The sequence below is a fragment of the Streptomyces sp. NRRL F-5123 genome (genome assembly GCF_000721495.1).
Taxonomy (GTDB): domain Bacteria; phylum Actinomycetota; class Actinomycetes; order Streptomycetales; family Streptomycetaceae; genus Actinacidiphila.
Window position 1 is genome coordinate 57672 of the sequence record NZ_JOHY01000018.1, and the last position, 53659, is coordinate 111330.

Genomic DNA, 53659 nt, shown 5'->3' on the forward strand with positions numbered 1-53659 from the left:
ACCGCCGCCGCGTTGGGCGTCGGTGCCGGCAGCCGGCTGTCCGTCGACTTCGCCGCGACGCCCGACGTGCAGGACACACCGCCGCACGTGACGCTGCTGGTGAGCGGGATCTACCGCCCCACCGGCGGGGCCGGCGGCTACTGGACGGGACGGGAGAGCCTCGACCGGCCGACCCGCGCCCCCGCCGAGCGCACCGCCGGCACCGTCCTCTCCGTCCGCGGCCTCGTCGGCCGGGACACCGCCGACGTCCTGTCCGGCGCCGGGGTGCGCGGCCCCCTGGTGACCTGGCAGTTGCGCGCCGACCTGCGCGGGGCGGCACTGGACGAGGCCCGCGCCCTGTCCGGACCACTGGCCGGTCTCGGCGCCACCCTGAACGCCGACCTGTGCCAGGGGCAGGGCACCGACTTCGTCACCGGCGACGTCATCTGCAGCGTCGCGGGCCAGGCCACCGGGTCCGTGCTGGTCGTCGACTCCCTGACGCCGCTGCTGGCTTCGTTCACCGCGCAGGACCACCAGGCGAGGGCGCTGGCGGCCTTCGCCGTGGACGCGCTGGCCGCCGTCGTCCTGGCCACTGTCGTCGTCGCGGTGCGGCTGCTGCTGCTCCGCAGGCGGGCGCACCTGCGGCTGCAGCGCGCGCGGGGCGCGTCCACCGCGCGGCTGGTGCTGGTGCGCTGCGCCGTGGCGTGGACGGTGGTCCCGGTCGCCGCACTCGCCGGCTGGGCGGTGGGGCGTGGCCTCGCGCCCGGCGGTACGTCCGGGGCGCCGCGGCCGCTGCCCGCCGCCGTCGCCGCCGCGGTGGTCGCGGCGACGGTGCCGCTGATGACCTGGCTCGCGGTCCGTGAGCCGCGCAGACCCGGCCGGCCGCGGCCCGCGCGCCGGCGTACGGCCGCACTACGGCGGGCGGTCCTGGAGGTGACGGTGCTGCTCGCGGCGGCGGCCGGGGTGGTCGCGCTCCGCTCGCAGGGTCCCGACGCGATCCTCGGGGCGGTGCCGGTGCTGGTGGCTCTGGCCGTCGTGGTGGTGCTGCTGCGCTGCTACCCGCCGGCGCTGCGCCTGCTGCTGCGGCGGACCCGGCGCGGCCGGGGGACGGTTGGCTTCGTCGGCGCGGCCCGCGCCGCGCACGACGCGCCCGCGACCGGGCTCGCCCTGTTCGTCCTGGTGCTGACGCTGGGCACGGCCGTGTTCGGCGGGCTCGTACAGCGCACGATAGGCGACGGCCTGCCCGGGGGCGCCGCCTGGGCGGCCGGCGCCGACGCGAGCGCGACCGCGAGCGGGCACGTCACCCCCGCCGGGTCCACCGCCGGGATACGGGCCGCCGTCGAGCAGTTGCACACCGTCAGCCTGGTCCGGCAGGCCGACGGGGCGCTGACCACCCGGGCCGCCGTGATCACCGTGGACCCGGGCCGGCTCGTCGCCGTCGCCCCCAGGTCACCGCTGGCCCGCGTCCTGCTGGCCGAGCTGGGCCCGACACCCGCGGGCCGCCCGGACGCGCACGCCCCGCTGCCGTCCTTCCTCTCCCCCGGCCTGCGGGCGGGTGAGCACGCCGGCGGCTTCACCACCTCGCTCGGGGCCGAGGGGCAGCCCACCGTGGACCTGACCTTCGCCCCGGTCGGCACCCTCACCGCAGCCGACCTGCGCGACCCCCTCCTCGGGCCGGTCACCGCGCGGATCCCCGCCGGGACACCGCTCCTGGTCACCACCGCCACGGCCGACCGGCTGATGCCGCCGCAGAGCACGGACAGCACCGTCCTCCTCCTGCGCGGCGACAGCCCGGCCACCGCCACACCTGCCGCGCTGCGGTCGGCGGCGACCCGCGCGCTCGGGCCGCTGGCCCGGATCCGGGTCCGCGCCGAGGAGTTGAGCGCCCTGCAGGACGACGGCCTCACCCGGGGCCTCGGCACCCTCTACACCACCGCCTCGGCCCTGGCCGCGCTGTCCGGCCTACTCGCCCTCGCCCTGGAACTGGCCCTCGCCGCCCACGAACGCGGCCGCACCACCGCCTTCCTGCGCACCCTGGGACTCGGCGGCGGGGAAGCGGGGGCGTTGCACCTCCTGCAACTGCTACCGCTCGCGGTGGCCTCCGCGGTGGGTGGCACGGTGCTCGGACTGCTCGAACCCCGGCTGACGGCACGGACGTTGGACCTGCGCCAGTTCACCGGCGGCCCGGCACAGCCCGCGCTGCGTACCGACTACGGGCTGCTCGTCGCGCTGGTCGCCGGCGTGACGGCGCTGGTGCTCGCCGCCGCGGCCACCGAGACCGTGCTCGCCCGCCGGCGCCGCCTGGGCGCCGCACTCCGGCTGAGCTGACCGGCCCTCCGGGCTACGACACGTCCCGCGCGCCGCCGGGGCTCCCGCCGTCCTCGGGGCTCCCGGCCTTCTCGGCGTTCTCCGCCTCGGACCTGGCCCGCCGCGCCGCCTCGTCGGGCCATACGCCGATGTGGTCGGTCTCCAGGGCCAACCGCACCCGCTTGCGCATGTGCAGGCGTTCGGTGAACTCGCCGGGCAACTGCAGCCGCCCGCTGCCGTCCAGGACCGCGTACTCCTCGGCGGTGAGTACCTCCACGCCGTCCTCGCCGGTGGCGACCCGTCGCAGCACCTCGGTGGAGGTGCGGCCGTTGCGGATCAGCACGGTGCGCTGGACCTGCTCGGACACCAGCGGGTCGTGCGTGACGACCACCACCGTGACGCCGAGTTCCTCGTTGGCACGGCGCAACGCCGCGAACACCTCGTCGCTGGTGGCCGTGTCGAGCTCGCCGGTGGGCTCGTCGGCCAGCAGCACGCGCGGCGCGTTGGCGTTGGCGACGGCGATCGCGACACGCTGCTGCTCACCGCCGGAGAGCATGTCGGGGGTGCGGTCCGCGCAGTGCGCGACGGACAGCATGCCGAGCAACTCCTCGGTGCGCGCCCGGCGCAGGGACCCCCTGACACCGGTGTACGTCATCGGCAGCATCACGTTCTCCGCGGCCGTGAGGTACGGCAGCAGGTTGTGCGACGTCTGCTGCCAGACGAAGCCCACCGTCCCGCGCCGGTAGCGCAGCCGGTCGCGGCCCTTCATCGCCAGCAGGTCGTGCCCGTCCACGGCGGCGGAACCGGCGGTGGGCACGTCCTGCCCGGACAGGATGCCCAGCAGGGTGGACTTCCCGGACCCGGAGGCACCGATCACCGCGACCATCTCGCCCTCGGCGACCACCAGGTCGAGCCCCTGCAGCGCCTGTACCTCCACACCCTCGGTCCGGTAGATCCGCACCAGGTTCTCGCAGACGACCACGCCGTCCTCACGCTGCGGGGCGGCGGCCTCGGCGGCCCGCCGCCGCAGTTCCGCCAGGTCCCGTGCCCCAGTGGGCTGTTCACGAGCTGCCACGCGTTCCCCCCGGGGAGTGAAGTCGGTCCCGGCCATTGTCTCCGGTCCGTCCGACCGCCGCGGACGAGGGGCGTACCGGCCCTGTACCGGTGCCGGCGCACAGCCAACCCCCTTACTGCAACGGTTCGTTCGTCATGCCGAACCAAGGCGGAGACCCCGTTGCGCAGCCACGAAGAAGGTGACGGGGGGAATGGCGCTGCACGGCTGTTGACCGGCGGGTCCGGAGGCAACACAATCGTGGGAGCGCTCCCACGCGTTGCGATTCTGCGCGTCCGTGCCCTCCCCCCCCACTCTTGGCCGCGACACAGCGCACAGCGAGCACCTGCCGGGCCCTCCGATGCCCTTGCCGGTGCTCCTGCCGGTGCAGCCGGCCGCCGAGAAGGAGACCATGCGTAAGAAACTCAAGGCTGTCGGCCTGACCACGGTGGCGGTACTGCTGGCAGGTGTCGGTACGGTCCAGGCCGCGGGTGCCGGCCCGGCGGCGTCCAGCGGGGCCGCCACGGCCGGCCCGGCGCTCACGGTGGACACCACCACCGGGCGGCACGCCATCGACCCCCACGTCTACGGCATCAACTTCCCCGACGAGGCTCTGGCCCAGGAGCTCCACCTGCCGGTGGGCCGCTGGGGCGGCAACGCGACCACCCGCTACAACTACACCAACGACTCCTACAACGCCGGGTCCGACTGGTACTTCGAGGACCTGCACTACGACAACGACGTCTCGGCGCTCCCCGCGGGATCGCAGGCCGACAAGTTCGTCGAACAGAACCGCAGGACCGGCACCGACACCCTCATGACCGTGCCGATGATCGGCTGGACCGCGGCCGGCCGCGACAACGGGTGCGGCTTCAGCATCGCGGAATACGGGCCCCAGCAGGACAGCGACTCCCAGTGGCGCCCGGACTGCGGCAACGGCAAGAAGCCCGACGGCAGCCTGGTCACCGGCAACGACCCGGCCGAGACGAGCGTGCAAGCGGGCCCGGACTTCGTCAAGGGCTGGGTGCAGTACCTCGACGGCACCTACGGCACCGCGGACGACGGCGGGGTGCGGTTCTACGACCTGGACAACGAACCGGACCTGTGGCACAGCACCCACCGCGACGTCCACCCGGCCGGGGCGAGCTACGACGAACTGCGCGACAGCACGTACGCCACCGGTGCCGCGATCAAGGACGCCGACCCCGCCGCGCAGACCCTCGGCCCGGTCGGCTGGGGCTTCAACTCGCTGATCTACTCGGGGCTGGACCAGGAGAAGTGCAGCGAGCAGGGCGGCAACTGCTGGTCGAACCCGCCCGACCGCGCCGCCCACGGCGGGGTGGAGTTCGCGCCCTGGTACCTGCAGCAGATGAACGCCTACGAGCAGGAGCACGGCCGCCGCATCCTGGACTACTTCGACGAGCACATCTACCCGCAGCAGTCCGGCGTCTCCGGCAGCGCGGACGACGCCGCGACCCAGGCCCTGCGTCTGCGCTCGACCCGGCAGCTGTGGGACCCCTCCTACGTCGACGAGAGCTGGATCAACCAGCCGATCCAGTTCATCCCCCGCATGCGCTCGCTGGTCGACCAGAACTACCCCGGCACCAAGCTGGCCATCTCCGAGTACAACTGGGGCGCGCTGGACCACATCGACGGCGGCCTGGCCCAGGCCGACGTGCTCGGCATCTTCGGACGCGAGGGACTGGACCTGGCCACCTTGTGGTCACCGCCCAAGGCAACCGACCCCGGGGCCTTCGCCTTCCGCATGTACCGCAACTACGACGGCAACGGCGGCAGTTTCGGTGACACAGGTGTGCACGCCGCCAGCGCCGACCAGGACGCGCTGTCGGTCTACGCGGCAGAACGCAGCACGGACCACGCCACCACGGTCATGGTCGTCAACAAGACCACGGGCGACCTGACGGCCCCGGTCACCCTCACCACCGGCACGACCCTGCCCACCGCCGCGCAGGTCTACCGCTACGGGCAGGCGGACCCGACCGCGATCCAGCACGCGGCCGACCAGCCGCTGGACGGCGGCTCGTTCACGGCGACCTTCCCCGCGTACTCCATCACCGAGTACGTCATCCCGGCGGGGTCGGCGCAAGCCACGCCGCCGTCCGCGCCCGGCACGCCCACCGCCTCGGCGATCGGCTCCGACCACGTCACCCTGGCCTGGCCGGCCGCTACTCCCGGAACCGCGCCCCTGGCGGACTACCGCGTCTACACCGGCGACCCGGCAACCACGGCGCCGCTGGCGACCGTCGCCGCACCGGCCACCACCGCCACCCTCACCGGCCTGACCCCGGCCACCACGTACACCCTCCGGGTCGTCGCCACCGATACCGCCGGCCGCAGCTCACCGCCCTCGGCGCCGGTCCAGGTCACCACCGGCCCGGCGGCCACCAGCAGCTGCACCGTCAGCTACGCGCTCAGCAGCGACTGGGGCAGCGGCTTCACGGCAAGCATCACGATCACCAACAAGGCCGCCGCGGTCAACGGCTGGCGCCTCGGCTTCACGTTCCCCGGCAACCAGAAGGTCACACAGGGCTGGAGCGGGACCTGGTCGCAGAACGGGACCTCGGTCACCGTCAACGACGCGGGCTGGAACGCTTCCCTGCCCACCGGAGCCGGCACCACGATCGGTTTCAACGGCTCCTACAGCGGCGCCAACACCGCCCCCGGCGCCTTCACCCTCAACGGCGCCCCCTGCACTGCGGCCGGTACCGCAGCAGCGGCAGCTCTGCCCCGGGCCACCGGACACGCGTCCCCCGGTAACGCCGTGCACTGACCGTCGGACGGCCGTCCGCTCCGCACCCCCCTCGTCGCGGAGCGGACGGCCGTCCGGCCCGCCGGCCATCAGCACCAGGTGTTCGGACGTCGTCACGCCCGCTCCTCGGCTCCGGCCTGACCGACACGGCCCTTCCACTCAGCAACGCGCACAGTGCGCACCGCCCCTCAGGCTCGGCCGCACGGGCGCACACCCGCCGCCGGCGGGTCCGGAGCGGTCGGACACGCGGTGAGCCCCGGCTCACGGCACCTTGTCGCGGGCCCGGGCTCAGTCACCGCCCCCGGCGAGCCCGGCCCGATATGCCAGGACCACCGCCTGGACGCGGTCGCGGAGGTCGAGTTTGGTGAGGATGCGTGAGACATAGGTCTTGACGGTCTCCGGGCTGAGCACCAGCTCGGTGGCGATCTCCGCGTTCGACAGGCCCTCGCTGACGAGGAGGAGCACCTCGTGCTCGCGGGGCGTGAGCACCTTCAGGCGCTCGCGCTCCGGCGACGGCGGGGCGGCAGAGGGGCGTACGCGTTCGGCGAAGCGGCCGATCAGGGTACGGGTGACGGCGGGGGCGAGCAGGGACTCACCGCGGGCGACCGTGCGTACGGCGTTGACCAGTTCGGGCGGCGGGGCGTCCTTCAGGATGAAGCCGCTGGCGCCGGCGCGCAGTGCCTCGTAGACGTACTCGTCGACGTTGAAGGTCGTGACGACGAGGATCTTCGCGGGGCTGGGGGAATCGGGGCCGGCCAGGTGGCGGGTGGCCTCGATGCCGTCGAGCAGCGGCATGCGGATGTCCATGACCACGACGTCCGGCCGGAGCTCCTCCGCCCTGCGGATGCCCTCCCTGCCGTCGGTGGCCTCCCCCACGACTTCCATGTCGTCCTGGGCGGAGAAGATCGTGACGAATCCGGCCCGGACGAGAGCCTGGTCCTCGCAGACCAGAACCCTGATGGCAGGGAACGGCACGCTCATGCGGCGCCCCCCGCCGGTATGCGCGCGTACACGCGGAAGCCGCCCTCCTGAAGGGGCCCCGCCGCGAACTCTCCACCCAGCATCTCCACCCGTTCCCGCAGACCGGTCAGGCCGCGGCCCCCGGAGACGTGCGCGCCACCGTGGCGGAGGGCGGGCGCGTCGGCCGCGCCGCCGGCCGTACCGGCGGTGGTGACCTCGACGTCCGTCCAGGCGGGGGTGTGCGCGAGCCGTACCAGCGTCCGCTCGCCCGCGGCGTACTTCGCCGCGTTGGTCAAGGACTCCTGTACGACCCGGTAGGTTGCGAGTCGGACATTCGTGGCCGTGTCCGCCGGCTCTCCGTCCTCGACCAGCTCGATCGGCTGGCCACCCGCCCGCGCCTGCTCCACCAGGCCGGGCAACCGGCCCGGCATCGGCGCCCGGGACGCCGACTCGCCGGTCGCCTCCAGCACGTCGAGCAGGAACCGGAGTTCGGCCAGGGCGGTGCGGCCGGTGCCGGTTATGGCCTCAAGTGCCCTCCCGACCCGGTCCGGTGACGCGGTGAGGTACTGCGCCGCGCCGGCCTGCACCACCATCGCCGTGACATGGTGGGTCACCACGTCGTGCAACTCCCTTGCCATACGGCTGCGTTCCTCCGCGATGGCCGCCTGCGCGGACAGCCGCCGGCGCTCGGCCTCGTGCGCCCGCCGCCCGCGCACCACCGCGCCCAGGCTCCACATGGCTGTCAGGGCGACGTAGAAGACCACGAAGTCGGTCCAGGTGTTGGGCGAGCCCAGTGCGTGCAGCGTGACCCCGAAGACCAGGTATCCGCCCGTCGCCGCCAACGGCGCCGCCTGCCGGTGGTGTTGCTGGTGGGCGCCCACCGAGTACAGCGCGATGTAGAGCCCCAGGCTGGCGAAGGTCGGCGGGTAGCCGAGGCACTCGTGGACCGCGAAAGAGATCCCCACCGCCGCGAGGCAGACGGTCGGCCACCGGGTACGCACCGCGAGCGGCAGCGCCTGCCCCAGGGCCCACAACACGCCCGCGGCGGAGGCACGGTGGGTGGGAAGGTCGCCGAACTGCGCCCCGATCCGCGCGAGTGGCTCCGCGAACGACAGCACCGTGAAGACGACCGCGAACTCGCGGTCCCTGGTGGCCACGGGGCGTGATCCCCACCACCGGGACAGCACGCGGAGCCGGAGTGGCGCGCCGGACCACGGGCGTACGCGTACCGAACGGCTGACGTCCGGCGCATGCGCCTCGCCTTCCGGCCGCGGATCACGGGCGGGGTCCGCGGGGAGGGGGGACGCGGGGCGTAGTGATGATCGGGCTGACTGGTCGTCCATCGTCGTCCACGTTCTGGTAGTTGCCGCGGTCGCTCCGGCCGAGCGGTACGGGAGCCGGGTCTTCGTACCCGGCCGCGGTTCGGGGCACGTCGCGGTCGGGTCCTTCCGGCATGCGAGGCCGGAAGGACCCCGCACGTGACCGTAGCGCCCGTCGGCAAAGACGGTGTCCCCCGTGGGGGAACAGCCGGGTAGCTCCCTCGGGGGACCGGCGGATGCGGCAGGTGCCCACCGCAAGGTGACGCCCCGCGGTGGTCACGACCCGTAGTTTTCCGTCCTCGGGAGCGAAGAAGCGCTCACCGTGAGCAGGCATTCGAGGAGCTATCCATGTCGTCCGCCCAGCAGCAGCACCCGATCCCCGAGAGCGGACCCGTTGCCGTCCGGACCGGACCGACCGGCGGCACCCCGCGCTGGGCGGCGTCCGCATGGGCGCGGCTGCCGGTGCTGTTCGTCCTGATGCTGGCCGTGGGCGCGATCACCAACTGGATCAACGGTGTCGCCGACGGCACCCCGCTGACCGCTCTGGTCGCGGGGGTGGTCACCGGCGGGCTCGCCCTTGCCGCGTACGTCAGGCTGGTGCGCTACCTGGAGGGCCGTAGGGCGGAGGAGTTGGCGCCCGAACGGGCCCGGCGGGATCTGGGCCGGGGCATCGGGGCCGGCGTGGCACTGTTCGCCGTCACGATCGCGCTGGTCGCGATGACCGGCAGCTACCAGGTGCACGGCTGGGGCACCTTCGGGGGCGCGCTGACCACGCTGGGGCTCATGAGCTGCGCGGCGGTCACCGAGGAACTGGCCTTCCGCGGCGCGCTGTTCCGGGTGCTGGAGGAGAAGTCGGGGACGTGGGGGGCCCTGGTCGTCTCCGGGCTCCTGTTCGGCGGTCTGCATCTGCTCAACAAGGACGCGACCGTCTGGGGCGCGCTGGCCATCGCCGTCGAGGCCGGGCTGATGCTCGGCGCGCTCTACGCCGCCACCCGCTCGCTGTGGCCGGTGATCGGCGTGCACCTGGGATGGAACATGGCCGAGGAGGGCATCTTCGGTACCGACGTGTCCGGCTCCGGGAGCCACACCGGTGGTCTGCTGCACGCCTCCACCAGCGGTCCGCAGGCACTGAGCGGCGGCAGCTTCGGCCCCGAGGCCAGCATCTTCGCCATCATGGTCTGCGCCGTGCCGACCGTGCTGTTCCTGGTGCTCGCCAAGCGCCGCAACCGGCTCCGCACCCGCGCCGACGTCGCGTGAGGGCCGTGGCGTACACGATTCACCCGGAGCTGACGGGCGCGCAGGAGGTCGTGGTGCGAAGCACCGGAGCGGGGCCCGAGCGCTGCCACCGGAGCCCGTCAGCAACCGGGGCCCGACGCGGTCGCGATCTGCCCCTGGGCGAGCCGGGCGGCGCGGCGGATCTCCGCCAGCACGGCGGCGACTGCCGGGACGGCCACCATGTCGGGCCACAGCAGCGCGTACGTCCGGCGCAACGGCCAGTCCAGCAGCGGACGGTAGACCAGGCCGTCGCAGAGATGGCTGCGCAGCGCCATCTCGTTCATCAGGCTGATGCCGAGACCGGCGCCCACCAGCGCCAGGACGGTGTGGGAGTCGTCGACGGTGGCACTGATACGCGGCTCGAAACCCAGGTTCGTGCAGGCCGCCTCGAAGCGGTCCCGGAATCTCTCCATCACCCAGTCGTGACCGGCGAGTTCGGCCAGTCCGATCTCGGAGCGGTCGGCGAAGGGGTGGTCCTCGCGCATGACCACGCAGCGGCGGTCGGTCATCAGCGGTACCCGCATCATCACCTCCTCGCCCTCGGGTACGTCCTCGTTGGCCCAGTTGCAGAGCAGACCGAGGTCGGCCGCGCCGGACCGGATCAGCTCGCGCGCCTGGACCGGCTCGGCCTGGGTGACGGTGATGTGCACGTCGGGGTGGTGGTCCCGCAGCCGTCCGACGGTTGCGGGCAGCAGGGACACGCAGCCGCTCTGGAAGGACACCATGCGTACCAGGCCGCCGCCCCGCGCGACCTGCGAGGCGATGTCCTGGTCGGCGGCCCGGAGCGCCGAGAAGATCGTCTCGGCGTGCCGCGCCAGGGCCTGCCCGGTCTGCGTCAGCCGCACGCCGCGGCCGGCCCGGGTGACCAGCGGGGCGCCCACCGTCTGCTGCAGCCGCCGCATCTGGTAGCTCACCGCCGGCTGGGTGTAGCCGAGCGACGCGGCGGCGGCCGTGTACGACCCGGTGCGGGCGATCTCCGCCAGCACCACCAGTTGGCGTATGTCCAACACCCGCGCATCATAAGGGATTTCGATGTTTCGACGAAAAGACCCTCATTGGACGCGGCAAGCCTCGTTCGGTGGAATAGCCGCATGGCCACGGACCGTCCCGAAGCCCTCTCCGCAGGAGTTCCCGTGAGCACGTCCATGAACTCGAGTACCGACTCCCCCACCCTGTCCGGCCCGTCCCGGCCGCCGCTGGTGCGGATCGCGGGTGTGAGCAAGTCCTTCGGCGACAACCAGGTCCTGCGCGACGTGAGCCTGGACGTAGCCGCCGGCGAAGTGGTCGTCGTCATCGGTCCGTCCGGCTCCGGTAAGTCCACCCTGTGCCGGTGCGTCAACCGGCTGGAGACGGTCGACTCGGGAACGATCACGATCGACGGCGTCCCGCTGCCCGCCGAGGGCCGTGCGCTGGCCCAGCTCCGCGCCGACGCCGGCATGGTCTTCCAGTCCTTCAACCTCTTCGCACACCTGACCGTCCTGAGCAATGTGACCCTCGGCCCGGTCAAGGTCCGCGGACTGTCCCGTGCGCAGGCCGCGAAGCGCGGCCGCGAACTCCTGGACCGGGTCGGGCTCTCCGACAAGGCGGACGCGTATCCGGCCGAACTGTCCGGCGGCCAGCAGCAGCGCGTCGCGATCGCGCGGGCGCTGGCCATGGACCCCAAGGTGCTGCTGTGCGACGAGCCCACGTCCGCGCTCGACCCGGAGATGATCCAGGAAGTGCTGGACGTCCTGGCCGAGTTGGCGGCCGCGGGGATGACGATGCTGGTCGTCACCCACGAGATGGGCTTCGCCCGGAAGGCCGCCGACCGCGTGGTGTTCATGGATGCCGGCCGCATCCTGGAGACCTCCGCACCGGCCGAGTTCTTCGCCGCTCCGCGGACGGACCGGGCCGCCGACTTCCTCTCCAAGATCCTGCGGCACTGACCCCCGGAATCCCGGACCACGCCAACGGAGCACCATCCGCTTCCCGTTCGCCACCGCGGGGCACCCGGCCGCTTCCCCGGCGCCCTCCTTCCGTCCCCGTCCCGCACAAGCCAGGAGTAACCATGTCCCGCTCCCGGACCGGCCGCAGCCCGGTCATCCGCACCGCCGCAGTCGTCGGCCTCGCCGCCGCCACGGCGCTCGCCCTGACCGGTTGCTCCAGCGACTCGTCGGGCTCCACGGTGCCCGGCGCCCCCGCCGCCCACTCTTCCGCGGCCGCCGCGGGCTCCGCGACCATCGACCAACTCGTGGCAGCCGAGGCGCCGGCGGCGGCGGCGCTGATGCCGAGCGGCTCGACCGCCGCGAAGATCAAGGCCAAGGGCTCCCTCACGGTCGGCGGAACCCAGACCGCCGCTCTGTTCTCCCTGCTGAACCCGACCACCGGCAAGGTCGACGGCTTCGACGCGGCCATGTCCCGGCTGCTGGCGAAGTACATCATCGGCAAGGACTCGACGAAGCTGACCAACGTCACCGCCAAGACCCGGGAGGCGCTGCTCAGGAACCACTCGGTGGACGCGGTCTTCGCCACGTACACCATCACGCCGGAGCGCGCGAAGGTCGTCGCCTTCGCCGGGCCGTACTACCAGGACGGCCTCGCGATCGAGGTGAAGAAGACGTCCACCGGGATCAGCTCGCTCAAGGACCTCGCGGGCAAGACGGTGGTCACCGAGTCCGGGTCCACGGCGGCCACGGCCGTCCAGCAGGCCGCTCCCTCGGCGAAGGTGCAGTTGTTCGACACCAACATCGAGTGCCTGCAGGCCCTCCAGCAGGGCCGGGCCGACGCCTACGTCCTCGACCAGGGCATCCTCGCGGGCAACGCCTCCTCCAACCCGGACGTCAAGGTCCTGGCGGGAACGTTCAGCGCCGAGCCGTACGGCATCGGACTGCCGCTGGACGACCCGGACTTCAAGGCGTTCGTCAACGGGTGGCTGAAGCAGATCGAGTCCGACGGCACATGGGCGAAGGTGTGGCAGGCCACCGTCGGCACCCAGGTGCCCGGCCCGGTTCCGGCCCCGCCGGCCGTCAGCTGAACCGATGGACGTCGTCACCTCCCACCTCGGCGTGTTCGGCAACGGGCTGCTGGTCTCGGTGGAGCTGAGCGGAAGCACCTTCGTCCTCGCCGGACTGCTCGGCCTGCTGCTGGCCTGCTGCCGGATCAGCCCGGTCGTCCCGCTGCGCGTGTTCGGCCGGCTCTACGTCGCCGCGCTGCGCAGCGTGCCGCTGCTGGTCCTGCTGACCCTGTTCGTGTTCGGGCTGCCCGAGATCGGCCTGGTCTACTCGCTGTTCTGGACCGCGGTGACCGCCATGGGCCTGTACTGGGCTGCCTTCTTCTGCGAGGTGATCAGGTCGGGCGTCCGGGCCGTACCGCGGGGCCAGATCGAGGCCGGCCGCGCGCTCGGCCTGACCTTCGGGCAGATCCTGCGGCTGGTGGTGCTGCCGCAGGCGCTCCGGACGGTGATCCAGCCGCTCGCGTCGCTGCTGATCGCGGTCACCCTCAACTCCTCGCTCGCGGCGGCCGTCGGCGTCACGCAGGAGCTGACCGGGCAGACCGAACTGCTGGACCAGCAGTACGCCCAGCCGCTGGTCACCTTCGGCGCGGCGGCGCTGTGCTACGTCGCGCTGACCCTGGTCATCGGCCAGTTCGCGGGCTGGCTGGAACGCAGGCTGGCGGTGCTGCGGTGACGGCGAACGGCACCACCCGCGCCCCCGTGCCGGAGGTCCCGGACGTGACCGGCGGGAACGACACCGCCGGCGGGGCACCCGCGCCGCCGGGAGCGACCGCGCGGGCCGGCGGCTTCTGGGCCCGGCTGGCCGCCCGCACCGAGGACGAAGGCTCCCTGTTCGACCCGCCGGGGCCCCGGGGCCGGGTCCGGATCAGGGTCGCCACCGCGGTGTCGCTGCTGGTCCTGGCGCTGCTGGTGGCGGCGGCCGTGCGCCGGTTCGCCGACCACGGCCAGCTGGACGCCGCCAAGTGGCGGCTCTTCGTCCAGGCCCCTGTCCTGCGCTACCTCCTCACCGGCCTGTGGGCGACCGTGCGCGTCACCCTCGTCAGCGCCGCGCTGGCGCTGCCGCTCGGAGCCCTCCTGGCGCTCGCGCGGCTGTCCCGCACCCGCTTCCTGCGGTGGCCGGCCGCGGTGTACGTCGAGGTGATGCGGTCCGTACCGCTGCTGCTGCTGGTCTACGCCTTTCTGCTCGGCCTGCCGAGCACGGGGGTCCGGATGGCGCTCTTCTGGCAGCTGGTCTGGCCGATCGTGCTGACCAACGCGGCAGTGCTCGCCGAGATCTTCCGGGCCGGGGTGCGCGCGCTGCCCCGCGGCCAGACGGAGGCGGCGTACGCCCTCGGGCTGCGCTACTGGCCGGCCATGCGCACGGTCGTGCTGCCCCAGGCGATCCGCCAGACCGCCCCGTCCCTGGTCGGCCAGCTGGTGCGGCTGCTCAAGGACAGCACGCTCGGATACGTCGTGAGCTTCCTCGAACTGCTCAACTCCGCGAAGGTGCTGGGCGAGTACAACCACACCGTCATCCAGGGCTACCTGGTCGTCGGGCTGGTCTACGTCCTGCTCAACAACACCCTGGCCGGAGCCGCCGGGCTCCTCGAACGGCGACTCGGCCGCCCGGCGCGGCGCCGCTCCGCGCCGCGCTGAGCCGACCGCCCCGGTCGCGTGGAACCTAACGCCCCGGCTCACGTCGGGCCGACCGGCCGGCACACCGTCGCCCGGCCGCCACAGCCGCGGCCCGGCGGGACCGCCCTCACTTCTTCCCCCGTGGAGGTGAGGCGCCCGCCGGGCCGCTCTCCCCCGCCAGGCCGGTCCGGCCGGGCGGGTCCTCCGCAACAGAAACGAGTTGTCCGCATGTGTCGCCTCCTGGGTGTCGTCGCCCGTGAGTCCCTTCCCCTGGGTGAGTTGCTCGCCGGGGAGCTCGGTCCCTTCCTCGCCATGGCGTGCGAGCACGCCGACGGATGGGGTGTCGCGTCCGTCACGCCGGAGCGCACCGTCGCGACCGTCAAGGAGCCGGTGCGCGCCGACGAGAGCCCCGGCTTCCAGCAGGTGGTGCGTGAACTGACCACCGACAGCGCCCTGGTGCACATCCGCATGGCGAGCCCGCGGCTACCGGTCGTGCCGGGGAACACCCACCCCTTCGGTGACCAGCGTGCCGCCTTCGCCCACAACGGCGACTTCACCCCGGTCGACTGCCTCGACGCCGTGATCGGCGAGGAGGCGCTAGCCACCGCCGAGGGGGACACCGACAGCGAGCGCTTCTCCCTCGGTGTCCGGCTGCGCATGGAGTCCGGCATGGAGCCGCACAAGGCGATCATGTCCACCGCGGCCGACATACGGTCGCTGGCGACGAGTTCCGCCAGCCTCAACTGCATGCTGCTCACCCCGGACGCGCTCTACGCCTACACCGCGCACGACCCGCACTCCGACGTCATCCGCCGCCGCGGCCCCGGCTTCTTCGCGCTCAACTACCGCATCGGCACCGACGCGGTGGTGGTCGCCTCCACCGGGTGGCCCCAGGACCCGGAGGCATGGACGGCCCTTCCCGAGGGCCACGTCCTGGAAGTCCGCCGCGACAGCCTGAGCGCGGTGGTGCACAACGGCTGAGAACGGCCGTTGCCACCGGAAGGCCCCGTCCCGTCGCCGTCGAGGAGTCAGTGGCGTCCGGATTCCCGGACTCCGTTCCGCCGGGAGATCACCGCGAGCCGCAGGAGCCCTATGCCGCACATACCGCACGTACCGCACGTCGCCGTGTTCGAGCACCACAGCCTCATGCGCCGGGGCCTGGAGAGCCTGCTGTCGAGCAGTCCCCTGTGCCATCTCGCCGCGCTCCTCGCGGAGCCCGGCGGGCCGGGCTCCGCGGACCTGCGCGTCGACGCCGTCGTCTACGGGCCGCCGGATAACCAGGTGCGGGGCCTGGCACAGGGCGTCCGCCGCCTTGCCGCCCACGGCCGGGTGCTGGTCGTCTCGGACTTCGGCGGCAGCGAGTCGGTGACGGACGTCCTGCGGGCGGGCGCGTACGGCTGCGTCAGCAGGCAGGCGGACGACGAGGAACTGCTGCGCGCCGTCGTGACGGTGGCGCGCGCGGGCGTCCACGTCGACGCCCGTCTCGCCCCGCGGCTGCACACCGAGTTGCGGCAGTCGCCGGCCGCGCCCGTGTCGGCGCTGGCCCGCCGCGAGTCGGAGACCCTGCGCTGGATCGCAGCGGGGCTGACGCACGGCCAGGTCGCCCGCCGGATGAATCTGACCGAGGCCACGGTCAGCACGTACGTCAAACGGATCCGGAGCAAACTCAACGTGGGGAACAAGGCGGATCTGACCCGCAAGGCGATCGAATTAGGACTGCTCCAGGAGGAGCGGCCGAAATCGAATGCCGGGGCAACTCCACGATTTACGGAGAACGGAAACGATTGAATTCCTCCGGGGGTTCAAGTAATGTGGCCGTCGTGAAACTAAACCGCCCTTTCAGGGTTCAAGGATTAGCAAAGAAGATTGCCGTTACGGCGGTGGCCGCCGCCGGCCTGGCCCTTACGCTGCCGGCGACCCCCGCGGCCGCTGCCAACTGGGTCGACTGCCGGGGAATCGACGAGTACGTGCGCGTGGAAGTGGACTACTTGCCTCCGGCCTGCTTCGCCAACGCCGGCGCGATTGACGTCAACCTCTATGGCGCGGAACTCCTCCACACGGGCAACAACAAGGTGACGTTTTTCTACACCATCGAGCAGACCGGATGGCAGAATGCCCTCACCATGGAGAAATGGACGAACCAGGGAATGTCTTTCGGTCTCACCGCCCACGTGACCTCGATTGTGGTCTGGTGACGTCTTCGACGTAGACCGCCCTCCGGTATGTGCGCCGAGTCCCCCGCCGTCAGGTCGGCGGGGGACTCGGCGTCGTCGGTGCACCCGCCCCGCCGCCTCAGGCGTCCGGGGCGTCGTCCGTCAGGGCGAGCTGGACCAGGGCCCTGGGGGCCGAGCGGCGGACGAGGATGCCGCGCCCCGGGGGCAGCAGCCGGGCCCGCTGGTCGCCGAGGACGGCGCCCTCGCGAGGGTCGCCGGAGAGCACCAGGCCGTCCGTGCCCAGTTCCTGGAGCCGGCCGAGTACGGGTTCGGAGATCTGGCGGCGCGCTGTGCCGCCGACGCGGCGGGCGACGACCATGTGGAAGCCCAACTCGCGGGCCTGCGGCAGGTAGTCCACGAGCGGCGCCAGCGGTGACTGCCGCCCGGACGACACCAGGTCGAAGTCATCGACGACGACGTACAGTTCGGGCCCCTGCCACCAACTGCGGTCGCGCAGCTGCCGCACGGTGACGTCGGGCGGCGGCAGCCGCTCGGCGAGCTTGTCCGCGACGGCCTGGGCGAACGAGGCGGCCGCGCCGGCGTCTCCCGCGTAGGCGCCCAGGTACTCCGGCGGGACGAGGCCGAGCAGTCCGCGGCGGAAGTCGAAGAGGACGAAGCGGGCCTCGTAGGAGGTGTGCCGGGCCATCATCCCGGTGATCCAGGCGCGCAGGAACTCCGTCTTGCCCGCGCCGGAGTCGCCGAAGACGACGAAGTGCGGGTCGTTGCCGGCGAGGTCGAGGTAGACGGGGTTCAGGTCGTGCTCGGCGATGCCGATGGGCACACCGGGCGGTTCCTGTGCGGGCAGGTCGAGTTCGGCGACGGCCAGCCGCTCCGGCAGCATCCGGACGGCCGGGGCCGCGGCGCCCTCCCAGCCGTCGGCGAGCTTGGCCAGCACGTCGGCCTGGGCGTCGGCGAGAGCGTCGATGTCGGGGCGGCCGTCCATTCGGGGCAGTGCCACCTGGTACTGGATGCCGGGCGGGGCCAGGCCGCGGCCGGGCGGCACGGCGCCGAACGCCCGGGCGATCCGCCGATCGACCTCCGACTCGCCGGGGTCGTTGAGCCGCAGCTCCAGCCGCCCGTTGACGGCGTCGCGCAGCGCGGTGCGGACGTCGCCCCACCGGTTGGCGGTGAGGACGAGGTGGACGCCGACGCCGAGGCCCCGGTTGGCGAGGTCCAGCACCGCCGTCTCGATGTCCTCCAACTCGCTGCGGGCGGCGGCCCAGTTGTCGATGACGAGGAACAGGTCGGCGGTGCGCATCCGCTGCGGCAGGCCGCCGGCGGCCCTGCGGCGCCGGAACTCGGTGGCCGAGTCGATGCCCATCCCCCGGAACTGCAGCTCGCGTTCGGCGACCACCTGGCGGACCTCGGCCAGGATGCGTCGGGCCTGCGCCAGGTCGTGCCGGCCGGCGACCGCGCTGACGTGCGGCGCCTGCTCGAACGGCAGCAGCGAGCCGCCGCCGAAGTCCAGACACGCGAACTGCGCCTCGTCCGGGGTGTGGGTGAGCATCGCCGACAGCATCAGGGTGCGCAGCAGCGTGCTCTTCCCGGACTGCGGCGCGCCGATCACCATCAGGTTGCCGGACTGCGCGAAGTCGGCGACCAGCGGCTGCTGGACCTGCTGGGACGGGATGTCCGACACCCCGACGGGGAAGAGCAGTTCGCCGCGCCGCGGCCACCAGTCCGCGGTCAGGCCGCGCCCGGGGCGTACCGTGGCCGGGCCGGTGAGGTCGTCCAGCGGCAGCGCGGGCGGCAGCGGCGGCAGCCACACCTGGTGGGCGGTCTGGCCGTTGGCCCGCAGCCGCTCCACGATGACCTGCATCTCGGTGGGCCCGCCAATCGCGGGCCGCGGCTCCGCCGGCTCCGCGTACCGCGCCGGCTCGTCGCCCGGGACGGGCGGCACGCGCAGGCCGAAGACGACCGGCGCGGCCACGCCCGGCTCGCCGCTCGCCGTCCGGGCGGCGGGCAGGTGCGGGCCGGAGACATGGGCGACGCGGAAGCGCTCGTACACCGCGTCGGTGACCTTGAGATAGGCCGAGCCGGGGATCGACGGCAGCTGGTAGGCGTCCGGGGTGCCGATGACGACCCGGGACTCGGCGGCGGAGAAGGTCCGCAGGCAGATGCGGTAGGAGAGGTTGGCGTCCAGGCCGCGCAGCCGGCCCTCCTCCAGGCGCTGCGTGGCCAGCAGCAGGTGCATGCCCAGCGACCGGCCGACGCGGCCGATCTGGACGAACAGCTCGATGAACTCCGGGCGGCTGGTGAGCAGTTCGCCGAACTCATCGACGATGATCAGCAGGTAGGGCAGCGGCGGCAGCGGGCTGCCGTCGGGTGCCGTGCGGCCGGCGGCGCGGTGCAGCTGGTAGTCGCGGATGTTGTCGATGTTGCCGGCGTCCCGCAGGATCCGCTGGCGGCGCTGCTGCTCGCCCACGAGGGCGTCGCGCACCCGGTCCACGAGCGCCAGGTCGTCCATGAGGTTCGTGATCATGCCGGCGGCGTGCGGGAGTTCGGACAGCCCGGCGAAGGTGGCGCCTCCCTTGAAGTCGACCAGCACGAAGCTCAGCAGCTCCGGCGAGTGGGTCGCCGCCAGGCCGGTGACGAGGGTGCGCAGCAGCTCGCTCTTGCCGGAGCCGGTGGCGCCGACGACGAGGCCGTGCGGGCCCATGCCGCCCCGCGCGGCCTCCTTCAGGTCGAGCACCAGCGGCTGCCCGTTGCCGTCGAAGCCGAGCGGCATGCGCAGCACCGCGTCGTCGTCGGCCGCGACCCACAGCGATTCGGGGTCAAAGTCGTCCAGGTCGCCGATGCCCAGCATGCTCGGCAGCGACGTCACCTGCGCCAGGACCTCCTCGCCCTCCACGGACAGCCGCAGCGGGGCCAGTTCGCGGGCGATCGCCTCGCACAGCACGACCTCGGGCCACTCGGCGAGCACGTCGGTGACCTCCGGCCGCGCCTGCCCGCCGCGTTCGGTCGCGCGTACGTCCAGGGCGAGCCGGCCGGTGTCGTCGACGCGCACCCGCACGTCGGCCCGACTGGGCTCGTCCTGCTCCCTGTTGACGACGCACAGCACCGTGATGCCGCTCTCCGGCCCGGCGGCCGCGAGGAGTTCCGCGGCGGTCTGCGAGCGGGCCCAGCCGGCGCGGGGGTCGTAGCCGTCCAGGACGACGACGAGCCGGCGCCGGGTGTCCTGCGCGTCGCGGTCCATGTAGCCGCGCCGCATCGGGGGCTGCTCGGCGAACCGGTCCAGCGCGTCCCGCAGATGGTCGGCGACCGAGTCGAACTCCTCGGCGACCAGCGGGACGACGCCGGCCTCGCCGGTGGCCTCCGGCTCGTGCGTGTGCGGCAGCCACTTGGTCCACCCCCACGTGTCCGCGTCGCCGACGACCACCAGGCCCACGTCGTCGGGCGCGTGCAGCACCGCGATCTGGCAGACCACGGCCCGCGCGACACCGCCGGCCACCTCGGTCGGGCCGAGCACGCTGACCACCCCGCCCCGGGACATGTCCATGGTGGCGGGCTGGCTGCCGACGGTGGACATCGTCGCGATCACCCGGTCCGCGGCGGACTTGGCCCGCGGGTCGTACTCCACCGTGGGGTCGTTGCGGGTGGCCATGCGGATCGGGGTGGCCAGCGGGGCGGTGCCGACGCCGACGCACACGCTGAGGAAGTCGGCGTCGGTGGCCCGGCGTTCCCAGACCCGGCGGCGGCGGGTCGCGATGGCCCAGAGCCGGTACGGCGACGGGTACGCCCACGCGGCCACCACCCGCTGGCTCTCGGCGACCTGGCGGGCGGCGCGTCGCACCTCCACCAGGTGGGCGAGGTAGCGGTCGCGGGCCCGCAGCTTGTCGCGGCGGGCGCTGCGGCGCAGTTGGAGGCGGATGGCGACCGTGGTGCCGATGGAGACGACCACGAAGCAGATGCCGAGCAGAATCAGCAGCTTGCGGCCGCCGGCCATCAGGTAGCCGGCCATGCTGAAGCTGGTCATCAGCGGCATGAGCAGCATCAGCCAGTTGTTGGCGTCACGGCCGACGGGCTGCGGCGGCGCCGCGAGGACCACGGGCTCCGTGGGCAGTTGCGGCGGCAGGACCCGGGCGGGCCGGTGGAAGATGATCCGGGACATCAGCGATTCTCGTCCGTCGCGGCGGCCGTGGGAGCGCGGTTGCGCGGCTCCCGCCGACCATGGAGCTTTCTTACGGTAGAAGCCGGAAACGCTCGCCGGGTAGCCCCCGTTCCTGCGCCCGGGGTGTTCCCGATCGGGGACACCGGTTCAGCGCTGGTTGTCGCGGCCCTTCCCGCTCCTTCCGCCGCCCGGCCCCGCGTTCCCGTCCGGCGCCCCCTGCATGCCCGGTGGGAAGGGCAGTTGCGGCAGGCTGCTGCCGGGCCGGCGGGAGGGGAACATCGGCTCGACGCGGCCGCGGGGCGCCGGGGCGGCGTGCAGCTGGTCGACGATGTCGGCGAGGCCGCCGGTCAGCGCGTCCAGCCGCTCGGCGCGCTGCGCCGCCATGGCCTCGTTGGCGGCGTCCACCGCCGCCATGACCATCTCGGACAGGGTGCGCGGGTCCTGCGGGTCGATCACCGAGGGGTCGATGTCCAGCGCGACGAGGCGCCCCTGCCCGGACACCGTCGCCCGCACCAGGCCGCCGCCGCCGTGGCCGGTGGCCTCCAGCGCGCCCAGCGCGGACTGCGCGTCCGTGACGCCGTCCCGTATCCGGTCGGCGGTGCGGGCCAGGGCGGCGAAGTGGTCGGCAAGGTTCTCGGACAAGGGTCTCTCCTCGGTCGGGTGGCGCTGTGTGCCGCTACGGGGTCCCGCGCCGGGTCCACGGCACGGCGGCGGGTTCACGGTACGGCGGCGGTCTCCGCGTCCTCCGCGGCCGCCTCGGCCAGCGCCGCGCGCAGTTCGGCGGTCTCGACGGTCATGCTCACCGTGCCGGTGGGGTTCAGGTACACCACGTGGCCCTCGGGCAACCGGTCCAGGAGCTCGCCGAGTTCCAGCGTCTCGAAGGACAGGCGGCCGGCCTGCTCCAGGTGGCGGGGCGCGGTGAAGACGGGGACGACGGGCGTCAGGTGGTCGGGCGCCACCGCGGTCGCCAGGCCGCCGCCGGGCGCGCGGAAGACGGCCACCTGGGTGCGGGCGAGCGCCCAGGGCACGTCCTCGGACGGGCCCCAGCCGGTCACCGCCCGCTGGACCGCGGCGTCCACCGGGTCCGCGGGCTCCGGCCAGCCCAGCGCGGCGGGCGAGGGCAGGTACTCCGGGTTGGCCCGCCACTCGGCGACCTCGCCCGCCTCGTCCGACCGCCACGAGCCGAGCCGCGCCCAGTCCGGCGGGTCCTCCTCCCCCTCCTCCGACCAGGCCGGGTCCACCATGGGGAGCCATGTGCCGGGGGCCAGCCGGGCGGCCTCCCGGACGTGGTCCGGCACGGCGGGCAGCTCCGGGTCCCCGGCGGCGTCGCCGTCCCCGTACGCGGGCGGCCCGGACCGCCCGGCCGGGCCCGGACGCCGCCCGCCGCCGGCCGGACCACCCCCCGGCCCGTTCGCCTGAGGCGGTGCGCCCTCGGTCGTACTCATCTCCACCGGCCCTTCTCCTGCCGCCGCCCGGGGGCGCGCGTCGGTCATGCGATGCCCCCTTCTGACGGGCACATCTCGATCGGCGCCATCCGGCCCACGGTGACGTGGACCCGGTGGCGCAGCGTGTCGGCCACCGTGCGGGAGAGCACCATCGCCAGCGCGAACCGGCTGGGGTCCTCCATGGTGAGCTCCAGCCCGACCTGGGACGGTTCCAGCCCCTCCGCCGCCCAGCGTGCCGCGATCGCCGCGGCCACGCGCGCCCCGAGCCCGGCGGCGTACGCCTCCCCCGCGGCAGGGTCGGCCTGCGCGAGCGCCGTCTGCACCGACTCCAGCTCGGCGGCGGACAGTTCGCCCTGCTCCCCGTCGAGCGCGAAGCGGAACGGGGTGCGGAGCGGTGTGATCGACAGCCTCCGTGTCGGCGGAGGCTGTACGGCCCGCACGACGGGCGCGGGCTCGACGACGGCGGTGCGCCGTGCCGGTCGCGCGGCCCGCGGGGCGGCCTCGGCCACACCGGCACCCCGGTCGACCGGTTCGGACGCCGGTGCGGCGCTTTCGGCCACCTCATTCTGCGCGAGCACCGGTTCGGGGCGCGCTTCCTCAACGGCCGTGGCCTGCTCGGCCGTTTGCACGGGCGCCGCCGCCCCGACCCGCACGGGCGCCGCCCGGTCCGCCCGGGTCGGCGTCCGCTCGGCCGGTGCGCGGCCCGCCGGAACGGCGTCGAGGTTCAGGCCCGCGAGGCCCGGGCGGGACGCGGGGGCGGGCGGGGTGAGCCCTGTCCGGCGCTGTCCGGGCACGGTTCGGGGCCCACCCGGCTCCAGCGTGCCGGGCCGGGCGGCCTCGGACCGGGGCCGCTGCTCCTGCGCGGGCAGCTCCTCGTACGCGGGCAACTGCTCCGGCGGCTCCTCGTGCGCGGCGGGTGTGACCGCCGTCCGAGCGGCGCTGGGGCCGACGGCCGTGGGGCGCGACCGGGAGGGCCGTTCCGTGCGGTGGCGGGGACGGCCGCGCTCTGGCTCCTGCTCCTGCCGGCGGTGCCCGGACGCGCCGAACGCCTCGGCCTGGTCCGGCGCGTGGAGGGTGACTCCGCCCGGCACACCGGCGATCGGGGGCAGGACCGGAACGTTCGAGTGCGCCGCGCCGGCGGGCTGTTCGGCGAAGACCCGCACGGCGCCGCCCGCGCGGGCGTGCAGGAGCAGCGCGTCCAGCGGAGCCTGGTCCGCGGGGATCACCTGGTAATGCGTGTCCACGTAGGCCTGGATCGTGGGCTCCAGGACCCGCCAGGACAGCGGCCCCGCCGTCGGGTCAACGGCCAGCCGCTGCCGCTCCAGAGCGCCGAACCCCTCGAGCAGTTCGCCGAACCACGCGTCATTGGCGGGTTCGCGGTCGGCGGCGTACCCGTGATTGGCGCGTATCGCCCGTACCCAGCGCAGCGCCCACTCGTCACGGTTGGGCACGTTCGCGGGCAGCCCGGCGCGGTCGGCCATCGCGATCAGCCGTTCCGGCCCGGGCTCGGGCGCGAAGACCAGCCAGCGGTGGCGCGGCTCCTCGTAGTGGTCGAACTTCATGAACTGGGGAGTCCCGCGCGAGGTCATCCGGAAGCCGATCGTGGCCGTGGTGGCGGCAACGATGCGATCGGTGACGGTGGAGATGTCCTGCGTGATGGGAACGTCTTCCAAGCGGTCGAGCCCCGGCGGCAGTTGGGCCAGTTCGCACCAGGCCACGAGGACCTTCCAGTGCGGGGGCTTCCGTGCGAGGCTCCGGCTGCGCTGGGCCAGCCGCACGATGTCCTTGCCACGGACATGGTGGAAGAGCCCGGTACTCCGCCGTGGCACCACCCCCCTTCCGGCGTTGCCGTGGCCCAGGAACACATACGCCTCGGCCAGGGAGAACTCCAGGTCCTGCGGGTCGCTCGCCATTCGGTGCAGAGCGGGGAGGTTCTCGTCGACGTCGACGTACTGCGTGAACTCCGACAGCCACCGCAGGGCCTCGGCCCGGGAGGCCATGTCCCGCGCGTTGAGATAGGCCCGCCCGGTCAGCTCCACGCCGTTGGCGTTCGGCAGCGTGTAGGAGATGACATCGCTCTCCGGGAAGGGGTCGCTCCCGTCCGCGGGCCGCAGCATCAACTCGTCACCGCGCCGGGCCAGACCCGGGTCGGCGGGTATCCACTGTCCCGGCGGGCCGTCGTCGGGCGCGGGTGCGCGGAGGACGAGGCCGCGGAAACCCGAACCGTCCGGGAGCTGCCCGAGTTCCACGTGCCCGTAGGTGGACCAGACGCGCACGCCCAGCCTGTCGGCGACGATCCGGGCGGTCTCGCCGCGGCCTGCGCCCAGGCCGGAGGCCATGAGGACCACGTCGGCACCGGCTTTCCGGTCCGGGTCGTGGAGGAGCAGCTCCGCCAGGACCTCCGGGTCCACCTCGTGACCTGCCACCACGGGCCGGAGCCCGTCGGCCGAGGCGCCGGTGTCCACGATGTAGGCGTCAGCGCCCCAGAGGGCGGGCTGGAACGCGCCGAGAGTACCGTCCGGCGCCGCGGTGGCCACCACACCGGGGGCGATCAACCGGTTGGTGATCGTGCGGAGGTTCCGTCCGGCGACGGCGTTTGACGCGTCGAACATCTTGTTGGAGTTGCGGATGACCCGGTCCACGTCTTGCAGCCAGTAGGCACGGAGCTGGTGGATACCGGAGGCCCGCCCCGCGCGGGCGGCGGCCCCGGCACGCGACAGGACTTGGAGGTGCTGGTTCCCGTCCAGCGCCACGGCCTGGCCGAGGCCCGCCACGAGGCGGGTGACCGTGTCCAGACCGCCGTGCCCGAGCCCGCCCACGGGCACTCCCGCGGCGCGCTCGAGGACCCGCAGGGCCGTGGCGATCGCCCGGTAGTGGGGATGGCCCGCCACGCCCGGCCCGAAGACGCGGACCAGCTCCTGCTCGGCCTGCGTGGGCAGAGCGGCGGCCGCGTCGGCGCCGCCTCGGGTCCGGTGGGGCAGCCCGAGGCGCCGGCTGACCCGCGCCGCGAACTCCCGCGTCGCGCTGTCCACCCTGCCCCGCGCGAGCAGACGGTCGGCCGCCGCACGTACCCCGCCGTCCTGGACATCCTGCCCGGGACCAAACGCCGCACTCCGCGCGAGCAGACGATCGGCGACCTCGCGCACCGCTTCCCGGAACTCCCGTCCCGCATAACGGAAGTCCGCCAGCCGCGGGTGCAGTTCGAGCGGCAGCAACAGCCCCACCGCCGTGCCCCAGGCGTCCGACACCGCCTCCGGTGAAGCACCGCCCGGCATGGCGGCCGCATCACTCCGGAAGTCCGCCGATGCCTGGCGCCACAGCCGCCAGGCGGCCCGCGCGGCAGCCGCCCGGACCTCAGGCGCCGGCTCGTCCGACGCCTCCAGCGCCGCCCGCGCCCCCTCCAGCGACAACCCGTCCGCCAGGTCCTCGGCCGTCAGCTCCGCCGCGATGGCGGCACGCTCGGCAGGACTGCCGACCACGCCCGACACCGCCCCGACCGGCGCCGGACGATCCGCGCGCCGCGCCTCCAGCCGCCGCAGCCGCGTGTCCGCCGTGACGTACGGGCCCGCCGCCGCATCCCTGCGCGCGGCTGCCGCCGCCAGCGAATCCGCGTCGGCCCTGGCACCGGCGTGTTCCCCCAGATCCGTCTCCGCCCGCACGGCCCGCAGGTACTCCCAGCGGGCGTCCGCGGCGGCCTCCGAGGCTTGGACGAAGTCCCCGTCCAGCGCGCCCGCGTCCTCGACAGGAACGGCCGGGGTCTCGACAGGAGCGGTCGCGCCCTCGACAGGAGTGGCCGGGGCCTTGCCCTTGTCGGGCCTTATCTGTTCGGCCTCGGCCCGCTCCCCATGTGCCGGCGGCACGGCCTGCTCCCGGGGCGACGGTTCCGTACGGGGCTGGAGCCGCTCGCGCCTCGGTTGGGCCTGCGGCTGGGGGTGCCGGGCGAGCAGTTGGCCGACCAGGCGGTCGGCGTCGTCGCGCGGCAGCATGCCGACGAGGCCGTCCGGTACGTCGACGGTGAGCTGGCGTCCGGGCCGGTGGAGCGGCGTCATGACGAGCTTCACGTAGAAGCGGTAGTACCGGTAGTCCCGGGTGCTCTCGCGGTTGCTCTCGTCGGTCTGGGCCTGGCCCGCGGCGTCCTTGGCGCCGCGGAAGGAGCCGCGCTCGTACGGCGTCACGCGGCCCAGGAACGTATCCAGGCCGGTCCCGCCGCCGCCCTCCGGGCCGGCGCCGGCGTACCAGCCCCGGTCGTGCTCGGACTCCGCCTTCCGCTCCGCGTCCTGCTGCCCGTAGTGCCGCGCCTTGTGGCGGACCTCCTCCGTGGACGGGGCGAACTCGGCGGCCCTGGAGAGCTCGAAGCCCACCATGACCTTGCGGGGGCCGACCTTCACCACATGGCGGTGGCCGAGGAGTTCGAGGATGCTCGGCCGGAGCTTCGTGTGGCTGGTGTCGTGCAGGTAGTCCCGCCCGGCCTTGGTGGTGATGTCGATGCCCGGCACCTCCCACGGCGCGGCCAGGCCGAGGCGGGCTTCGCGGACGGCGTCGAGAGCGGCGACCTTGACCCACCGCTGCACCGCGGCGGCCGCCGCCACGCCCCAGGGGTGGAAGGCCTCGCGCAGCTCCTCGCTGAGGGCGGCGGGCGCCGGTACCGCGGCGCGCCACCGCGGCGACTGCCCGTACGCGCGTACGAAGGCCGGGCCGGGCTTGGCGGTCGTCCCCTCCACCATGGGCACGGTGAGGTAGCTCGGGACGAGCACCCGCATACGGCCGGGGACCAGCCGGTCGGCGCCGTCGTCGTACCGCACCCAGGGCCGCAGGGTCGCCAGGAACATGTCGTAGTCGTCGCGCCGGTCGAAGATCCTGGCGACCGCGCCGGCACCGACGTCGAGGAGCCGCCCCGGCGCGGTGACGAGAGAGGCGGACGCGGGCAGTGCCGGGGCGGTGCCCAGCTCGATCTGGAGGGCGACGTCGTGCTGGAACTCCTCGCTGCCGCCCTTGGTGTTGGCGCGGTAGATGAAGACGTCCTTCCGCGCGCCGTCCACCCCCCGGCCGCGGACGTCGGACCAGCCGGCGGCGACGTCGAAGCCGCCGTTGCCGTGGCTGCTGCCGTCGGTGACGTGGACGCCGCCGTGGCCGGACGCGATGACGCCGAAGTCGAGCACCCGGCGGGACTTCGCCCCCTCCTTGCGGTCGCCGGCCGACTCGCCCCGCAGGGTCAGGTCGACCTCGGGGCGGGCCCGGTGGGCGTCGGCCGCGTCGACCCTGGCGAACCTGACGTTGACGATCTGGTCCCAGCCGGCGCCGCCGATGCCCTCGACCCTGATCGCGAACCAGAGGCCGAGGTCGAGCAGGGCGGGCCCGCTCAGCATCAGCGCGCTGGACCGGAAGATCGCGCGCAGCGCGCGTGACAGGGGGTCGAGCGCGTCCACCACCGTGCCGTCGGCGGTGGCGCGCCGCGGCAGCTGGCCCTGGTCGAGCAGCCGCTGCCGGATGGCGCCGAGTACGTCCGCGTCGAGCCGTTCGATGAACATGGCGCTGGTGGGGATCTGCCCGCCGGCGTAGACCCGCAGCGGCGCCGGGCTCGCCTGCTCCTGCTCCTGCCCCTGCCCCTGCCCCTGCCCCTGCTCCGCCCGCTCCGCCGGCTCCTCCTGGGCCGGAAGCACGTCCTCCGCCAGCCGCTCGGAGACGAGGAGGCTCATGCCGTCCTCCACGCGCACGTACGAGGTGTCGGTCTCCACCTTCTTGCCCTTGTGGCGGACCATGACGACGGTGAAGACCGGATGGGCCCCGAGCCGCGCCTTCTCGCCGTTGTAGGTGGCACGGCTGTTCTCGACGAAGCCGTCTGACGACCCGTGGGAGGACTCCCACTCGGTCTCGTACTGGCCGTGGAAGAGGAACGCGAACCGGCCGCCCGGTGCGCGGGTGGGCTCGCCGGTGTCGGCGTGGCTGTCCGTGGCCTCCACGTCGCCGCCCTGGTCGGAGCCGAACCGGGCCTGCGGGCCGACGTCGGCGCGCAGGCCGAACCCGACCCCGGTGTGCCGCTCGCGGGCGCGCCGGCGGGCGAACTGGGCCAGCTGCTCGATCTCCGCCTCGGTCGCCTCGCCCGGCAGGCGCCGCGGGTCGTAGGCGCCGAGGTGGAGCACCATGGTGGTCTTCCACCCGTCGTGCTCGGGCAGCTCGACCTCACGGCCCAGGCCGTCCGTCAAGTGGTCGGCCCAGACGGTGAGTTCGTCGGGTCCCGTGGCGTTGACGATCTCCCGGGGCATCCTCTCGAAGTCGTCGGCGGAGACCGTGTCGAGGCCGTGGACCCGCGCGTAGGCGCGGGCCGCGGCCCTCGCGAGCTCCGGCGTGGTCTGGAAGAACGGGTAGAGGCCCGTGGTGGCGTTCGCCAGGTCGAGGGTCGGCCCGGCGGGCAGCTCGGCGAGGACGGTGGTCCGTCCGGCCGCGACGACCTCCGCCATGGTCGGCGGGACCGCCGGCACGTACTGGTCCGGTACGGAGACCTGCGCGACGAGGCTGTTGTCGCGGGAGACGAACCAGGTCTCGGCGCGGCCCTCGCCGCTCAGCGGCCGCAGGGTCAGCTCGTAGACGACGTTGTACACGTGCTCGTGCGTGTCGCCGTCGGTCTCGGTGCGGCGGTAGCCCTTCGCGACGCTCTCAAGGGTGTCCTTGCGGCCGCGTCCGTACCGGGCGAGAAGCCGGAGGGCACCCGCCTGGAGCCGCAGGATCGAGCCGAGGGCCACCCGCACTCCGCCGCCCGCGCCGCCCTTGACCTCCCACTTGCTGCCGCGCCCGGCGGCCACGCCCTCGCCCTTCGCGGCACGGACGTTGATCTTCGCCTGGTGGAACCGGTGGTCCAGGTGGTCCGTGAGGTGGGCTCGCACGCCTATCTCGTAGCGGCGGCCCTGGTGCGTGACCTCTTCCTTGAAGCCGCCCATCGCCGTGCCGAACCTGCCCTCCAGGGCGGGCCTTCCGACGTACGTCGCGAGCTCGGTGTCCGTGGCGAAGCGGCCGCGGACGGGGGCGCGCCGCCCGGTCAGCCCCTTGAACAGGCGGGTCAGCGGGCCGTGCGACGGGGCCGACAACTCCTCCAGGCGGGCCCGGAAGTGGTCCTCGACCAGCTCGGCGCCCGGCAGCGCCACGCTCGTCTGGAAGCCGAGGCCCTTGCGGGCGGCCAGCCACAGCGGCTCCTTCGGGTGCGGAGTGCGCAGCGCGTCCAGGCTCGCCGGGCGGCGGTGCACGCGCGCCGGGGGGACCTTCGCGGCGGCCAGCAGCGCCCGCACGTGCGGCTGCGCCTCGACCGGCGCCGGCCACCGCTCCTCGGTCCCGCCGCCGGTGACGGCCGCGGCGTCCGCCCCGGCCACCGCCCGGCTCACGTACGGCGTGCGGACGCCGCCGAGCACCCGGCGCTCGAAGTCCGCGGCGCCCGCGCCGTCGAGCCACGGCACCGCGAGCTCCGCCTCGACCACCGAGTCCAGGGTGTCCATCCGGCCGTGGCTCCCCAGGACCCAGTCCCGGGTGATCCTCAGCCGGACGCGGTACCGCGCCTGGACCTCCGTGGTGTTGACGACCGCGTGGACGAGCCCCTGCGAGTCGAGCCGCCCGCTCCAGTCCCGCCCGAAGGACGCGGTCGCGCCGACCAGCGGCGCCAGGCCCTTCACCCGGTGCGCCGATTCCAGCGCCGGGTCGACCAGGCCGGTCATGTTGAAGCCGCCGACGAGGGAGAGCCCGCTCTCGCCGCCCTCGCCCGAGACCGCCGTGTACCCGGCCCCCCGGTCCTCACGGACCTCCGCGTCGGACATGACCCGGAGGAACTGGGCGCTCTCCACCACCATCCGCCCGCGCAGGTGGCCGCGGAACGGCTTGAGGCCCTTCAGGCCGCGTCGGACCCGGATCTTGGAGCTCACGTCGCCGCTGGAGAGCCACCAGCGCGCGCGGTTGAGCACGGACTCCTCGTTGAGGCCCGGCTGCGACCGCTCGACGACCCGCAGTGCCTTCTCGGCCCGGAGGCCGAGGGTGCGCCGCAGGTAGCGCTGGTCGCCGGCCAGCATCGGGGTGACGTCGACCGCGTGGAGCACCTCCCCGGCCCGCCGGAAACGCTGGTGGGGCAGGGACCGCACGTTGCGCGGGGCCGGGTCGGCCGGCGCCGGATCGGGCTCGGTGGACCTGGACAGCTGGCTGGGGAACCGCACGGTCAGCCCCCTGTCCGCCAAGGGGGGCCGTGACGCGTCGGCGGGGCGCTGCTCCTCGCCGTCCACGAAGACCCGTATCCGCAGTCCCGAGGTGAAGCTGTTGGTGTCCTTGACGAGCAGCTTCCGCCCGCCGATCACGGTGTGGTGGCCGCCGGTCTGCTTCACGCCGCCGGACGACACCGCGACCTGCGGCACGCCGATGACAGCCGCCGACGCCGCGGCGGACGCCACGTTGATGGCCGTGGAGAGGAGGAAGTCGGCGGTGTGGTTCACCGCGCGGGACGTGAGGTGGTCGGCGGATGTGGAGTTGAACGACACGTGGTAGCGGCGCACCGGATCGTCCTGGCCCTGCGGCAGGGCGACGGCCGAACCGCCGTCCAGCACCGGGCGCAGCCATACGAGTCGGCCGTCCGCCGTCAGCAGCCGTCCGTGGAGCAGGATCTCCTGCCACGCACCGGCCCCGCGCTCCAGCAGCAGTTCGCGTACGCCGCCGCGCACCGCGCCCCGCACGGCCGCGGAGACGTCCGCGTCGAACGCGAGCCGGTCCACCACCTCGGCCGCGGCGGTGGCGGCCTGGTCCGCGGTCCACCGCGGAGCGTCCAGGACCTCGCCCGCGCCGAGCATGCCGTGCCGCGCGAACCAGGGGATGCCGCCGGCCGGGTCCTGCTGTACCGCCGCGGGCACGTCGCCCTCGGCGGAGGGCGGGGTGACCGTGATCAGGGGCGGCGCGGGCACGGTCAGGGGCTCGCCCGGCTCCGTCGTGCCTGGCCGTACGGCCTCGGTCCGGGGCCGCCGCTCGTGCGGGAGCGCCTGCGCGTCCTCGTGCGCGGCGGCCTGGGCGGTCGGCTGGGGGGCCGAGGTGAACGCCGAGGAGGTGACGGGCGCCGCCGCAGACGCGGAGGCCGGCGTGGTGCGCGGGCTCCAGCGGATGGGCTCCGGGAGCGTCTGGACCCAGCCGCTCTGCTGACCCCCGTGCCCGGCAAGGCTCATGACGAGCACGGTCTCGTTGACGTCCGGGAGGTGGACCAGTCGCAGCGGCTGGTCCGCCGCCAGTACGGCCCTGCCGAGGGTGGCGCGGGAGACGAGCTGGTCGGCCAGGGCGTCGAGACTGCCGCTGAGGCCCACGGGCAGCAGATACGACTTCGCCGGGGCCATTCTGTACAGGTGCTCGTCCCGGGTGAGGAGTTCGGCGATCTCGTCGGGCGGCACCCGGCGCGTGGCGGGTCCGCCGGCCCAGCTCGGCCAGGGCATGTCGATGTGACCGTCGAGGCCGTCGGCCACCAGCAGGTACGCCTGGTCCCGCGCGTCCGCCGGCCGGCCCGGTGTCTTCCAGGGGGTCGGCCACGCGTGGGGGCCCACGGCCGAGCCCGGGGCCGCCGGGCGGAAGGTGTCGGTGACGAGGGTGCCCTGGACGGGGCGCCCGGTCCAGTTGCGTCCGGTCACGGCGCCCGTGGCCGACGGCAGCAAGGTCTTCGGCCCCAGCGCTCCGTGGACTTCCAGATCATGTGCGGCGAGCGCGGCCGGACTGTAGGTGTCCCGGCCCACCGCCGCCGCCGTCATCGCCGTCCGGAACAGACCGGCGCGCACCCGGTCGGTGTCCGGATTGGCGCCGGGGGGCAGATGCAGCACCTTCATCGCCAGCGCGGGCGCGTTCTGAACGTTCTCGACGCTCTCCACCGCCTTGACGGCGGCCCACAGCACGTGTGACCGGTTCGCCCTCGTGACCGGCGCGTTCACGGCCAGGCCCAGCACCTCGCGGACGGTCCTGTCCGGGTCTCCCCGCTCGATGAGCTCTCGTGCCCGGTCCACGGAGGGCATCGGGGCGAAGCCGTCCAGCGCGGGCAGGCGGGAGCCGCCCGGCAGGGCCGCCGCCGCGAGCAGTGTGGCGCGTATCGCGTCCTGCCCGAGCGGGGCGGGGCGGACGCCGGGCGTGTGCGTGATCCCCTGGTGCCCCCGGACGACCCGGTCCACCAGGTCGAGGGTGAGCTCACCGTAGTGCGCGAGCCCCGGGTGACGGCCCCGCATGGTCTCCAGCGTCCCCATGCCGCGCAGCAGTTCGCGGTAGGGATCGGCGGGGTCGTGCCGGTTGTCCTCGACGGAGGGGCCGAACAGCGCGCGGAGCGCCCGCACCAGGCGCAGTGTGGTGTCGATGGTCTGCTGGGGCACCTGACCGGGGCCGTCGTGCAGGCCCGCGACCCGGGCGAGGTCCGCCAGTTCGGCGTCCGAGGGCCGGTGCCGGACCTCACGCCAGCCAGCGGTCTTACCGAGCAGGTCGCTGACCATGCCGTGCCCGTGCGTCCCGTCCGACCGCGTGAAGCCGAGATGGACAGTGGGCGCCGCGAACACGGTTCGCCAGTTCTCGTCGGCGGCCTCCTCAGCGGCTGACAGCGTCGACAGCGGGTCCGCCACGAACGGCGGACGGGCGTCAGGCGCGTTGACCCATTTCGGCAGGCCCGGCGCCGCCGCCCCCCAACATTCCAGCAGCACAATGGGGACGGCCGGGTCGAGCTTGCGCAGGCTGGGCCGCCGCCGCAGGAAACGGCCGAACTGACGTCCTGTCACTTCCTGTGCCCTCGGGTTGCCACGGACGTTGACCAGGGTGGCACCCGGACGGCCGTGCACGTAGACGAAGTACGCCACGCCGCCCCGAACCGGCATCGGGCGGGGACCGTCGTAGTCCGTCTGGACAGGATCGGCGGCGTACCAGTCCGCCAGCTGGGTGGAGACGTCGAAGTAGCGTTCCCTCCTGGCCAGATCCGCGTCCGAGAACAGGGCGCGGCCCCTTTGGACACCGTTCGGCGCCATGGCGACGCTCACGATGTCGCGGTCGGGCACCCGCACGCCCGCGATGGTCTCCACGACCGCGTCCCCGGCGTCCGCGTCCGGGGTCCCGAGGTCGCCCGGACGGCTGGGAATCCACTGGCCCAGCGGGATTCCGCCGTCCCGGTCGCCCTTCACCGCGATCCGGTACAGCACACCGCCGTCCCCGGGGGCGTCCAGCGCCGGTACTCCGCTGTGCGCCCACACGGTCCTGCCGGCTCCGGCGGCCAGGGCACGCGGCAGGTCGAGCCCCATGGACCCGGCCTTCGGGGCGACGAGCAGGATCGGGACGTCCTTGCCCAGAGCCGCCAGCCGTTCGTCCATGGCCAGCAGTTCGACCAGGTCCTCCGCCGTCACCCAGTGGGGCGGCCCGCTCGTACCGGCTACGAGGACCCCCCGGTCGTCGCCACCGTCCGCCACCACCACATACGGCGGCGGGGCGGCGGGGTCGGTGGCCCAGGGCGGGGTGACCTGGCGGGTGACGGTGCCAGCGGTCTCGTCGTACGTCGCCGTGTCGATGCCGGTGAGCGGGGCGCCCCTCCAGTTGCGGGTCGGCGAGGCGCCGGCGAGGGACGTGAAGGTCGCCTCCGACAGCAGGCCGTGGCCGAGCAGACGGACGGCGCGGAGCCTGGCGACACTGCGCGCCTGGCCGAGCGCGACCGCCCGGTCCACCAGCGCGTACAGGGCTTCGCGGTCGGCGGCGGTGACCGTGGCGCCGGCGGGCAGGCTCAGGACGTGGCGGGCCAGGGGGTCCGGGTCGAAGCGGCCCGCCGCGAACCGCGGGTCCTGGCGGCGCAGGACGTCCAGCCGCGCCACGGCGGCCGCGTGGGGCGCCTCGGCGATCCCGATCACCGCCTGCCGCCGCCGGTCCCGCGCGGGACCGGCGGCGCCTGCGTGGCCGAGCTCCCTGCCGGCGGAGCGCTCGTCGAAGTCGAAGTCGAAGGCGGCGAGCAGGTCCTCGGACGGCGTGTCCACCTGGAGGTTTTGGAGCGCGCGGGCGAGTTCGTCGTAGAGCGCGTCCGCCGCGGCCTTCGCCCGCAGACCGCCGACCTCGGACGCGCGCTGCCCGCCCCGGTCGCCGAGCGCGAGGAGCGGGCCGTTGCCGTGGCCGACCACGCTGACCCGCGGGAGGGCGATCTTCGCGAGGTTGGCCAGCATGCCGGCCTTCGCCACCTGCCCGGCGAGTTCCCTGATCCGCTCCAGCGGCTCGGGGCCCACCTCGTGCCCTCCCGCGGGGAAGGCGACCGCGGTCCGCGCGGGCAGCGGCGCGAGCATGGCGGGCGGGGCGCTCTCCGACCGATCCGGGGCCGTGGTCGCGGACGCGGCCGTGGTCGCGGACGCGGCCGTGGTCGTGGTCGCGGACGCGGCCGTGGTCGCGGACGCGGCCGTGGTCGCGGTCGCGGTCGCCACGTGCTGCGGCCCGGCGGTCAGCAGCCGTTCGTCCTGGGCGGGCAGCACCGGCCATCCGGCGACGTCACTGCCGTTGTAGTGGTTCACGCCGTTGTAGTGGACCTCTATACGGTGGGCGGCGTCGTCCGGCCCCACGGTGGTGATCCCGCCGTGCCCGGTGCGGACCACGTCGGCCCGCACCCCGAAGGCGTGCGCAAGCAGCGGCAGGAACGCCTCGCCGACCGGACTGTCCCAGCTGCCCGCCCAGTTGGCGACAGCCTCGGCCACGGCCGCCGACTCACCGCGGTCCAGCGGGGCCGTGCTGCCCACGTAGGCGGTGCTGAGCACCGTGCGCAGCTGGTCCGTGGTCAGTTCCGCCACCGGCGGCAGCAGGCCGCGCTGGGCGAGGCGGTCGAACAGGTCGCGCGTGCCCAGGCCCTCGGCTTCTGCCTGCGCTTCTGCCTGCGCCTCGGCCTGCGCTTCTGCGGCGGGTCGCTCGCCGCTCCCGATCAGCTCGGCGGCCCGCGCGTCCTGGTACCGCGTCCTGAGGTCGGACTCCAGCCCCAGGCCATCGAAGCTGGTGGGCGTGGTCACGCCGTGGTGGGCGAGGTGCGCCAGCAGATCGGCCCGCGCCATCCCGGCGACACGAGCGCCGAAGTCGGGCGTCAGCGCCCCGCGCAGCTGCTGGAGGATCTGCGGTGGCAGCGCGCCCGCATGCTCGCCGAGGTAGCTCGCCGCCCGGCCGCGCATGGCGTCGATCACCACTCGGGAGTGGCCGGCGCCCGGCAGCACGCGGGTCTCCGAGTACGCCGCCGCGAGCCCGCCCAGCTCCGCCCGCACCGCGTGCGGATCGCCCAGCCAGGCGTACGCCTGGGGGTGGCTCTCGTTCAGGCCGGGAAGCCGGTCCCGGATGTACAGGGGGTCGCTGGCGACGAAGGAGTACAGCAGGCACTCCCCGGTGCCCGGCACCGGCACGCTGCGGCCGATGACACGCGGCGGTTCCGTGATGAGATTGGGGTCCACGACATGGGTCCCCGCTGCGGTGTCGGCAGACGTCACGGCCAGAGGACCAGCCGTACCGACAGCGGTCGAGGCGGCTGGCACGGTGCGCGACTCCGCGACCGGCTCAGCCTGCTGGGGCTCCACCACCACGGCGACCGGCACCTCGGCCGGGTCGGCCTGCTCGGCAACCACAGCGGCCGGGTCAGCCTGCGGGGAATCCGCCTCCACGGCACCCGGCATCGGGCGCGACTCCGCGACCGGCTCAGCCACCACCACGGCCCCCGACACCTCGGCCGGTTCAGCCTGCCGGGACTCCACCTCCACGGCGACCGGCACCGGCTGCGACTCCACCACCGGCTCAGACACCACCACGGCCCCCGACACCGCAGCCGGGTCAGCCTGCTGGGGCTCCGCCACCACGACGATCGGCATCTCGGCCGGGTCGGCCTGCTCGGCAACCACAGCGGCCGGGTCAGCCTGCGGGGAATCCGCCTCCACGGCACCCGGCACCGGCTGCGACTCCACCACCGGCTCAGACACCACCACGGCCCCCGACACCGCAGCCGGGTCAGCCTGCCGGGACTCCGCCACCACGACGACCGGCACCGTTTCGGTCACGACCTGCTCAGCAGCCGCCACCTCCGCCGCCGACACCTCGGCCAGGTCGGCCTGCCGGGACTCCGCCACCACGGCACCCGGCACCGGGCGCGACTCCGCGACCGGCTCAGACACCACCACGGCCCCCGGCACCTCCGCCGGGTCGACCCGCTCGGCAACCACAGCCTCAGCGGCCGGCACCGTTTCGGTCACGGCCGGCTCAGCCGGTTCGTGGCCCACCGGGACCGCTTCGAGGTTCAGGCCGGGCAGGGCCGGGCTGGGCGCGGGGGTGGCCTCCGGCGTAGCCGGGCGTCCGCTGGTGCCGTCCTGGCGGGCTGTCCGCCTGGAGGGCGGAACCGCGAACGACAGGGCCCGCGACCGGGGCGACGGCCCTGCGCGGTGAAGGCGGCGGCCGCGCTCCGGCTCCTCCAGGTCGGCGGCCGGCGCGCCTTCCTCCGCACCGCCGGACGCAGCCGGCACCAGTGACGGCTCCTCCACCACGAGCGGCCGCTCCTCCGCAGCGGGCGCCTCCTCCTTCAGCCCCTCGGCCGGCACCGGCTGCGCAGACCGCTCAGCGTTCCCGGCGCCCTCGGACACCGCCGCCTCGGCGGGTATGCGGCCCACCGGGGCTTCCAGGGCCGTGCTGGTCGCCTGGACGGGCCCGGCCTCCGGCACCGGCACGGGCACCGGCTCGGCCAGGTCAATGATCATCGTGAGGGGGTCACCGCGTTCCGGGTCCGGCAGCCCCAGGCGCTTCCTCACCTCTCCCGCCAGCCGCGCCGCCGAGGCGTCCTCCGTACCACGTACCAGCAGGTGGTCGGCAACCTCGCGCACGCCGGTCCGGAAGGTACTGCCCGCGTAGCGGAAGTCCGCCAGCACCGGGTGTGATTCGAGTGGCAGGACCAGGGCCGCCGCCCGGTGCCACATCCGGGTCGCCTCGCCGTGCGCGGCATCTGTCGCCGCCTGCGCACGCTCCCGGAAGTCCGCCAGTTCCGCGCGCCACAACCGCCACGCGGTCCGCGCGGCAGCCGCCTGGACCTGCTGCGGCAGGGTGCCGGACTTCGCCAGCCGCTTCTTCGCGTAATCGAGCGACAGCGTGCCGTCCCGTTCCACCACCTTGCGTGCCAGCGGGCCGCCCGGGGCGAGCAGCTCGTGCAGCGGCGTGCCCGGCCGGGCGGCCAGCTCGTCCTCCACCTCCTGGGGCGTGAGCCGTTCCTCCAGCTCCTGGGGGGTCAGCTCCTCGACCATGTCATCGGCCGTCAGCTCCGCCGAGATCGCGGCGCGTTCCGCCTCACCGCCGTCCACGGTCGCCACTGCCTTGACCGGCACGCGGCCGACCAGCGACCACTCCTCCTTCTCGAGCAGCAGCGCGTGGGCTTCCTCCGCACGCGCCTTCGCCTCCGACAGACCTGTGGCGGCCTGCGCCAGCTGCTCCGGGTCACGAACGCTGTCGGCGCCAGGGGCGGGCGGCCGCCGGAGCTCCCGGTCCGCGTCCCGGGCCGCCGTGTACGCAGACCAGGCCGCCTTCGCGTCCGTCGACGCCTTCGTGAACTGCGCGTCCGTCACGAGCTGTTCGGCCTGGCGACGAGCCGGCCTCCCGGGGATCGGGGGCGGGCTCTCCGTGGAGCGGAGGAGGACGTCACCGACGACCCACCGTTTGCCCTTGGGACCCTCCACCTGGACGAGCGCGACGGCGCGGAGCCGGTATCCGGGGAGGCCGGCGCCCTGCGCGTTTTCCCTGGTCGTGCCGATGTGCATCAGCTCGCGGACCTGGCTGGTGAAGGCGGCGGCCGTGGCGTTGCCGGCGGTGCTGTTGACAACGGGGATGGTGAAGGTGGAGCGGTGCCGCTGGGACCCGTCCACCAGGGCGAACCCCATGCTCAGAGCGAGGCTGTTGGAGGTGTGCACCTGGTGGCCGAACGTGCGCGTGAGCAGCTGGACGTCACTGATCCCCACGTCCCGGCTCTCGGTTTCCACCTGCGCCGAGTACAGGCTGATCCTCATCTTGATCTTGTCGCTGCCGGGGCGGCCGAGGAGTGGCGCCGTGCGCGCGGCCGTCATGACGGTCAGCTTGTTCCCGGCGATGAGCTGGGCGAGCCGCAGCAGCTGTCCGTCGCGGGACTGGGAGCTCGCCGGGACCTGGTCGTCCTGAAGTGACGTGTCGACCTCGCGCAGGGCGCGGCCGAGAAGCCCCATGCCGTCGAAGTCGTAGAGGTGGAACGGGCGGGTGAGCCGCATCTGCGGCCCCGCCAGCAGTTCCACCGTCGCGGCGGGGACCGGAGCCGCCTCGATCGCCACGGCGTGGTCCCCCGTCGCCGTGGTGCCGGGCCGGTTCCTCGGGTTGAAGTCGTGCAGGGTGGGTTCGACGTGGAAGACGGGCTCTTCGGGGGTCTCGCCCACGATGGACGACTCGTTGGCGTTGAAGCGCATGGCGATCTCGGCCCGCGCCTCCGCCCGGGCCTCCCGGACCGGCGACGGGAGTTGGTCGACCAGGGGCTGGACCAAGCGGTCGATCCCGCTGACTTCGCCGACCCACAGCACGGGACCGGCCATGAGCTGCGCGAGCTTGACCAGCATGGCCTCGCTCAACGGCCTCATCGTGCCCGAGACGCGGAACACCGCCCGTATGCGGCGCATCTCGACGCTGTTCATCGTCCTCATCCAGTCGCGCGACTCGCTCATCGCCGACACCGAGTGGGAGATGTCCTGGCTCGCCGCCCACCGGGTGGTGGGCTGGTACTGCTGGCCATTGATCGTGAAACCGGGTGTGAAGGTCAGCTCGTCGCTGCTGCCCCTGGTCGTGCTCTTCTTGGTGACGCCCGGTTTCCCGAGCGCGGCACCGTCCCCGCTGGAGCGGCCGAAGACGTTGTCCATACCGGACTGCTTCTCCAACATGCGGCCGAGGAGCCCGGGCAGGTCGAAATCGGGCTCGACGTCCATGTCGAAGGTGAGCGTCCCCAGCTGCGGGCCGAGCCAGGAGCGGTACAGGTAGTGGACGACGACCTTGCCGTCGGGGTTCGCGTTGGACTGCGCCCGCGTGCCCAGCGAGGTGGTGTGCTCGTTGACGCCGCTCAGCAGCTGACGCACGTAGGTGGAGTGACCGACGACGACCGCGCCGGGTGCCAGCTCCTCGAGAACGCCGCGCGCCTTGTTCATCAGGGCGCTGCGGCCTTCGTCGAAGTGGACGCTGGTGACAGCGCCGCCCTGCCACTTGCCCTCCAGGAACCACAGCGGCGGCGTCCGGAGGAGGGGCTTGCCCGGGGTCGGGGCGGCCACGCCCGGGATGTCGAGCAGTTCGGGGTAGTTGCGCAGCTCGTCGTCAGTGATCAGGAGTTCGCCGCCGAGGGGCACCTCCACGACCCAGGTCTTCTCCCGGTTCCGCTGGACGGGCAGGCTCTGGGACACGACGTTGGCCCGGCCGTGTTGCAGGGTCGCCACCCAGACGAGGGTGCCGACCAGCACGGTGTTGCTGGAGGTGTCCTCGACGGTCACCCGGAATGTGCCCGTGTTGTCCTGGGTGGTCTCGTTCTTCGGCCGCGTCAGGCCCTTCTGGTAGGTGCCCTGCGGGTTGAACGAGGCCTCCGACGTCCCGTACTGGCCCGCCAGGGAGGCGTTCCCCTGGTGCCCCCAGGTGGTGGTGACGCCGCTCGTCGACGCGTCGGCGGACTGGACCCACCGTTCGAGGTCGGCCTGCGGCCGCAGGGGCAGCGCCACCACGTCCTTGATGTAGGCGCGCAGCGTGAGGGTTTCGTCGGTGTCCACGATCTTGCCGTGGGTGCCGCCCCCCTCGAGCACGTACTCGTCCCTGAAGGGCCGCAACGCGTTGCCGAACAACTGCTGCGGTGCGAGCGCGGTCCGGTACACCTGCGCGGACCTCGACGCGACAGGCGGGCCCTGCTCCCCCTCGGTGAACTCCTGCCGGACGAACTGCCAGGTCGACTCCGCCTGGAACCACCGCACGGCGAACCTCGCCGGGATCACGGCGGCGTCCAACGCCAGCCTCGCCAACGCCTGCCACTCCACCGCCGGGGCCTCTTCGTGGGCCGTCTGCGCCTCCAGGTCGCCGGTCGGATAGGTGCCGGGCATCGGCCGCGCCTTGGGCCGCAGCGCCTCGGGGACGGCCTGCCGCAGGGCCTCACTGGCGGCGATGGCGGTCTGGCTCAGCTGTCTGGCGCCCTCGAGCCGGTCCAGGATCGCCTCTTCGAGGAGCTTCATCACCCCGTTCCGATACACGAGGCTGCCGTCGAGGAGGCTGAGATTCGCCCAGTCCTCGTCGGTCGCCTCCCGCACGATCACCGGCGGAAGGCCTTTGTCGTCCGCGGGTGCCTGGGTCAAGGTGCGGTAGGTCGGCACCGCCGCCCGCAGCCAGCCGTTGGACGTCATGGGAGGCGGAGCGGTGCCGGCGTCGGTGGTGTAGTTCAGCGTGGCCCGGATGGGCACGCGGAAGACCTGCGACCCCTCGGGGATGGGGCTGAGCATGTAGTACTCGTGGCCGAGGGAGGAGCTGGAGCCGGTGGTGCGGGTCTTCTGGTAGCTCGCGGAGTAGCCGCCCCCGACCCGGTTCAGCGGCTGCGTGGTGCTGTCGGAGTCCAGCGGGTTGGTCGCGGCGCCGGAGACGCCCGCACTGGCCTTCTTCGTCGTGTCGAACTGCTCTTCGCCGCTGATCGTGGAGCCGGTGAAGTTGAGTGTCGGAATCTTCGGCAGGTCGGTGGTGTGTTCGACGCCGCCCTGCGGCCCCTTCGTCCGGCGGCGGGTGATGTCGAGCTGCGCGGTGAACGACTGCTGCCCCAGGAGAGTGGGCACCGTGAAGACGGTGTCGGCGCCGATCTCGATCGCCTCGTCGACGGCCCCGCGCAGCCACAGCTGCCCGCGGATCTCGTCGAGCTTGCGCTGGTTGGCGAGACGGCCGGCTCTGATGGCCTCCTGCTTCGGATGCAAGAGGCGGAGCAGGTAGGCGGGGAGGGGGGACGACGGCAGGTATCCCCCGTCCAGCAGGTGCTTTTCGAGGTCGTCGAAGAGACTGCCGAGGTCCTCCAGCTCCAGGGGCGTCGTGGACACGGCCAGGGAGCGCAACTCGGCGAGGTGGAGCGGCAGGAAGCGCGGCCTCTCCGGCGCGACACCCAGCATGGCCAGCGAGGGGACCAGCATGTTGACCTGGTACCGCCGACCGGCGTCTGCCAGCCGCGTACCCCGCGCCGGCTGGATCTCCGGGCCCTCCGGCCGCACCAGCGTCGCCCGCACCGCCATCCGCGCCCCCACGTGGAAGAGCGGCGTCGCCGCGCGCATGGAGCGGACGATGCGGCCGCTGCCGCCTCCGGTCCGCTTGAACGCGGTCTCGTGCTCGATCTTGTTCGGGAATCCGAGGGAACCTCCCTTCCCGGCCACCCCGGTCTCGGCATGGGGTTCACCGCCGAAGTCGAACTGGGGCAGGGGCAGGCCCATGCCCAGGGAGTTCGTCACCGTCAGCTTGCCCTGCATCTTCAACGACCGCTGGACGTACAGCTCCGCGATCGCGTCCGTGGTGGTCGGACCCAGGATGTCGGTGGTGTCGTCGAAGTCGAACGAGAACTTCAGGTAGCCGATCAGGGAGCCGGACTTCGTGTACAGCGTGGGCGAGGGCACGCTGCCGTTCCAGCCCTGGGGGATGTTCGCGCGGAGGTTGCCTTCGTCGAGGAACGCCAGCAGTTCCTCCCCGGACGCTTCGGACAGGTCCTTCAGGTACGTGGCGAACGAGGCCGTCAGGTCGGTGATCAGCACATCGTGGTGGGGAATGTCCAGCGGGCCGTACAGCGGGACCCCGGTGCGCAGCCGCGACAGCGGCGCGGGCACGGTCTCGGGCCGGCTCACGTCGATCTCGGGCAGCGCGGACCCGTTCGCCTGGTGCAGGGGGACCCACGTGGTCAGCTCCGCCGGCGCCGGGGTCGTCGCGGGCTTCCAGCCGTCGACCGGCCGGTGGCCGCGCAGCATGTCCGCCTTCGCGTTGCCCAGCCGCAGTTCCAGCGACGGCACGTAGCCGAAGGGGACGGAACGCTCCCGGCTGCGCAGGATCGACATCGACTGGGTGTGCTTCCCGCTGGTCAACTCGTCGCTGACGCCGTTGTAACCGATGTTGAACTGCGGAGCGCTGAAGTTCACATCGCGCAGGGTCACGCTCTGGGGGAAGACGTGGTTGGTGAAGAACGTACCCGGCCGCGTCACGCCCTGGGTCATGAGCTCGTCGGTCTCCGCGGTGCTGACGGCCCAGCGCTGCACCGCGGCCGGCGGACCGTCCGGCATCTCCTCCATGCCGGGCTCGGTCTTGCCCCGGAACCGGGTGGACAGCCGGATCGAGACGGGCGACGTGCTGCCCTTGTACGGCACCGGCACGGGCATGCCGGACGCGGTGAAGAGCTTGGCCCGCCCGTTCGTCAACAGGGCTGCGGTGACCACCCGTTGGACCTCTTCGCGGAAGGCGGGGTCCGGTTCGGCGCCGTCGGCCACGATCCGGATCACCTCCTGCCGGACCCATTCGGCGACGCTCTCCGGGATGTCGCCGAAATGCGCCAGGCCCAGGACACCGTCCCGCTCCGTCTTCGACCCGAACGCCTCGACGGCGGCGGCGACCCCGTCCTCGGGCGGGAGGTCGGCGGACTGCTCCGCCGGCTCGCGCGGCGCGGGAGCCTCCACCATCGCGTGGAACTCGGCCGCGGCGGCCAGCGGGTCGCCCGTCGTGCCACGAGCGGCCTCCGCCCGCGCCGCCCGCTTGGCGTCGGTCTCGATACGCTCCAGCATCGCCGTGAACGACGCCATCAGGCCAGCCGACTCGTCCGTCGTGCCACGAGCCGCCTCCGCTCGCGCGAGCCGCTGCGCACGCGACTCGGGACTCTCCGCCGTCACTGGGGCGTCGCGGTGGAGCGGCGCCTCGGCCGGTGCCGACGTGTCCTGTGCCGGTCCCTGCCGCTCTGTGTGCGTTTCCGCGGCGAGTTGCGTCATCTCCAGTGCGTCGCCGGTCTCGGCGGGGATCTCGTACGCGTCGTGCGCGTCGTCGGGAGCCATCCACCCCCCGCCGGCCTGGGGCCGGACCCGGTACGGCTGGTGGGTGAGCTCCGTCCCGCCGGCGGCGGTCGTGATGTCCGTGCCGTCGGCCTGGTCGAAGATGGTCCGCCCCAGCGTGAGCAGGTTCCAGTCCCGCACACCCCCCGGCTCCAGGCCGTCGGACGTCAGACCCGCACGCCCCTCGGCCGGCTCCGCGCGATAAGTGGCCAGAACACCGTCCTCGACCTTGCAGGTGAAACGGCCCATCAAACTGCCCCGCACATCCGGAGCAGACTCCGAATCACCCTTCTTCCGGTGCTCGTCCGGCCAGCCGATCTGATGCCCGAACTCATGCGCGCCCATACGACGACCCGGGATGATCCCGAACGGCAACGTGGCCGGCGACGGCTTCACCGGCTGCTTGTCAGCAGGAACACCCGGCACCGGCTTGTACACCTCCGGCACCCAATCGGCCTCGCCGTCCTCGTCGAGCACCCGCACCGGCGTCACATGCAGGACATCACCGTTGGGAAGCCGGTGCGCGCGGTCCAGCGGACGGTTGAAAGCACCGTCGATGTCCTCCGACAGCCGCTCCCAGAAAGTGTCCAACTGCCCCTTCGTCAAACCGTCCGACGCGACAAGCCTGGTACGCACCTCCACATCCGTGTACGTCACACCACCGTGCTCGAACCGGCGCACCCAGAACGCACCGCGCCCATTCGCCAACCCGGCACCCAGATCGAGCCGCTTCGGGGGCCCGTCGCCCGAATCCCGCTGCTGCGTTTCCCTGAGAGGGGCCTCACCGTACTTGGGAACCGACGTCCACAAACGCTCCCGGAACACCGGCTCACCGGCCGCCGCACGGGCCTCCCACCAGCCCTTGCCACCGTGCGGCACCACACCCGCCACGACCGACCGGCCGACACCCGCGGGCGCGCCCGCGGACTCCGGCGCACCCACGGGCACCGGCACGCCCTCGGAGTCGACGACCGACCCCGACGCGTCCACCGCCAGGTCCAACGTCATGTCGACAGCCGTCGCCAACGCCTCGTCAGGGGCCTGCGGTGCGACCCCGGACAACTCGGCGGCGCGCATGTGTCCCAGCACCCTGTGCAAAGAGGCCTGCCACGACGTCTGCGGCCAGTTCTGGGCGGCGTTGTAATCGGCCACGATCTGCCGCAGCCTGGGCACCGTGAGCAGGCTGAGGTCGCCTTGCCTCGCGCGCCGCACGTCAAGGACGGCGAATGCCGACATGACCATCGCGAAGCGCGGGTTCTCCGGCCCGAAGTCCGGCCCCCACTCCGGCATCTCCCGCGCCGCCCGGAGCCACGTCAGCAGCCGGTCCCGCGCGTCCGGACGCTGCGCGAACGGGCCGCCCAACCGCTGTACCAGGGCCGCCAGTCCCGCCGGGTCCGGCTCGGGATAAGCGAGGTAGAGATCCGCGTCGCCCGGCTGGTTGATGTCATCGACGATCAGCACGATCCGCGCCGGACGACCGCCCTCCTCCGCCGGCTGGAACATGGTCTGGACGTTGGCCCCGGCAACCGGCCTGCGCAGCACGTTCGCCATCTGCTGGATACCGCGCGGACTGCTGAACGCGTTGTCGGCACCGTGCGGGTAGCCGGCGACGGTGCACCCTTCGGCCAGCGATATCTCGTGCGGCGCCAGCAGCTGGACACTGCCGCGGCGCCCGAAGTACCCCGCGACTTCCGCCAGTGGCGCCCTGCGGGGGGGACCGTCGGTCACCGGCACCTCGGCGGATTCGCTGTTGGCATGGAAGGCCATCGTGTGCGCCGGCTTGAACCGCAGTGGAATTGCTGTTTCGGTCTCGTCGACGATCTCCCTTGATCCGTCCGGCAGGATCTCGACCTGCGCGTACGTGTAGTGCGCGACTTCGGTCTCGCGGGCGCCGGCGTATTCCACCGCGAGCCGATCGGCGCTCATCATGACGCGCCCGAACGTGTCCGTCCCCGCAGCAGTGACCAACGTCGTCGAGTCGATGGCACTGTCAGGAATCCACCGGCCGTCGCTGTCCCTGACCCCGCCTGGGACAGCCCGGGAACGCTTGCCCGGAGCATTGGGTATCCAGACCGCTGTCTCGTCGACCTCCCAGTCCATGTCCATGTCCTGCTGGGTCCAGAAGTCAGGACCGTTCGTCGACCAGGTCTTCACATTCAGCAGATCGGCGACCCGCGCGGGGCCTACCAGCGTCCGCGCGCCGGCCCGTTCCACCATGATCGCCAGATCGTGCCCGTCCTGCCGCAAGGAGTCCATGCGCAGCAGCTCCGCGAACTCGTCCCAGTCGTGGACGGGCAGTACGCTGCCCTCGCTGTCGCTGACCACCGGCCGCTCAGGACCACCGTGCGCCACGACCGTCCAACGATCCGCCGGCCAGGGCACGTCCATGCTGTCGATCACGGGCCAGTCGGCGTTGCCCGTCCAGTCACGGCCCAGCGCCCTGCGAGCGTCGTCGCGTATCACGGACCTCTCGTCCAGCGCGCCACGCCGCACCAGGTCCAGGGCGCCGATCTCGGCCAGGCTGTTCGCGCGGCCCTCCCGGTGCGCCAGCGTGACCAGCTCGTACAGGCTGTCGCGTTCCGCCGGGCCGAGCACGGCCGAGTGATCGAGGTGGAGCAGCCGCCGGGCCAACGCGTCCACCTGCGGGTGTGCCGACCCGGTCAGCCGGGCGAGCACGTCATTGACGAGCCGCGCCGTCTCCGCCGGGTCAGCGGCCTGGTAGTTCGGGTCGTACGCGCTGCCTCCCAGGCCCTGGGAGTGGTCCTGCGCGGTCTCGCCGGCGCCGCCCCGGATTCGGGGGACCTGTTGTCCCATCGCCAGGTGCACGATTCCCTCGGCCCGGAACGCGCGAGGCCGCGGACTCAGCTCGTTCACCCAGTGCGACGGCAGCTTCTCGTGCCACGCCGCCACCTGTTCCGCCGACACCTGGCCGCCGTGCCATCCCGGCACCCGCGCCAGCGCGCGGTTGACGTCCGCCACCAGGTCCGGGTCCCAGCCGAGGCCGGTACCGTCCTGCCGCACCTCCACGGCCGCCGCGGGCGGCGCCGGGGTGATGGCGTCCTCCGCCGCGGCCCCGGGCCGGGGAGACACCGCGGGCGGCGCCGATGTGACGCCGCCTTCAACGGCCTCTCCCACCTGGGAGGACACATGCGCGGTCGCCACCGCGGGCTCCGCCGATGCGACGCCGCCTTCAACAGCCTCTCCCACCTGGGAGGACACATGCGCGGTCGCTCCGGGCGGCGGCTCCGAGGGCTCGAAGCCGGTGAGCCGGCCGACGCCGGTGGCGGGGCTGACGGACGTGTCGGTGGCGGGCGGGCCGTGCGGTTCGTAGGCCGGGACCTCCATGCCGCGGCGGAGGTCGGCGAAGTCCTGGAGCGGGCGGATGAGGTTCCGCAGACCGTCCTCGGCTTCGCGGAGCGCGGCTCCCGAGGCGGCGATGGCGTCGGCGTGAGCACCGGAGTGGACGCCGGCCTGGGCCTCGGCGGAAGCGTCGGAGCGGACGCCAGCCTGAGCCTCGGCAAGGCCCTCGGAATGCACGCCAGCCTGAGCCTCGGCGGAAGCGTCGGAGCGCGCCGACGTGGGTGTTCGCGCCTGGCCGCGGGCTGTGGGCGCCGGCGGCGCCGGATTCCGCGTCACGGTCGGCGGCGCGGATGTTGGCCATGTGCTCCTGGTGGGAGTTGACGTACTTGATGACGGCCGTGCTGACACCCGGGACGTGGTCCGGGAGCTGGAAGATCGCGTCGTCGGGTGAGACGTAGTAGGTGACACTTCCCGGGTCACCGCTGCGGGCGACACGGTTCTCGGCCTGGATGTCGATGTCGCGGGAGACGCCGGAGTGCGCCGTGACCCGCACGTGCAGGCCGCCGAGGTTCTTGGCCGCCGGGCCCACGGGGATGTCCACTCCGCGCGCGCCCTGCATGTTGATGACCAGGATCTTGCCCTGCTTGCCTGCCTCGTTGACCACCGCCTCGAAGGCTTCTTCCCGGTTCTTGCCCTGTTCGAGCATCCACCGCGCGTCGATCTCGACCACGTCTTTGGCGCCGAAGCCCCTGATCCGTTCCGCGATCTTGGCGACCAGGTCGTTGCGGTGCGCGATGACCACCTGCGGTCGGCCGGTCTCCACGTGCTCCTTGAACGCGTCCGCGGCGACCTGCTCGACCTTGGCTTCGGTGCTGGGGCTGAGCACGTCGAGGAAGCGCTCCAGCAACGAGTGGTAGTAGCGGTCCTGCTCGTGGATGGGCACAGCTCCCCGGTCACGGGACAGGCCCTTGGCGCCGAACAGCGCGCTCTTGCCCGCGGCGGTGCCCGAGGCGCCGACGACCTGGTCGTACATGTCGAGCAGGTGCGGGAACGTCTCCGACTTGTGGGAGAGGCTGTCGCCGTGGATCGTGATGCCTTTCTCGGCCTCGATCGCCTGGGCCAGGCCCTCGTTCCACCGGCTCTGCGTGGAGGTCTTGGGGTTGTACATCACCTCGTGGGTGACCTGGTCGATGATGTACAGCTTCGTGCCCTCGCCGTCGTTCCGGTCGTACAGCACGTAGTGGACGCCCTCTTTGTAGACGTCCTTGGCGAGCACGGCCATGTTCAGCCGGTGCAGGTCTTTGGGGCGCGGGGCACGGCCCAGCTGCTGCTCCAGCCACTTTTGGGCGGCCTCGGTCAGCTCACCGGGGGCGCTCCGCTCCCCCCGCTCGGACATGAGCAGTTCCTCGGGAAGCTCATGGGCGAGGTCCTTGAACTGCGTCACCCGGGCGATCACAGCCCGGGTGGCCACCTTCTCGGGCCCCTCGCTGAGGATGTACTGGGTGTTGGAGTACACCGTCGCCTCGTCGATCTCGTCGATGAGCGCGTGGACCTTGATGTGGCTGGGTGTCTCCGTGCCGTCCTTGCCCGGGCTCCCGGACCCGGCCGGGCGGCCGTCCAGCGCGTCGGTGTGCAGGAAGGTGAAGCCGACGTCCTCGCCGGTGCCGATGTAGACGGTCTGCTGGCCCTTGACCACGGGTGGGGGCGGGTCGGAGTGGTTCATCCGGTGCACCTTGTAGCCCAGGGGCTCCAGCACCATCCGGTAGAGCGCCGCCTCCCGGTTGGCCAGATTTTCCCGGGTCGTGATGACGTGCACGGCGTCCACGCCCTCGTCGGCCGCGCGGATCATGGTGTCCACCAGGAACACCAGTGACTTGCCCTCTCCCGCGGCCATGTTGAGCACCATGCCCTTGCCGAACGCCTCGGCCCCCGCCACCTGCGTCCACCGCGGCGTCTTCCCCGTGGCGCGGGCCACCAGCGCGTAGGTCGCCGCGATCCGGTCGGCCTCCGAGCCCTTGAGCAGCATGTGGTGCAGCGTGCTGTGGGGGAGGTCGTGCAGCCCCTCCCGTCCCGCGATGTCGAACAGGGTCCGCGCGGCCCCCACCGCCCTGTTCCCCGCGGCCAGCCCGGCCTGGACCGACTCCCAGTCCGACGCCGAGCGCGGCTCGTGCCAGCCGCCCCGGCCGTCGGGCACGAGGGTTTCCGCGATATACCGGCCGTCCGCGGTCCTGATGGTGTTCCGGATCGCCACCGGCTTCGCGGTGCCCACGCCCTGCCGGACCAGCCGGCGCACCAGACGGGCGTTCTCCGGGCCCGCGAGTGCTCTCAACCCCTTGCGGTCGCCCTTCAAGCCCTTGTCGAGGATCAACTCGCTGGCCAGCACCTTCCCGGACCCACGCGTGACGGGATGGGTCATCTTCACGGTGATGAGCTGACCGGACTTGGTCCTGCTCACCCACCCCCCGTCGAGGAACCGGTCGAAGCTGCCGCCGCCCTTGGGCAACTGGACGAAGCGCAGCTCACGGGAGGCGTCGAACACCCCTTCCGATCCGGCCGGCACGTGCACGGGCGGCCGACCGTCGCCGAGGTCCAGCAGCCCGTCGGCCTCCGTCAGATACCTGCCGTCGGGCCGCCGCACGAAGCTGGGCTGCACCGGGGGTTCGTGGGGGGCCGAGTCCCCGTGCGGCGAGCCGCTCCCGCTGCCCGGGCCGTTCTCGTGGACGGGGTCCGGCCTCGGGCCGGTGACCGGGTCCTGGCTCTCGCGGCCCGCGGCGGGCCCGGGACCCCGGTCCTCCGCCGGCCGCCCCGCCTCCGGCCCGGCGTGGAGCCGGAGGCCGGGCGCGGAGGCCATGGCGGTGAGGGCGGACGCCGCGTCGTGGGCCGGGTTCGGGGTGCCTTCGGCGTCGCGGCGCTCGTGGCCCGCGTGGGCGTCGTGGCCCTCGTGGGCGTCCGCCGTGAGGGCGGAGCGCGAGGTGCGGACGGCCGGTGCCTCGGCCACGGTGCCTGCGCCGGCGGAGGTCTCCGCGTCGTTCCGGGACGGCCGCGCCGTGGACGTGGTGGCAGGCGTACGCGCGGGGGTGTTCGGCCCGCTCGGCCGCTCGGCGGAGGACCGCGCTCCCGCGTCGGCCTCGGACACGGTGGTGGCGGGCCCCCGTTCGCCGAGCGGTCCGCGGGTCGCCGCCGGCCGCGCGGACGGGTCGCCGGCGCGGGAGGAGGTCCCGGCCGGCGGCGCGGCCTCTTCGACGGGCCGGGACGCCACCCGGCCGCCCGCCGGGTCCGTACGGTGGGCGGCGGCGTCCGAGGCCCCGCCCGGCCGCTCGGCCGCCGGGGGTGCCGTCTCCGTCCGCCGCGTGCCGGCCTGCGAGGCCGGCTCGTGGGTCCGCTGGCCGCCGGTCGACGCCGGCCCCTGCGAGCGCGCGTCCCCGTGCGGGGCCGCGCCCGAGAGCCCGACCTCCTCGGCGGTCCGGGGCCCGCCCGCCGTCTCGCCGTGCGGCACGGGCCCCGCGGCCCGCTGCGCCGGTGCGCCCGGACGCGAGGACGCCGGGCCGGAGTCGGCGGGCGCGCCGCCCGTGGTGCGGCCCGTACCCCCCTCGGCCCCGGCGCGCCCGGCACCGCCCTCGGCCCCGGCCCCGGTCCGTACCGCCGGATCGGGCCCCGTCCGCGTCACGGGGTCGCCCCCGGGGCGCGTCACCGGGTGGGCCCCGGCCTGCGCCAGCGGATCGGGCGGCGTCTGCGCCGCCGAGTCCGGCCCGGTCCGCGTCGCCGGGTCGCCCCCGGTGTGCACCGCCGGGTCGCCCCCGGTATGTGTCACCGAGTGATCCCCGGCCTGCCCCACCGAGTCCGGCCCCGTACGCACCGCCGAGTCGCCCCCGGTATGCGTCACCGAGTGATCCCCGGCCTGCCCCACCGGGTCACCCCCGGGGCGCGTCCCCGCGTGAGCCCCCGCCTGCCCCACCCCGTCCGGCGGCGTCCGCAGACCCGGGTCCGTAGCGGTCAGGTGCTCGCCCCCGTGTCCGGTCGCGGGCACGTGCACGCCGTCCGCCGGGCCGTTGCCGACCGTCACGCGGGGCGCGTCGCCGTGGGGGACCGGGGTGCCGGCCTGGGGGTGCCCGATGCCGTCCGGGGTCGTGACGTGTGTGGAGGGGGCGCTGACGTCCGTGCCGCCGGCGAAGTCGGGGGTGGTCCGGCCGCCGCTGACACGGATCGCCGGGCCACCGGTGTCGGTGGTCGCGACGTGGGCCGGCACGGTGTGGGCGTTGCGTATGGTGACGGGCGGCTGGACGAACCCGCCGCCGGCGTGGGAGTTGGTCACGGGCCGGGCGCCGGAGGCGATCGACGTCGCCGTGCCGTTCGGGCCGGCGGCGGTCCCGCCCCCCTTCCCGGCGCCCTCGGGGAACAGGATGTCGTTCGTCTTGGAGTTGACGGCGTCGGGGCCGGCGCCATAGACGCCGCCGGTGACGCGGCCCGCCTTGTCGAACGTGGCGGCGGACCAGCCCGTGAACTTGTCGGACGGACCGTGGAAGAGCCTGGCCCCCCCGGCCATGAGCGGGAACAGCATGAGGCCGGTCGTGACGAAGTTGAGCCACCCCTCGGCGTCGGTCGGGACCGGCTTCCAGTTCTTCCAGTCGGTGGGGACACCCACGATCGCGTTGGCGGCCGCGGTGGACACGGCGTTGTTGGCGATGAAGTCCGTGCCGTACACCACGAACCTGCCGGCGACGAGGGCCCAGGAGGTCTTGCTCCCCGCGCCGGCGGCGGCCGAGCCGCCCTCGGCGGTGAAGCCCACCGTCTTGCCGATGACGCTGACGGCGCCGGCGTACATGTCGCCGATGCCCGCGGTGATACGGGCCGCGGCCTGGGTGACCGAGCCGACCGCCTTCTCCAGCGCGGGGATCAGCCGGATGAGACTGCTGACCATGGAGCCGAGCCTGCTCGCCACGTTGGCGAGGACGGCCCCCAGCGCGACGGCGAACCCCTCCAGGAACACTCCCGACAGCAGCCCGAGGACGGCGCCGAGGACCCCGGCCAGCAGTTGGATGATGGCGAGCTTCTGCGCGGCGATGGCCTGCTCGTTGCGGAGCATCGCGAAGTAGTTGATCTGCTCGCCGAGTTCCCAGCACGCCGCCGCGCACTGCTCGACGGAGGTGCGCAGCCCCCCGCGGGTGGCGTTCCCGCCCATGTTGTTCTGGAAGGCGGCCGACATGGAGTTCGCCCCGTCGCCGACCCACGCGCCGCTGGTCAATCCGAACTCGGCCCCCGCCATCACCGCGGCCTGCTCGTCGAGGAGGTCGCCGAAGGTGATCCAGGCGTTCCCCAGCGTGTAGATGGGGTCGGGGTCGAACGGTTTGGACTCGGGGACGTCGAACTCAAACGCCATGGGAGGGCCTTCGCGGTGCGCCGTGCGGGTGGGTGGGCAGGTGTCAGAAGGTCTGGTTCACCGAGGTGTGGTGGATGTGGGCCGTCTTCTCGTCGGGACTGGTGTCGTCGGTCGCCGTGGTCTCCGCGGGGGCGTTGTCCAGGTACGGGTCGCCCGACGGCTTCGGGGTGGGGATGTGCGTGACGACGGGCTTGCCGTTCTGCTCGTCCGTGGTCTTGGGGGGATTGGCGATGATCTTGCTGTAGTCGGTGGCACCGTCGTCGTCGGGGAACATTTTGGGGTCCATGCCCGCCAACAGGGCCTCGAACTTGGCGAAGGAGTTGGAGACGGCGCGTTCGCCCCGGCTGTAGGTGACGGCTGCGGTCTCCAGGCCGTTGCAGAACCGGGAGAGGAGGCCGGTTTTCTTGGGCTTGTCCGAGTCGAAGAGCTGCGCCACCATGGCCTCCCAGTCGCTGTTGAACTTGTCCGCCCGCTCCTGGGATTCACCCGTCCACGACAGGCGCAGCTCGTTCAGCCGTTTGGTGACGGCGTCCACGGCCTCGCCGATGCTCTTGACCGCGGCCGAGGCGTTCACGGACGCGTTGTGCAGGACCCACGGGTCCACGGTGACGGTGGACGAGTTCCAGATCGTGGGGAGGGACATGGTGGCTCCTTGTCACTCAAGTCGTCGGCCGCGTCGCGGGCATGGTCACTGGGAGAGGTTCTTGTTCGCGGCCTGCTCGGCCTGAAGGTAGTTGTCGTGCGTCTGCTGCAACTGGTCGACGACGCCGCCGACCAGCCAGTACAGGTTGTCCAGAGCGGACTTCACGTTGTCCGCGGTGTCCGTGAACGTCGCGGCGGCCGGGGACTTCCACGCGGACTCGACCTTGCTTATCTCCGAGGAGATCGTGTCGCGGTACGTGTCGATGAGGTCGTACTGCGACTTGACGAACGTGATGGCGTCGGCCATCTGCGCCAGGTCCACGGTCCAGGACTTGGCGGTCATCACGACCTTCCCGCCGTCGAGGACGAACGCGCCGTCGACGTCGCGGAAACTGCCGTGGGTGACGCCGTCCTCGCCGAGGAAGTAGGAGTCGCCCGAGCCGGTGGTGAAGATGCCGTTGGTCCAGTCCGTGGTGCCGTGCAGGACGGTGCCGTCGTGCAGGACCATGGTGGTGCCGTTGGCGACGAAGAAGGTGTCGCCGATCATCGCGCCGTAGGCGGTGGAGCCGTCGGGCATCTTGTACGCGATGCCACCGGGGATGAACGAGCCGCTCACCGGGTCGGTGATGCCCTTCTGGACGTTGCCCTTGGCGTCGACGTAGATCGTGCCGTCCTGGGAGATGAACCCGCCGTCGTCGGTCTCGCTGCCCCACAGCTCCTTGCCGTCGACCGTCCGCTGGACCAGGAACCGGTCGCCCACGATCTTGCCGTGCTCCACATGATCGGACGCCGTGACCAGGATCGTGCCGTCCTCCGACAGGAACGACCCGTCGTCCCCGACACTCCCCCACACCGTGTGGCCGTCGATCACACGCGAGGTGCCGTTCGGCAGGAACGTCCCGTCGGGCGCCTTCAGGCCGTGCAGGACCTTGCCCTTGGGGTCGATGTAGATCGTGCCGTCCTGGGAGATGAACCCGCCGTTCTCGGTCTCGTCGCCCCACAGCACCTTGCCGTCGACCGTCTGCTCCACCAGGAACCGGTCGCCCACGATCTTGCCGTGCTCCACATGACCGGACGCCGTGACCAGGATGGTCCTGTCCTCCGACAGGAACGACCCGTCGTCGAATCGACGAACACGGTGCCGTCGTCGGAGATGAACCCGCCGTCGTCAGTCTCGCTGCCCCACAGCACCCTGCCGTCGACCGTCTGCTCCACCAGGAACCGGTCGCCCACGATCTTGCCGTGCTCCACATGACCGGACGCCGTGACCAGGAT

The 53659-nt window shown here is 73.2% G+C and carries 21 protein-coding genes (1 of these 21 running past the window's edge); 10 read left to right on the forward strand and 11 right to left on the reverse strand.

What is annotated here, in order from left to right:
• Positions 1–2307, forward strand: the 3' portion of a protein-coding gene (locus tag IH54_RS0117945; protein ID WP_234343587.1) for a hypothetical protein. Its footprint begins 525 nt before the window's first position; only the last 2307 of its 2832 coding nucleotides appear in the window; the start codon falls outside the window, past its left edge; it ends in the stop codon at positions 2305–2307.
• A gap of 13 nt (positions 2308–2320) precedes the next feature.
• Here IH54_RS0117945 and IH54_RS0117950 read toward each other — a convergent pair whose 3' ends face one another.
• Positions 2321–3325: an ABC transporter ATP-binding protein gene (locus IH54_RS0117950; protein ID WP_052397584.1), complete on the reverse strand. Its 1005-nt coding sequence runs from the start codon at positions 3323–3325 to the stop codon at positions 2321–2323.
• A gap of 424 nt (positions 3326–3749) precedes the next feature.
• On the opposite strand from IH54_RS0117950, the gene IH54_RS0117955 reads away from it, so the two are divergent.
• Positions 3750–6128 (forward strand): glycoside hydrolase family 44 protein, encoded by a 2379-nt coding sequence (locus tag IH54_RS0117955; protein WP_078862312.1) that lies wholly within the window; start codon positions 3750–3752, stop codon positions 6126–6128.
• A 267-nt stretch (positions 6129–6395) separates the two neighbouring features.
• On the opposite strand, the gene IH54_RS0117960 is transcribed toward IH54_RS0117955, so the two are convergent.
• Together IH54_RS0117960 and IH54_RS0117965 are read right to left on the reverse strand one after the other, a co-directional pair.
• Positions 6396–7088, reverse strand: coding sequence for a response regulator (locus tag IH54_RS0117960; RefSeq protein WP_031517932.1), 693 nt, complete (start codon positions 7086–7088; stop codon positions 6396–6398).
• Positions 7085–8254 carry a histidine kinase gene (locus IH54_RS0117965; protein ID WP_052397578.1) on the reverse strand — a complete coding sequence of 390 codons (1170 nt, stop codon included), beginning with the start codon at positions 8252–8254 and terminating at the stop codon, positions 7085–7087. The genes IH54_RS0117960 and IH54_RS0117965 overlap by 4 nt, the downstream gene beginning before the upstream one ends.
• Positions 8255–8734: 480 nt before the next feature.
• Between IH54_RS0117965 and IH54_RS0117970 the strand changes: the two genes are divergently transcribed.
• Positions 8735–9643 (forward strand): CPBP family intramembrane glutamic endopeptidase, encoded by a 909-nt coding sequence (locus IH54_RS0117970; RefSeq protein WP_078862309.1) that lies wholly within the window; start codon positions 8735–8737, stop codon positions 9641–9643.
• 98 nt (positions 9644–9741) lie between these two features.
• On the opposite strand, the gene IH54_RS0117975 is transcribed toward IH54_RS0117970, so the two are convergent.
• The gene (locus IH54_RS0117975) at positions 9742–10671 is read right to left on the reverse strand and encodes a LysR family transcriptional regulator (protein ID WP_063762323.1); all 930 of its coding nucleotides are present in this window, start codon (positions 10669–10671) and stop codon (positions 9742–9744) included.
• Positions 10672–10806: 135 nt separating this feature from the next.
• Here IH54_RS0117975 and IH54_RS0117980 point away from each other — a divergent pair, with 135 nt between their 5' ends.
• From IH54_RS0117980 to IH54_RS44570, 7 genes are all read left to right on the forward strand, one after another.
• Complete coding sequence (locus IH54_RS0117980; RefSeq protein WP_052397586.1) at positions 10807–11586, forward strand: amino acid ABC transporter ATP-binding protein; 780 nt, start codon at positions 10807–10809, stop codon at positions 11584–11586.
• Between the two features lie 122 nt (positions 11587–11708).
• The gene (locus IH54_RS0117985; protein ID WP_031517942.1) at positions 11709–12674 is read left to right on the forward strand and encodes a glutamate ABC transporter substrate-binding protein; all 966 of its coding nucleotides are present in this window, start codon (positions 11709–11711) and stop codon (positions 12672–12674) included.
• 4 nt (positions 12675–12678) lie between these two features.
• On the forward strand, positions 12679–13326 hold the full coding sequence (locus IH54_RS0117990) for an amino acid ABC transporter permease (RefSeq protein WP_031517949.1): 648 nt from the start codon (positions 12679–12681) through the stop codon (positions 13324–13326).
• Positions 13323–14288: an amino acid ABC transporter permease gene (locus tag IH54_RS0117995; RefSeq protein ID WP_234343589.1), complete on the forward strand. Its 966-nt coding sequence runs from the start codon at positions 13323–13325 to the stop codon at positions 14286–14288. The genes IH54_RS0117990 and IH54_RS0117995 overlap by 4 nt, the downstream gene beginning before the upstream one ends.
• 207 nt (positions 14289–14495) lie before the next feature.
• Positions 14496–15248 (forward strand): class II glutamine amidotransferase, encoded by a 753-nt coding sequence (locus IH54_RS0118000; RefSeq protein ID WP_031517953.1) that lies wholly within the window; start codon positions 14496–14498, stop codon positions 15246–15248.
• 111 nt (positions 15249–15359) lie between these two features.
• Positions 15360–16055 (forward strand): response regulator transcription factor, encoded by a 696-nt coding sequence (locus IH54_RS0118005; protein WP_052397580.1) that lies wholly within the window; start codon positions 15360–15362, stop codon positions 16053–16055.
• A 32-nt stretch (positions 16056–16087) separates the two neighbouring features.
• Positions 16088–16462, forward strand: coding sequence for a beta/gamma crystallin domain-containing protein (locus tag IH54_RS44570; RefSeq protein ID WP_159011915.1), 375 nt, complete (start codon positions 16088–16090; stop codon positions 16460–16462).
• 97 nt (positions 16463–16559) lie between these two features.
• Here the strand turns inward: IH54_RS44570 and IH54_RS0118015 are convergent, their stop codons facing one another.
• The 7 genes from IH54_RS0118015 to IH54_RS0118045 all read right to left on the reverse strand — a co-directional run bounded on the left by IH54_RS0118015 (position 16560) and on the right by IH54_RS0118045 (position 53450).
• Complete coding sequence (locus IH54_RS0118015; protein WP_031517961.1) at positions 16560–20591, reverse strand: type VII secretion protein EccC; 4032 nt, start codon at positions 20589–20591, stop codon at positions 16560–16562.
• Between the two features lie 147 nt (positions 20592–20738).
• Entirely contained in the window at positions 20739–21233 is a 495-nt protein-coding gene (locus IH54_RS44575; protein ID WP_052397581.1) for a YbaB/EbfC family nucleoid-associated protein, read from the reverse strand.
• A gap of 74 nt (positions 21234–21307) precedes the next feature.
• A complete protein-coding gene (locus tag IH54_RS44580) occupies positions 21308–22084 on the reverse strand; it encodes a type VII secretion system-associated protein (protein ID WP_267965202.1) in 777 nt (258 codons plus the stop codon).
• Complete coding sequence (locus tag IH54_RS0118030; protein ID WP_324607803.1) at positions 22081–45879, reverse strand: lonely Cys domain-containing protein; 23799 nt, start codon at positions 45877–45879, stop codon at positions 22081–22083. Before IH54_RS0118030 ends, IH54_RS44580 begins: the two co-directional genes overlap by 4 nt.
• A gap of 376 nt (positions 45880–46255) precedes the next feature.
• Positions 46256–51742 carry a hypothetical protein gene (locus tag IH54_RS47930; RefSeq protein WP_031517965.1) on the reverse strand — a complete coding sequence of 1829 codons (5487 nt, stop codon included), beginning with the start codon at positions 51740–51742 and terminating at the stop codon, positions 46256–46258.
• Between the two features lie 43 nt (positions 51743–51785).
• Positions 51786–52385 carry a WXG100 family type VII secretion target gene (locus IH54_RS0118040; RefSeq protein ID WP_031517966.1) on the reverse strand — a complete coding sequence of 200 codons (600 nt, stop codon included), beginning with the start codon at positions 52383–52385 and terminating at the stop codon, positions 51786–51788.
• A gap of 45 nt (positions 52386–52430) precedes the next feature.
• Positions 52431–53450 carry a WXG100 family type VII secretion target gene (locus IH54_RS0118045; protein ID WP_031517968.1) on the reverse strand — a complete coding sequence of 340 codons (1020 nt, stop codon included), beginning with the start codon at positions 53448–53450 and terminating at the stop codon, positions 52431–52433.
• Positions 53451–53659: the final 209 nt, after the last annotated feature.

Coding starts and splice junctions, on each gene's coding strand:
- IH54_RS0117955 (WP_078862312.1), top strand. CDS start 3,750: ATGCGTAAGAAACTCAAGGCTGTCGGCCTGACCACGGTGGCGGTACTG.
- IH54_RS0117960 (WP_031517932.1), bottom strand. CDS start 7,088: ATGAGCGTGCCGTTCCCTGCCATCAGGGTTCTGGTCTGCGAGGACCAG.
- IH54_RS0117970 (WP_078862309.1), top strand. CDS start 8,735: ATGTCGTCCGCCCAGCAGCAGCACCCGATCCCCGAGAGCGGACCCGTT.
- IH54_RS0117980 (WP_052397586.1), top strand. CDS start 10,807: ATGAACTCGAGTACCGACTCCCCCACCCTGTCCGGCCCGTCCCGGCCG.
- IH54_RS0117985 (WP_031517942.1), top strand. CDS start 11,709: ATGTCCCGCTCCCGGACCGGCCGCAGCCCGGTCATCCGCACCGCCGCA.
- IH54_RS0117990 (WP_031517949.1), top strand. CDS start 12,679: ATGGACGTCGTCACCTCCCACCTCGGCGTGTTCGGCAACGGGCTGCTG.
- IH54_RS0118000 (WP_031517953.1), top strand. CDS start 14,496: ATGTGTCGCCTCCTGGGTGTCGTCGCCCGTGAGTCCCTTCCCCTGGGT.
- IH54_RS0118005 (WP_052397580.1), top strand. CDS start 15,360: ATGCCGCACATACCGCACGTACCGCACGTCGCCGTGTTCGAGCACCAC.
- IH54_RS0118015 (WP_031517961.1), bottom strand. CDS start 20,591: ATGTCCCGGATCATCTTCCACCGGCCCGCCCGGGTCCTGCCGCCGCAA.
- IH54_RS44580 (WP_267965202.1), bottom strand. CDS start 22,084: ATGACCGACGCGCGCCCCCGGGCGGCGGCAGGAGAAGGGCCGGTGGAG.
- IH54_RS0118030 (WP_324607803.1), bottom strand. CDS start 45,879: ATGGGACAACAGGTCCCCCGAATCCGGGGCGGCGCCGGCGAGACCGCG.
- IH54_RS47930 (WP_031517965.1), bottom strand. CDS start 51,742: ATGGCGTTTGAGTTCGACGTCCCCGAGTCCAAACCGTTCGACCCCGAC.
- IH54_RS0118040 (WP_031517966.1), bottom strand. CDS start 52,385: ATGTCCCTCCCCACGATCTGGAACTCGTCCACCGTCACCGTGGACCCG.